This window comes from Amycolatopsis alba DSM 44262 (assembly GCF_000384215.1).
Classification (GTDB): domain Bacteria; phylum Actinomycetota; class Actinomycetes; order Mycobacteriales; family Pseudonocardiaceae; genus Amycolatopsis; species Amycolatopsis alba.
In genome coordinates this window covers 8,437,388-8,495,058 of the sequence record NZ_KB913032.1, presented here as the reverse complement: position 1 = coordinate 8,495,058, position 57,671 = coordinate 8,437,388, and the positions used below count along the sequence as shown (strand labels likewise).

At 69.3% G+C, this 57,671-nt stretch carries 42 protein-coding genes and 1 pseudogene (2 of these 43 running past the window's edge); 24 read left to right on the top strand and 19 right to left on the bottom strand.

Going from position 1 to position 57,671, the window contains the following annotated elements:
- From AMYAL_RS49685 to AMYAL_RS47355, 5 genes and pseudogenes are all read left to right on the top strand, one after another.
- A protein-coding gene (locus AMYAL_RS49685) for a type I polyketide synthase (protein WP_051137607.1) crosses the window boundary here: on the top strand, nt 1–2,731 show its final stretch. The gene continues 6,983 nt to the left of window position 1, outside the view; only the last 2,731 of its 9,714 coding nucleotides appear in the window; its start codon lies beyond the left edge, outside the window; its stop codon occupies nt 2,729–2,731.
- A 29-nt stretch (nt 2,732–2,760) separates the two neighbouring features.
- Nucleotides 2,761–10,893: pseudogene (locus AMYAL_RS47360) on the top strand (SDR family NAD(P)-dependent oxidoreductase); the annotation flags it as partial.
- A 105-nt stretch (nt 10,894–10,998) separates the two neighbouring features.
- On the top strand, nt 10,999–11,262 hold the full coding sequence (locus tag AMYAL_RS0139445) for a DUF5132 domain-containing protein (RefSeq protein WP_039796080.1): 264 nt from the start codon (nt 10,999–11,001) through the stop codon (nt 11,260–11,262).
- 11 nt (nt 11,263–11,273) lie between these two features.
- Nucleotides 11,274–11,618 carry an HMA2 domain-containing protein gene (locus AMYAL_RS0139440; protein WP_020636815.1) on the top strand — a complete coding sequence of 115 codons (345 nt, stop codon included), beginning with the start codon at nt 11,274–11,276 and terminating at the stop codon, nt 11,616–11,618.
- A complete protein-coding gene (locus AMYAL_RS47355; protein ID WP_020636814.1) occupies nt 11,615–12,466 on the top strand; it encodes an ROK family protein in 852 nt (283 codons plus the stop codon). The genes AMYAL_RS0139440 and AMYAL_RS47355 overlap by 4 nt, the downstream gene beginning before the upstream one ends.
- Here AMYAL_RS47355 and AMYAL_RS47350 read toward each other — a convergent pair.
- Together AMYAL_RS47350 and AMYAL_RS0139425 are read right to left on the bottom strand one after the other, a co-directional pair.
- Nucleotides 12,448–13,215, bottom strand: coding sequence for an FkbM family methyltransferase (locus tag AMYAL_RS47350; RefSeq protein WP_167336195.1), 768 nt, complete (start codon nt 13,213–13,215; stop codon nt 12,448–12,450). The two genes, AMYAL_RS47355 and AMYAL_RS47350, sit on opposite strands and share 19 nt — an antisense overlap.
- Nucleotides 13,216–13,285: 70 nt before the next feature.
- A complete protein-coding gene (locus tag AMYAL_RS0139425) occupies nt 13,286–13,681 on the bottom strand; it encodes a hypothetical protein (RefSeq protein WP_020636812.1) in 396 nt (131 codons plus the stop codon).
- A 184-nt stretch (nt 13,682–13,865) separates the two neighbouring features.
- On the opposite strand from AMYAL_RS0139425, the gene AMYAL_RS0139420 reads away from it, so the two are divergent.
- Both AMYAL_RS0139420 and AMYAL_RS47345 read left to right on the top strand, forming a co-directional pair.
- The gene (locus AMYAL_RS0139420; protein WP_020636811.1) at nt 13,866–14,645 is read left to right on the top strand and encodes an endonuclease I family protein; all 780 of its coding nucleotides are present in this window, start codon (nt 13,866–13,868) and stop codon (nt 14,643–14,645) included.
- A 168-nt stretch (nt 14,646–14,813) separates the two neighbouring features.
- A complete protein-coding gene (locus tag AMYAL_RS47345) occupies nt 14,814–15,146 on the top strand; it encodes a hypothetical protein (RefSeq protein WP_020636810.1) in 333 nt (110 codons plus the stop codon).
- A gap of 35 nt (nt 15,147–15,181) precedes the next feature.
- Here the strand turns inward: AMYAL_RS47345 and AMYAL_RS0139410 are convergent, their stop codons facing one another.
- The 3 genes from AMYAL_RS0139410 to eno all read right to left on the bottom strand — a co-directional run bounded on the left by AMYAL_RS0139410 (nt 15,182) and on the right by eno (nt 18,574).
- A complete protein-coding gene (locus tag AMYAL_RS0139410; RefSeq protein WP_020636809.1) occupies nt 15,182–15,688 on the bottom strand; it encodes a GNAT family N-acetyltransferase in 507 nt (168 codons plus the stop codon).
- 286 nt (nt 15,689–15,974) lie between these two features.
- Nucleotides 15,975–17,192, bottom strand: a complete 1,218-nt coding sequence (locus AMYAL_RS0139405; RefSeq protein ID WP_020636808.1) for a cytochrome P450 family protein — start codon at nt 17,190–17,192, stop codon at nt 15,975–15,977.
- A 98-nt stretch (nt 17,193–17,290) separates the two neighbouring features.
- On the bottom strand, nt 17,291–18,574 hold the full coding sequence (gene eno, locus AMYAL_RS0139400; protein ID WP_020636807.1) for a phosphopyruvate hydratase: 1,284 nt from the start codon (nt 18,572–18,574) through the stop codon (nt 17,291–17,293).
- A 235-nt stretch (nt 18,575–18,809) separates the two neighbouring features.
- Here eno and AMYAL_RS0139395 point away from each other — a divergent pair, with 235 nt between their 5' ends.
- Nucleotides 18,810–19,844: a helix-turn-helix domain-containing protein gene (locus tag AMYAL_RS0139395; RefSeq protein ID WP_020636806.1), complete on the top strand. Its 1,035-nt coding sequence runs from the start codon at nt 18,810–18,812 to the stop codon at nt 19,842–19,844.
- On the opposite strand, the gene AMYAL_RS0139390 is transcribed toward AMYAL_RS0139395, so the two are convergent.
- The 8 genes from AMYAL_RS0139390 to AMYAL_RS0139355 all read right to left on the bottom strand — a co-directional run bounded on the left by AMYAL_RS0139390 (nt 19,807) and on the right by AMYAL_RS0139355 (nt 30,996).
- Nucleotides 19,807–23,841 carry a S8 family serine peptidase gene (locus tag AMYAL_RS0139390; RefSeq protein ID WP_143267639.1) on the bottom strand — a complete coding sequence of 1,345 codons (4,035 nt, stop codon included), beginning with the start codon at nt 23,839–23,841 and terminating at the stop codon, nt 19,807–19,809. The two genes, AMYAL_RS0139395 and AMYAL_RS0139390, sit on opposite strands and share 38 nt — an antisense overlap.
- Before the next feature lie 200 nt (nt 23,842–24,041).
- A complete protein-coding gene (locus tag AMYAL_RS0139385) occupies nt 24,042–24,671 on the bottom strand; it encodes a lamin tail domain-containing protein (protein ID WP_020636804.1) in 630 nt (209 codons plus the stop codon).
- A gap of 131 nt (nt 24,672–24,802) precedes the next feature.
- Nucleotides 24,803–25,111: a helix-turn-helix domain-containing protein gene (locus AMYAL_RS0139380; protein WP_020636803.1), complete on the bottom strand. Its 309-nt coding sequence runs from the start codon at nt 25,109–25,111 to the stop codon at nt 24,803–24,805.
- Between the two features lie 57 nt (nt 25,112–25,168).
- Nucleotides 25,169–25,669 carry a lamin tail domain-containing protein gene (locus AMYAL_RS0139375; protein WP_020636802.1) on the bottom strand — a complete coding sequence of 167 codons (501 nt, stop codon included), beginning with the start codon at nt 25,667–25,669 and terminating at the stop codon, nt 25,169–25,171.
- A 100-nt stretch (nt 25,670–25,769) separates the two neighbouring features.
- Nucleotides 25,770–26,474 carry a response regulator transcription factor gene (locus tag AMYAL_RS0139370; protein ID WP_084702268.1) on the bottom strand — a complete coding sequence of 235 codons (705 nt, stop codon included), beginning with the start codon at nt 26,472–26,474 and terminating at the stop codon, nt 25,770–25,772.
- A gap of 762 nt (nt 26,475–27,236) precedes the next feature.
- On the bottom strand, nt 27,237–28,421 hold the full coding sequence (locus AMYAL_RS0139365) for a DUF418 domain-containing protein (RefSeq protein WP_020636800.1): 1,185 nt from the start codon (nt 28,419–28,421) through the stop codon (nt 27,237–27,239).
- Nucleotides 28,422–28,725: 304 nt separating this feature from the next.
- Entirely contained in the window at nt 28,726–30,255 is a 1,530-nt protein-coding gene (locus AMYAL_RS0139360; protein WP_020636799.1) for a flavin monoamine oxidase family protein, read from the bottom strand.
- Nucleotides 30,256–30,594: 339 nt separating this feature from the next.
- Complete coding sequence (locus tag AMYAL_RS0139355) at nt 30,595–30,996, bottom strand: winged helix-turn-helix transcriptional regulator (RefSeq protein WP_020636798.1); 402 nt, start codon at nt 30,994–30,996, stop codon at nt 30,595–30,597.
- Nucleotides 30,997–31,094: 98 nt separating this feature from the next.
- Here AMYAL_RS0139355 and AMYAL_RS0139350 point away from each other — a divergent pair, with 98 nt between their 5' ends.
- The 5 genes from AMYAL_RS0139350 (at nt 31,095) to AMYAL_RS0139330 (ending at nt 37,527) form a co-directional block, all read left to right on the top strand.
- Entirely contained in the window at nt 31,095–31,997 is a 903-nt protein-coding gene (locus tag AMYAL_RS0139350; RefSeq protein WP_020636797.1) for an alpha/beta fold hydrolase, read from the top strand.
- A gap of 152 nt (nt 31,998–32,149) precedes the next feature.
- Nucleotides 32,150–33,088 carry an ABC transporter permease gene (locus tag AMYAL_RS0139345; RefSeq protein WP_020636796.1) on the top strand — a complete coding sequence of 313 codons (939 nt, stop codon included), beginning with the start codon at nt 32,150–32,152 and terminating at the stop codon, nt 33,086–33,088.
- The gene (locus AMYAL_RS0139340; RefSeq protein ID WP_020636795.1) at nt 33,088–34,083 is read left to right on the top strand and encodes an ABC transporter permease; all 996 of its coding nucleotides are present in this window, start codon (nt 33,088–33,090) and stop codon (nt 34,081–34,083) included. The genes AMYAL_RS0139345 and AMYAL_RS0139340 overlap by 1 nt, the downstream gene beginning before the upstream one ends.
- Nucleotides 34,084–34,093: 10 nt before the next feature.
- Nucleotides 34,094–35,776 carry an ABC transporter substrate-binding protein gene (locus AMYAL_RS0139335; protein ID WP_020636794.1) on the top strand — a complete coding sequence of 561 codons (1,683 nt, stop codon included), beginning with the start codon at nt 34,094–34,096 and terminating at the stop codon, nt 35,774–35,776.
- Nucleotides 35,773–37,527 carry an ABC transporter ATP-binding protein gene (locus tag AMYAL_RS0139330; protein ID WP_020636793.1) on the top strand — a complete coding sequence of 585 codons (1,755 nt, stop codon included), beginning with the start codon at nt 35,773–35,775 and terminating at the stop codon, nt 37,525–37,527. The genes AMYAL_RS0139335 and AMYAL_RS0139330 overlap by 4 nt, the downstream gene beginning before the upstream one ends.
- A 228-nt stretch (nt 37,528–37,755) precedes the next feature.
- Here the strand turns inward: AMYAL_RS0139330 and AMYAL_RS0139325 are convergent, their stop codons facing one another.
- Nucleotides 37,756–38,466 (bottom strand): sulfite exporter TauE/SafE family protein, encoded by a 711-nt coding sequence (locus AMYAL_RS0139325; protein WP_245193310.1) that lies wholly within the window; start codon nt 38,464–38,466, stop codon nt 37,756–37,758.
- A 356-nt stretch (nt 38,467–38,822) separates the two neighbouring features.
- On the opposite strand from AMYAL_RS0139325, the gene ald reads away from it, so the two are divergent.
- The 6 genes from ald to AMYAL_RS0139290 all read left to right on the top strand — a co-directional run bounded on the left by ald (nt 38,823) and on the right by AMYAL_RS0139290 (nt 45,438).
- Nucleotides 38,823–39,926: an alanine dehydrogenase gene (gene ald / locus AMYAL_RS0139320; protein ID WP_020636791.1), complete on the top strand. Its 1,104-nt coding sequence runs from the start codon at nt 38,823–38,825 to the stop codon at nt 39,924–39,926.
- Nucleotides 39,927–39,990: 64 nt separating this feature from the next.
- Nucleotides 39,991–41,454 carry a MocR-like pyridoxine biosynthesis transcription factor PdxR gene (gene pdxR, locus AMYAL_RS0139315; protein WP_026467809.1) on the top strand — a complete coding sequence of 488 codons (1,464 nt, stop codon included), beginning with the start codon at nt 39,991–39,993 and terminating at the stop codon, nt 41,452–41,454.
- Between the two features lie 111 nt (nt 41,455–41,565).
- Nucleotides 41,566–43,230: an amidohydrolase gene (locus AMYAL_RS0139310; RefSeq protein WP_020636789.1), complete on the top strand. Its 1,665-nt coding sequence runs from the start codon at nt 41,566–41,568 to the stop codon at nt 43,228–43,230.
- On the top strand, nt 43,227–43,439 hold the full coding sequence (locus AMYAL_RS0139305; RefSeq protein ID WP_020636788.1) for a DUF3311 domain-containing protein: 213 nt from the start codon (nt 43,227–43,229) through the stop codon (nt 43,437–43,439). The genes AMYAL_RS0139310 and AMYAL_RS0139305 overlap by 4 nt, the downstream gene beginning before the upstream one ends.
- Nucleotides 43,439–44,866: a sodium:solute symporter family protein gene (locus AMYAL_RS0139300; protein ID WP_020636787.1), complete on the top strand. Its 1,428-nt coding sequence runs from the start codon at nt 43,439–43,441 to the stop codon at nt 44,864–44,866. Before AMYAL_RS0139305 ends, AMYAL_RS0139300 begins: the two co-directional genes overlap by 1 nt.
- Before the next feature lie 371 nt (nt 44,867–45,237).
- The gene (locus AMYAL_RS0139290; protein WP_020636786.1) at nt 45,238–45,438 is read left to right on the top strand and encodes an Rv0909 family putative TA system antitoxin; all 201 of its coding nucleotides are present in this window, start codon (nt 45,238–45,240) and stop codon (nt 45,436–45,438) included.
- Here the strand turns inward: AMYAL_RS0139290 and AMYAL_RS0139285 are convergent.
- Genes AMYAL_RS0139285 through AMYAL_RS0139275 form a run of 3 tightly spaced genes read right to left on the bottom strand, consistent with a single transcriptional unit; the run spans nt 45,421 to nt 48,848 of the window.
- Nucleotides 45,421–47,109, bottom strand: a complete 1,689-nt coding sequence (locus tag AMYAL_RS0139285; RefSeq protein WP_020636785.1) for a cobaltochelatase CobT-related protein — start codon at nt 47,107–47,109, stop codon at nt 45,421–45,423. The two genes, AMYAL_RS0139290 and AMYAL_RS0139285, sit on opposite strands and share 18 nt — an antisense overlap.
- Complete coding sequence (locus AMYAL_RS0139280; protein ID WP_020636784.1) at nt 47,106–48,038, bottom strand: AAA family ATPase; 933 nt, start codon at nt 48,036–48,038, stop codon at nt 47,106–47,108. Before AMYAL_RS0139280 ends, AMYAL_RS0139285 begins: the two co-directional genes overlap by 4 nt.
- 9 nt (nt 48,039–48,047) lie before the next feature.
- Nucleotides 48,048–48,848, bottom strand: coding sequence for an IclR family transcriptional regulator (locus AMYAL_RS0139275; RefSeq protein WP_020636783.1), 801 nt, complete (start codon nt 48,846–48,848; stop codon nt 48,048–48,050).
- Between the two features lie 144 nt (nt 48,849–48,992).
- Here AMYAL_RS0139275 and xsc point away from each other — a divergent pair, with 144 nt between their 5' ends.
- From xsc to AMYAL_RS0139260, 3 genes are all read left to right on the top strand, one after another.
- Complete coding sequence (gene xsc / locus AMYAL_RS0139270) at nt 48,993–50,801, top strand: sulfoacetaldehyde acetyltransferase (protein ID WP_020636782.1); 1,809 nt, start codon at nt 48,993–48,995, stop codon at nt 50,799–50,801.
- Between the two features lie 262 nt (nt 50,802–51,063).
- On the top strand, nt 51,064–52,428 hold the full coding sequence (locus AMYAL_RS0139265; RefSeq protein ID WP_020636781.1) for an aspartate aminotransferase family protein: 1,365 nt from the start codon (nt 51,064–51,066) through the stop codon (nt 52,426–52,428).
- Nucleotides 52,429–52,498: 70 nt separating this feature from the next.
- A complete protein-coding gene (locus AMYAL_RS0139260; RefSeq protein WP_020636780.1) occupies nt 52,499–53,485 on the top strand; it encodes a phosphotransacetylase in 987 nt (328 codons plus the stop codon).
- A gap of 2 nt (nt 53,486–53,487) precedes the next feature.
- On the opposite strand, the gene AMYAL_RS0139255 is transcribed toward AMYAL_RS0139260, so the two are convergent.
- Nucleotides 53,488–54,483 (bottom strand): YeiH family protein, encoded by a 996-nt coding sequence (locus AMYAL_RS0139255; protein WP_020636779.1) that lies wholly within the window; start codon nt 54,481–54,483, stop codon nt 53,488–53,490.
- Nucleotides 54,484–54,555: 72 nt separating this feature from the next.
- Between AMYAL_RS0139255 and AMYAL_RS0139250 the strand changes: the two genes are divergently transcribed.
- On the top strand, nt 54,556–55,464 hold the full coding sequence (locus AMYAL_RS0139250; protein WP_020636778.1) for a LysR family transcriptional regulator: 909 nt from the start codon (nt 54,556–54,558) through the stop codon (nt 55,462–55,464).
- 139 nt (nt 55,465–55,603) lie between these two features.
- On the top strand, nt 55,604–56,974 hold the full coding sequence (locus AMYAL_RS0139245; RefSeq protein ID WP_020636777.1) for an amino acid permease: 1,371 nt from the start codon (nt 55,604–55,606) through the stop codon (nt 56,972–56,974).
- Here AMYAL_RS0139245 and AMYAL_RS47340 read toward each other — a convergent pair.
- Nucleotides 56,954–57,671, bottom strand: partial view of an ABC transporter ATP-binding protein gene (locus AMYAL_RS47340; protein ID WP_020636776.1) — the 3' portion only. Its footprint extends 683 nt past the window's final position; 718 of the gene's 1,401 nt are visible here — the last part of the coding sequence; its start codon lies off the right edge, out of view — the gene reads right to left on this strand; the stop codon is at nt 56,954–56,956. The genes AMYAL_RS0139245 and AMYAL_RS47340 overlap by 21 nt on opposite strands.

Genomic DNA, 57,671 nt, shown 5'->3' with positions numbered 1-57,671 from the left:
CGAACGTGGCTGCCGGACCCGGCGGCTGCGGGTCAGCCATGCCTTCCACTCGCCCCTGATGGAGCCCATGCTGGACGAGTTCGCGACCGCGCTGAAAGACATCGGGTTCACCCGGCCGGAGATCCCGCTGATCTCCACGGTGACCGGCGAACCCCTGACCGAGCACAGCGCCGGGTACTGGGCAGGCCAGGTCCGGCGGCCGGTGCGATTCCACGACGCGGTGAGGGCGTTGCGGGAACTCGGGGTGGGGACCGTGCTGGAGATCGGACCCGACGCCGCCCTCGCCACCATGGTCGACGGGGCCGTGCCGGTGCTGCGCCGCGATCGAACCGAGAAGCGAGCGGTGCTCGAGGCCCTGGCCGCCACCGGGCTTCCCGTGTCTTGGACTTTCGACGGTCCGGCCGAACTCGCCGACCTGCCCACGTACGCCTTCCAGCACCAGCGGTACTGGCCGGCGGCCGGGTCCGGCGCGGCGGCGACCGGGCTGGGACATCCGCTGCTGGGCGCGATGCTGGACCTGCCGGGCACGGAGGAGCTGGTGTTCACCGGTTCCTTCTCGCGGGACAGGCAGCCGTGGCTGGCCGACCACGTCCTGCGCGACCTCGTGGTCGTCCCCGGCACCGCGTTGCTGGAACTGGTGCTGTGCGCGGCCGAGGGCGCCGGATGCGGACGCGTCGAAGAGCTGACCAACGAGGCTCCGTTGCTGTTGCCGGAGGGCGGTGCCCAGGTCCAGGTCACCGTCGGCCGAGCCGACGCGAACGGTCGCCGGGCGGTGGCCGTCCACTCACGTCCGGAAGCCGGGACGGGCTGGACCCGGAATGTCCAGGGAACGCTCACCTCCGACGCCATGCCGCCCGCCTTCGATCTCGCCGAGTGGCCGCCTGCCGGAGCGATTTCCCTTGACGTCAGCGGGTTCTACGACGACCTGCGCGACCGGGGATACGGCTACGGGCCCGCGTTCCAAGGCTTGCGCGCCGCGTGGCGGCGAGAGGGCGAGATCTTCGTCGAGGTCGAGGTGCCCGGCGAACACGCGGATCGGTTCGCGGTGCATCCGGCCCTGGCGGACGCCGTGCTGCAGGCTATCACCCTCGGCGGCTTCGAAGCCGGGGACGAGGTGCGGGTGCCGTTCGCCTGGCGCGGCATCCAGACGTGGTCCGCCGGTGAGACCCGGCTGCGCGGTCGTCTGGCGGCGGACGGGAACGGCGGAGTCACCGTCGCCCTCGCCGACGACTCCGGGGCGCCGGTCGCGGAAATCGAATCCCTGCTTTCACGTCCGGTGCCCGACGCCCGGTGGGCTGCGGGCGGCAGGCTGTTCGAGGTCGAGTGGGTGCGGTCTGGGCGCGGTCGCGGTGATCACGGGTTCGCGGTCTGCGAAGCGGGCGGGGGAGACGTACGCGAGGTCGTCTCGCGGGTGCTCGCGTTCTTGCGGACCGCCGAGGCGCGGAAGCTCTTGGTCGTGACCCGTGGCCAGATCGGACCGGACCGTGGCGACCCGGCAGGCCACGCCGTCTGGGGACTGGTGCGGGCCGCTCAAGCGGAGGAACCGGGGCGGATCGTCCTGGCGGACCTGGATCCGGACGCCTCACCCGGACTCGTGCCCCGGAACGAGCCGGAGGTCGTGATCCGCGGTGGCGCGGTCTTCGTGCCGAAGCTCCGGCCCGTGACCGGGAGGGCGGCGGTCCTGGATCCGGACGGCACGGTCCTGATCACCGGCGGCACCGGCGCGCTCGGCCAGGCCGTCGCCCGGCATCTGAGCGAAGCGCACGGGATGCGGCATCTCCTGTTGCTCAGCCGTTCCGGCGGGACGACCGGGATTCCCGGCGCGCGGGTGGTGGCTTGCGACGTCGCGGACCGGGACGCACTGGCCGCCGTCCTCGACGAGATCCCCGCGGAGCATCCCCTGACCGGGGTGGTGCACGCGGCGGGAGTGCTCGATGACGGCGTGCTCGGGTCGCTGGGGAAGGAACGCCTGGAAACCGTGTTCGCCCCCAAGGTCGACGGGGCGCTCAACCTGCACGAACTCACCCGCGACCTGTCGTTCTTCGTCCTGTTCTCCTCCATCGCCGGGACCTTGGGCAACGCCGGGCAAGGCGGTTACGCCGCGGCCAACGGGTTCCTCGACGGTCTCGCCCGGCGACGGCAAGCCGAAGGACTCCCGGCGACGTCCCTGGCCTGGGGACCGTGGGACATCGGCATGGCCGTCGGGCTGGAGCCCCGTGGCGGGCTGAAGCCCTTGGCGACCGCCGAAGCGCTGGCCCTGTTCGACCTCGCTGTCGGATCCGGTCGCGCGATGCTGATCCCGGCCTGGCTGGAGCAGGGCGCAATCCCGAAACCCCGCCGGGCGAAGTCGCGCCTCGTGCTGGACGGTGATCCACATCGGACAGTGCTGGAACTCGTGCTCGCCGAGGCCGTCTCCGTCGTGCGCTCCGGGAAGGATGCCTTGAAGGCGGACCAGACGTTCCGTGAGGTCGGCTTCGACTCGCTCACCGCGGTCGAACTGCGCAATCGCCTCGTGACGGCCACCGGCGCGCAGCTGCCCGCCACGGTCGTCTTCGACCATCCGACGCCGCAAGCCCTCGCGCTTCGCGTGCACGCGGCGCTGTTTCCCGACGCGGCCGTCGAACCACCCGAGCGGGAGGGGCCCGACTTCGACTCGATGGACCCGGCCGAACTCGTGCGGCAGGCGCTGACCCCTGGGCAGAACGACTTCGAGGCTGGAGCGACCCCGTGACGACCTCAGAGGAACAGCTCGTCGAAGCGCTCCGCTCCACGCTCAAGGAAAACGAGCGGCTGCGGAGGCAGGGCGGCTCCACCGAGCCCATCGCCGTCGTGGCCATGGCCTGCCGGTTCCCCGGAGGGGTGCGGACGCCGGAGGAGCTGTGGGACCTCCTCGACGGCGGCGTGGACGCGATCGGAGGATTCCCGGAAGACCGTGGCTGGCCGCTGGACGACCTGTTCGACGCCGACCCGGACGCCTCCGGAAAGTCGTATGCCCGCGAGGGCGGCTTCCTCTACGACATGGCCATGTTCGACCCCGGTGTCTTCGGGATCAGCCCGCGTGAGGCCCTCGCGATGGATCCGCAGCAGCGGCTGCTGCTGGAGACCTCGTGGGAGGCGTTCGAGCGCGCCGGCATCGACCCCGCTTCCGTGCGGGGCGAGAAGATCGGCGTCTTCGGCGGCATCATCAACCACGACCACGGCACGCGGCTGCGCCCGGTCCCCGAAGAAGTCGAAGGGTATGTCGGGACCGGCAGTTCGGGCAGTGCCGCGATCGGGCGGGTGGCCTACACCTTCGGGCTGGAAGGCCCGGCGATCACCGTCGACACCGCGTGTTCGTCGTCGCTGGTGGCGATGCACCTGGCCGTGCAATCGCTGCGTCGCGGGGAATGCGCGATGGCGCTGGCGGGCGGGGTGACCGTGATGTCGACGCCGGACACGTTCGTGGAATTCTCCCGGCAGCGCGCGCTCGCCCCGGACAGCCGCTGCAAGTCCTTCGACGACAAGGCCGACGGCACCGTGTGGTCGGAGGGGGCGGGAATGGTGCTCCTGGAGCGGCTTTCGGTCGCCGAGGAACGCGGGCATCCGGTACTGGCGGTCGTGCGCGGTTCCGCCGTGAACTCCGACGGCGCGTCCAACGGCCTGACCGCGCCGAACGGACCGTCGCAGCAGCGGGTGATCCGGGCCGCGCTCGCCGACGCCGGTCTGTCCACTGTGGACGTGGACGCGGTGGAAGCGCACGGCACGGGCACCCGGCTCGGCGATCCCATCGAGGCGCAGGCGCTGCTGGCGACCTATGGCCGGGAACGCGAACACCCGGTGCGGCTGGGTTCGGTGAAGTCGAACATCGGCCACACCCAGGGCGCGGCCGGGGTCGCCGGGGTGATCAAAATGGTGCTGGCCATGCGGCACGGCCTGCTCCCCGCGACGTTGCACGTCGACGCGCCCACCTCGCGGGTCGACTGGTCGTCCGGCGCGGTGGAGATCCTCACCGAGGCCTGTCCGTGGCCCGAGTTCGACCGGCCGCGCCGCGCCGCGCTTTCGGCCTTCGGTGCCAGCGGCACCAACGCCCACCTGATCCTGGAGTCGGTGCCCCGAAGCCACGACGAAAGTGGCGGCCAGGCCGGGCCCTGGCCGGTGATGGTGTCGGGTGCCACCGAGGCGGCGGCGCGGGCGCAGGCCGGGCGGGTCGCCGAGTTCGTCCGGACGCGTCCTGGCGTCGACGCGGGAGACGTGGCCTGGTCGCTGCTGTCGTCGAGGGCGGCGCTGGAGCACCGGGCCGTCGTGGTGGCAGCCGACCGTGACGACCTGGTGGCGAAGCTGGCGGCGGCGGAGCCGGGGACCGCGGACGTCACCGGGCGGCTCGTGTTCGTCTTCCCCGGCCAGGGAACACAGTGGGCGGGGATGGGGCGTGCACTGTGGGAATCGTGCGCGGTGTTCCGCGACTCGATGCTCGCGTGCGCCGGGGTGCTCGAAGGCCTGGTCGGCTGGAAGCTGTGGGACGCGCTCGACGACGACGCCGCGCTCGCCAGGGTGGACGTCGTGCAGCCGGTGTCGTTCGCGGTGATGGTGTCGCTGGCCGCGGTCTGGCGTTCGCTGGGCGTCGAGCCGGACGCGGTCGCCGGCCACAGCCAAGGCGAGATCGCGGCGGCGTACGTCGCCGGAGTGCTTTCGCTGGAGGACGCCGTCCGTGTGGTGGTGCTGCGGTCCGCGGTCATCGCCCGCGAACTGTCGGGACGGGGCGCGATGCTGACGGTCGTCGCCCCGGAGGAGCAGGTGCGGTCGCTGCTGCCCGGCTTCGAGGACCGGCTCTGGGTGGCGGCGGTGAACGGTCCCGCTTCGGTGACCGTCTCGGGCGACGCGGACGCGATCGAGGAATTCGGCCTGGTGCTGTCCGCCCGGCGCATGCTGCGCTGGGCACTGCCCGGTGTCGATTTCGCGGGCCATTCCGGCCACGTGGACGCCGTGCGGGAGAAGCTGCTGGAGACCCTGTCCGGGATTCGCCCGGCGGCGGGCACGGTGCCGGTCTATTCCACTGTGGACGATCGCTGGCTCGGCGGCACGGAGCTGGACGCCGATTACTGGTACCGGAATCTGCGGCTGCCAGTGGGTTTCGAGTCGGCCATGCGCGGACTGGCCGCCGAGGGGCACCGTGCGTTCGTGGAGGTGAGCGCGCATCCGGTGCTGACCACGAGCATCGCAGACGTCGTCGGGGAACCCGCCGTGGTGACCGGAACGTTGCGCCGCGACGACGGTGACTGGGCGAGATTCCTTGCTTCGGCGGGGGAACTCCACCGGCGAGGTGTCCCGGTCGACTGGAAACCGGCCTTCGACGGGCCGTACCGGCGGGTGGAGCTGCCGACGTATCCGTTCCAGCGCCGTCGGTTCTGGCTGGACGCGCCTGCCGGAGCCGGGGACGTGACGGCAGCGGGCCTTGCCGCCGCGGACCATCCCCTGCTCGGCGCGGTCGTCCGGCTCCCGGAGGACGACGGGGTGGCGCTGACCGCGCGGCTGGCGCTCGCCACGCAGCCGTGGCTGGCGGATCACGTCGTGTTCGACACGACCGTCGTGCCCGGAGTCGCGCTGGTGGAACTGGCGATCCGGGCCGGTGACGAGGTCGGCTGCCCGGTGCTCGACGAGCTGGTGATCGAGGCGCCACTGGTGCTGCCGGAGCGGGAAGGCCGCCAGCTCCGTGTCCGGGTGCGGCCGCCGGACGCCCACGGACGCCGCGCGCTGACCCTGCACTCTCGTCCCGACAAGGCCGAGCCGGACGCCGAGTGGACCCGGCACGCGAGCGGGTTCCTCGTCGCGGCCGGCGCGCCTGCCGGATTCGAGTTCGCCGAATGGCCACCGGCCGGGGCGAAACCCGTGGACATGGAGACCACCTACGCCGGATTCGCCGCGGCGGGACTGGCCTACGGACCGGGCTTCCAGCGGTTGCGCGCGGTGTGGCGACGTGGCGAGGAGATCTTCGGCGAGGTCGCCCTGTCCGACGAACAGACCGCCGATGCGAGCCGGTTCGGGCTGCATCCGGCTCTGCTCGAATGCGCGTTGCACGCGAGCACGTTCACCGGCCAGGAGGTCGCGACGCCCGACGGGGACGTCCGGCTGCCGTTCTCCTGGACCGGCGTTTCGCTGCACGCTTCGGGCGCGACGGTGGTGCGCGTGCGTGCCGTCACCAGGGGAGAAGGCGAGGTTTCGCTGCAGCTGGCCGACGAGTCCGGCGCCCCGGTCGCCACCGTCGAATCGCTGGTGTTCCGGCCGGTTTCCGCCGCCGGGTTGCGGACCGCGACCGGTGGCTCGTTGTTCGGGGTGGAGTGGGTTCCGGTCGAGCCTGGGTTGTCCGCTGACACGGACTTTGCCGTGTGTGAGGTGGGTGATGGTGATGTCCGCGATGTGGTCGCCGGGGTGCTGGCGCGGCTGCAGGAACAGGGCCCGTCACGCCTGGTCGTGGTGACCCACGGTGTATCGACCCCCGTGGGAGCAGCCGTATGGGGCCTGGTCCGCTCCGCCCAGGCCGAGGAACCCGGCCGGATCGTCCTCGCCGACCTCGACGAGGACCCGGCATCACGTGCCCTGCTGCCCCAGATAGCCGCGGGCGACGAACCCCAGGTCACGATCCGGGCCGGGCAGGTCACCGTGCCCCGCCTGAGCAGGATCGAACCCGCAGGCAAACCACCCGCGCTGGACCCCGACGGCACGGTCCTGATCACCGGCGGCACCGGCACCCTCGGCCACATCCTCGCCCGCCACCTGGTGGAAGTTCATGGTGTCCGGCACCTGATCCTGCTCAGCCGCACCGGCGGCACCACCGACATCCCCGGCGCACACGTCGTGACCTGCGACGTCGCCGACCGCACCGCGTTGGCCACCGTCATCGACGCCATCCCACCCGAGCATCCCCTCACCGGTGTCATCCACGCCGCCGGAATCCTCGACGACGGCACCCTCGGCACCCTCAACCGAGAACGCCTCGACACCGTCTTCACCCCCAAAATCGACGGCGCCCTCAACCTCCACCACCTCACCCGACACCACAACCTCACCATGTTCGTCCTGTTCTCTTCGGTCGCGGGTGCGCTGGGCAGCGCCGGGCAGGGCAACTACGCGGCGGCCAACGGTTTCCTGGACGGACTGGCGCACCAGCGCCATGCCGAAGGACTCCCCGCGACCTCGCTCGCGTGGGGCCTCTGGGAACCGACCGGCCTGACCGTGCGACTCTCCGAAACCGACCGCCGCCGGTTGTCGAAGACCGGCATGCGGCCACTGTCCTCAGTCGACGGTATGGCGCTGTTCGACAGCGCGCTGGCGACCGGCCTGCCGTCACTCGTCCCGGCGCGGTTCGACCTCGCCGCGATCGGGCCCGGTGAAGTGCCGCCGCTCTTCCGTTCCCTGGTGCGGCGACGGCGCACGGTCTCCGCCGGATCCCCGGAGTCGCTCGTCCGGCTTCCCGCGGAGAAACGCCGTCAAGCGGTGCTCGACCTGGTGCGCCGGGAAGTGGCCGCCGTCCTCGCCCACAGCACCAAGGACACCGTCGAGGAGGTCAAGGCGTTCAAGGAACTGGGCCTCGATTCGCTGACCGGTGTCGAACTGCGCAACCGGCTCGCCGCCGCGACCGGGCTGCGGCTCCCCGCGACCCTTGTATTCGACTATCCGACTCCCGGCGGGCTGGCCGACCACCTCTGCGGGCGGTTGTCGGGCGGGGAGCGCAGGGTCACCACGTCCCGCGCCGCCGCCGGGGACGAGCCGATCGCGATCGTGTCCATGGCCTGCCGGCTGCCGGGTGGCGTGACGTCGCCCGAGGACCTGTGGGATCTCGTCGCGGGCGGGGTCGACGCCGTGACCGACTTCCCGTCGGACCGCGGCTGGGACCTGGGCGCGTTGTACGACCCCGATCCGGACGCCACCGGGAAGTCCTATGTCCGGCAAGGCGCGTTCGTCGACGACGTGGCCGGTTTCGACGCGCGGTTCTTCGCGGTGAGCCCGCGCGAGGCACTGGCGATGGACCCGCAGCAGCGGCTGTTGCTGGAGACGTCGTGGGAGGTCTTCGAGCGCGCCGGTATCGACCCGACGTCGGTGCGGGGCAGCGACACCGGGGTCTTCACCGGCGTGACGAACCACGACTACGACCACTATCGCCATCCAGGGGCAGGTGACCTGGACGCGTTCCGGATCACCGGGGTGTCCGGCAGCGTCGTGTCGGGCCGGGTCGCGTACGTCTTCGGCCTGGAGGGGCCGGCGATCTCGATCGACACGGCGTGCTCGTCCTCGCTGGTGGCGATGCATCTCGCCGTGCAGTCGCTGCGCCGTGGCGAGTGCTCGATGGCTCTCGCGGGCGGGGTGACGGTGATGGCGACACCCCGCGGTTTCGTCGAGTTCTCGCGACAGCGCGGGCTGGCGCCGGACGGCCGCTGCAAGTCGTTCGCGGCCGCCGCCGACGGAACGGCGTGGTCCGAAGGCGCCGGTGTGGTGCTGCTGGAGCGGCTTTCGGACGCCACCCGGCTCGGGCACCGCGTCCTGGCTGTCGTGCGCGGATCGGCGATGAACTCCGATGGGGCTTCGAACGGCTTGACGGCCCCGAACGGCCCGGCTCAGCAGCGGGTCATCCTGTCCGCGCTTGCCGACGCCGGTCTGTCCACTTCGGACATCGACGCGGTGGAGGCGCATGGAACGGGCACGCGGCTCGGTGATCCGATCGAGGCGCAGGCGGTACTGGCGACCTACGGCCGCGACCGTGACCGCCCGGTGTGGCTCGGCTCGTTGAAGTCGAACCTCGGCCACGCCCAGGGTGCCGCCGGGGTCGCCGGGGTGATCAAGATGGTGCTCGCGATGCGGCACGGCGTGCTCCCGAAGACACTGCACGTCGACGCGCCCACCCCGGAGGTCGACTGGTCGTCCGGATCCGTCGAGTTGCTGACCGAGCCCCGTGACTGGCCCGGACCGCGCCGCGCCGGGGTTTCGTCCTTCGGTGTTTCCGGCACCAACGCGCATCTCGTCCTCGAGTCCGTCGACGAGACCGGCGAACCCGAACCCGAGGGCAGCGGCCGTCACGGGCCTTGGCCGGTGGTGCTGTCCGGGGCGACGGCGGAGGCGGTGCGGGCGCAGGCGCGGTCGATGGCGCAGTTCGTGCTGGCGAACCACGACGTGGCCGTCGAGGACCTGGCGAAGTCGCTGGTGACGACGCGAGCGACGCTGGCGCAGCGTGCCGTGGTGGTGGCGGAGGACCGCGACGAGCTCTTGGCCGAGCTCGAAGCCTTGAGCCGGGACGCCGTCGAGGTGGCTCCGGCCGAAGGCAAGCTGGCCTTCGTGTTCAGCGGGCAGGGCAGCCAGCGAGCCGGGATGGGCCGGGAGCTGTACGACACCTACCCGGTCTTCCGTGAGGCCTTCGACGAGATCTGCGGGCACTTCGGATTTCCCTTGCGGGACATCGTGTTCGAGTCCGGTCAGCTGGACGGGACCCAGTACGCGCAGGCCGGGCTGTTCGCCGTGGAAACCGCGCTGGTCCGGTTGCTGGAGTCCTTCGGCGTACGGCCTGACCTGGTGGCCGGGCATTCCCTCGGCGAGGTGACCGCGGTCCACGTGGCGGGCGCGCTGTCCCTGTCCGACGCGTGCGCGCTGGTCGCGGCGCGAGGCAGGTTGATGGGCGCCTTGCCGTCGGGCGGGGCGATGGTGGCGGTGGCGGCCACCGAACGGGAGGTCGCCGCGCTGGTGGACGAAGACGGCGGCCGGATCGCGCTCGCGGCGGTGAACGCGCCACGGTCGGTCGTGGTGTCCGGTGACGAGGAGGCCATCGCCCGTGTGACGGACCGGTGCGGCGAACACGGATGGCGGACCCGGCGCCTGCGCGTCAGTCACGCGTTCCACTCGCCTCACGTGGACGAAGCGGCCGCGGACCTCGAAGAAGTGGTACGCGGGCTCACCTTCGCCGAGCCCCGGCTCCCGGTGGTCTCGAACGTGACCGGCGACGTCGTCGGCGCCGGGGTGCTGGGCGAACCCGGTTACTGGAGTACTCATCTGCGGTCGACGGTCCGGTTCGCCGAGGGCGTGGCCCGCCTGCGCGCGGCGGGCGTCGGCACGGTGCTCGAAGTGGGGCCGGGCCGGGCGCTGACCGGAATGGTCCGTGACTGCTGGCAGGACGAGCGCGACACGATGGTCGTGGCGGGCCTGCGGGAACGACGCGAGGCGGCCGGATTCCTTTCCTCGCTGGGTGAATTGTTCGCCGGTGGGGTCCCGGTGGACTGGCCGTCCGCGCTCGGCGGCGCCGGACGGCTTGTCGGGCTGCCGACGTACCCGTTCCAGCGCAGGCGTTTCTGGCTCGAACCCGCGAACCCGGAGTACACGGCTCCGCCCGTCGCCGCACGCCCCGTCGTCGACGAGGTGACCATGGCCGAGCGGCTCGAGGACCTGCCCCGCGCCGACCAGGAACGCGCACTGCTGGACCTCGTCCGCGAACAGGCGGCGACCGTGCTCGGCTACGAACGAGGCGTCAGCACCGGTTCACGGGAAGCGTTCCAGGAGCTGGGTTTCGACTCGGTGACCGCGGTCGAACTGCGCGACCGGCTGGCCTTCGCCACCGGCCTGCGCCTTCCGGCCACAATCCTCTTCGACCATCCGACACCCGCCGCCGTCGCCCGCGTCCTCCAGGCCGAGATGTTCTCCGGTTCCGCAGGCGGATCCCTTTCGCTGCTTCACGATCTGGACCGGCTCGAAGCCGCTCCGCCCGACACGGTGGACGACGGGTTCCGTGCCGCCGTGCTCGCCCGGTTCCAGCGGATCGCCGCGGGCTGGGCGCCGGAACCGGAGGCGGACACCGAGCTGGGGGACCGGCTCCGGACGGCGTCGGCGGCCGAGGTCCTCGACTTCATCGACAACGAACTCGGCCGGGCGACGAGATGAGCCCGGATGGACCAGCGGGACGGGAAAGGAGGCGGCGCGAAACCACTTGAGCACGTGATCGCCGAAGAATTCGGAGTACCCGTTCGCAACCGAAATGGAGTGACGATGGTAGCGCCTGTAGTGGCCCCGTTCGTGATCGGATTCGTCGCCGGGCCGGTGACGCTCAAACTGGTGAAACCGGTGGTGCGTGGCGTCATCCGGACTTCGGTGGCGATCGCGATGGAGGTGAAGAAGGTCGCCGCGCAAGCCGGTGAGGAATTGCAGGACCTGGCGGCGGAAGTGACCGCCGAGATGGCCGTCGCGCAGCCGGAGAAGGCCGCACCGGCCAAACCGCCGGTGAAGGCCAAACCCGCCGGCACGGCACGCTGATCGCCTCGGCGATGGGCAAGACAGCCAGGCTGATCGTCCAGGTGCTCGTGCAGGTCAAGGTCCGGCCCAGATCCGTGCTGCCAGGGCGGCAGCGCTGGGACATCCCGGTGATGCGCGGCCGCCCGGAGGTCGCGAAACTGCTGGCGTCCCGGCTGGAGAACGCCTCCGGCGTCCTCCGGGCGCAGGCCAGCCCGGTCACCGGGACGATGCTCGTCCACCACGCCGCGTCGCTTGACCGGGCCGAACTGGGCCGGGTGGTCCGGCGGACGGTCACCGCGACCGTCGGCGAGGCCCGCGCACGGGCGGGGCGAAGGGCCTCCCGGCCCGGACCGGGGCCGGGAGGCCTGGGACGGTGACCTTCCTGGCGCTGGACATCGGCGGTACCAAACTCGCGGTCAGGGCCGTCAAGGCAGGCCGGACCTGGGAACGGATCGAGCCTTGGCCACGAGACGGGGTGGAGTCCGATCTCGCGCTGCTGCGGGACGTGCTGACCGCGCTGCCCTCGGACGTCGTACGGGCGGGCGTGTCCGCCGCGCCCACCGTCGACAGCGAGGGCCACGTGACGGCGTGGCCGAGCAGGCCTTCGTGGTGCGGGCTCGACCTGCGGCGGACCATCGAGGAGACCGTCGGCGCGCCGGTGCTCTTCGGCGACGACGGCACGCTGGCCGCGGTCGCCGAAGCCGAGGTGACCGGCTGTGCCGACCTGGTCTACCTCGGACTCGGGACCGGCGTCGGCGGCGGCGTGGTCAGCGACGGCCGCCTGATCCGCGGCGCGTGGGGTAACGCGGGTGAACTCGGGCATCTGCCGATGGATCCGGCGGGACCGCCCTGCCGATGCGGACGCGGCGGGTGCCTGCAGGCCTTGCTCTCTCCCGAAGCCCTTTCCCGCCGGACAGGGCTCTCCCCGAAGGAACTGGCCGCTTCCGGGCAAGTGGCCGCCTTCGTCGCCGATGTCCTGGCTCGCGTGGTCGTGCTCCTCTCCGAACTGGTCCAGCCGAGCCGGGTCCACCTCGGCGGCGGATTCGGCGTGGCCCTGCCCGGCCTGCCGGCCCGTGTCGAAGAACGATCACTTGCCTGGAGCAGACGGGGACATCGCTTGCCCGCCGTCGCGACGGCGGTGTTCGGTGCGCACGCCTCGCTGGCCGGGGCGATGGTGCTGGCCAGAACGGGGGAAACCGGGCTTCGTCAGTCGCGATCGGCGTAGACCATGTGGATGTCGGTGCCGGAAAAGTACTTCTCGCGGAACTGCTCGACCCGATAACCGTGCCGGTTCAGCAGTTCGCTGATTTCGGCGAGCCTGCCGTTCCGGTCGTGCACCTCGATGGCCATTCTGCGCACCTTCGCCCAGTGATCTTCCGCGAGCCCGTTCAGCACTTCCAGTTCCGCTCGTTCGACATCGATCTTCAAGAAGGAGATCTCGTCGATGTCGGCGCCGGAAAGGGCGTCCGTCAGCGTGGTCATCGGTACCGTTTCCTGCCGGACGCCCCGGTCGAACCGATCCCAGAAAGCCTTCCGGAACTCCGGGGACGGATCGACCTGGTCGAAGAGGATCCGCACATTGTGCCGATCTTCCTCGTCGTCGACGTACAGCGTCGACATGGTCGAGCGATGCGGGTAGTAGGTGAGCCGCGCCTCCCCGTTCGCCGAACCGATGGCGAAGTTGGCCACGTGTGCGCCCGGCGCGTACCGCGAGCAGTTCTCCTTGAGACAGCGGAAGGAGGCCGACGCGGGCTCGAAGGCGTAGATCCGGGCATCCGGAACCGTCCTGGCGAAGTGGAGGGACACGAGTCCGATATGGGCTCCCACGTCGACCAGCACGCTGCCCGGCGCCAGATTCGAAATTCCCTTCGAATACGCCCGGCTTTCGACGACTTCGCTCCACACGGATTCGGGGTGGTCGGTTTTCGAAGCCATGACGACCAGGTCGTCGCCGATGGCGTGGTCGGAAAACATGGCGTTTTCGAACCCCTCTGTCAGCCGAAGGAATTCATCGTAGCCGGTGTGAATCGGCACGGAGAGGGAGTTATTCCAGTACGTGTTCATTCTTCAGCCATCGGTCTGCCGCCCGCCAGATGACCAGCGGGTCGGCCTCGTCGGTGTGCCAGGTGGTGGCGCGGGTGGTGCCGAGGTGGCGGTACTTCCGCATGATCTCGACGTGCGCCGGGAGTCCGACGAAACCGCGCAGGCCGGCGCGGTCACGCCAGACCGAGACCGAACCCAGGCGCCGTCGCAGCGGCTCCGCCCACAGCCACTGGCCGACCGCGCCGGGCAGTCGCGGCCATTCGCGGCTGAGCGCGTAGCCCGCCCGGTACGCGCCGGGTGTTCGCCGGAAGTCGTTCAAGGTCAGCTCGGTGACGCTGACCAGCAGGTCTCCCGTGAGGTCTGCCGCCGGACCGATGATCCACTTGCTTCTGAGCATGCGCACTCCTCATGTCCTCAATCGTCTGACACTGTAGATGATACGCGCATGCATACTACTTTTGAAGGTGGTTTTCCTTGACAGGCATGACAGTATTTTTCCAACTAAACGACTAGTGCGTTGCCGGGGTTGTGGCTGTGCAGACGGCGATCCGGGCCGGCGCCTCTGGGGAGAGGAACTGTCCATGCAGTCAGTCCGCCGTATCCCGCTGATTCTCGCTCTCGGTGCCGTGGCGGGGATCGCGTTCACGCCGCCTGCCGTGGCGGGACCGGTGCCCGGTGACGACTACTACCAGGACGCGCTGGGCAAGACCGGCGCCGAACTCAAGGCCGCGTTGCACGGGATCATCGGCAACGGCACCAAACTGACCTACGAGCAGGTGTGGGACGGGATCAGGGCCACCGACGAGGATCCGGCCAACCCGGCGAACGTCGTCCTGCTCTACAGCGGCCGCTCGCAGGCGAAGACCGCCAACGGCGGGGGAGTCGACGACTGGAACCGGGAACACGTCTGGGCCAAGTCGCACGGCGACTTCGGCACGGCTGTGGGACCTGGCACCGACCTGCACCACCTGCGGGCCGAAGACGCGTCGGTCAACAGCACCCGCGGGAACAAGGACTTCGACGCCGGCGGCTCCCCGGTCGAGGAGGCGCCGGGAAGTCTCACCGATGACGACTCGTTCGAGCCGCGGGACGCGGTCAAGGGCGATGTGGCCCGCATGATCCTTTACATGGCCGTGCGTTACGACGGCACCGACGGTTTCCCCGACCTGGAACCGAACGATGCCGTCGACAACGGCTCGAAGCCCAACATCGGCCGTCTCTCGGTCCTGCTGAAGTGGAACACCCAGGACCCGCCCGACGCCACCGAGCAGCGCCGCAACCAGGTCATCTTCGACCGGTTCCAGCACAACCGCAATCCGTTCATCGACCACCCCGAATGGGCCGCGTCCATCTACGGCTAGCGGATCGGCGGGTGAAGCCGTCCTGTCCGCCTGATTTCGATCGCCCCAAAAGGCGGACTCCATGACCCGTTAGGCGAACTCTTCGAACCTGCTCGGTGTGTGCCGGGAAGAATACAGTCTCTCCGTGTCCTGATTGGACAGACCGACTCTGCGTCTCGGAGGGATGTCATGCGAAAGCTCATTCGGAGGACCGGCGGCGTTGTCGCCACTGCGGCGCTGGCAGGCGGCATCATGGTCGCGGCCGCCTTGCCCGCCCAGGCAAGCTTTGTCACGCCGGTGTACGGGATGACCTGCGACACCGGCTACAGCACGAGCTATCGGGCATGGGGAGTCTGCTGGGCGCCCATTCCGGCGAAGTGGAAGCTGCGGGTCGATTGCTCGTTCGGCGGGACTTACGACACGATTTGGCATTACCCGCCGCAAAACCAGTGGTACCGGATCGACCACGACATCAGCTGCAACCTCGGGGTCAACTCGGTTTTGGTCGTCGAGGGGCGTTAAGCGCGTGAAGGCAAAGTCGGCATGCCGGTGGCAAGTCACAGCTCAGTGGTGATTTCCTTGACGAAGCACACGCGATCTTGGCCGGGGCCGTCGTAGTCGCTGTGCAGAGGGAGACCGTCGAGCGTTCGGTCCCCGTGCTCGAGCGTGAAACCCAGGGCACGGTGAAAAGCGATGGATCCGGAATTCCCCGGTGAGGTGATCGCCCGCACTTCGGTACGGCCCGCGTCGGCGGCCCGCTGGAAGAAGGTCGTGTACAGGCGGCGGGCTGTGCCTTGTCCGCGAAGCGTCGGATCCACCCCCACGAAGTGGATGTACGCCTCCGCGTCATTGTCGGCCGCGTAGAAGCCGACGAGGAAGGCCCTGATCCCGGTTTCGTCCTCCAGTACCAGGCTTGTGCCGGAGAAGAACTGCAGGAACAGCTTGGGGAGAAGGAGGGAAAGCTCGCGGGCCTGTTCGGGAGTCCGTGAGTCGCCCCACCACTGGTGCACGCGGGTGACGATCGCGTTGTGGTCGGAGACGTGGGCTCGGCGCAGCTCGGGCATGTCGTTCCTTCCCGGCGTCCAGGGTGTCCGGACCGTTGTATCAGGTCCGGGATCGGAATGGTTTCACCGGTTGTCCTGAAGGCCCCCTTGGAGGCGTTGAACGTCTCGAAGGAGGCCTTCAGGACACAGGACGAGCGGTTCGGGCAGGAGTACGAGGTGCTGTACCGCGAGACCCCGAGGTGCTCGCCGCGGCGCGGAACTACGTCACCACCGAGACCGAGAAACGCATCTGCGGTCCTGCGGGGACAGCCTCCGCCCTGGGCGGACACCCGGTCACTGAAACCGGTCAACGGCCGTTCAGCAGCACCGGCAGCACGCGATGCCCATTGGAGATGAAGGAGTCGAGAGGCCGTAGTTCGTCCGGTGTGGTCGCGAGCGTCATGTCCGGGAACCGTTCGAAGAGGGCGGGCAGCGCGATCGCCGCTTCCAGCCGGGCCAGCGGCGCGCCGAGGCAGTGGTGCACCCCGTGTCCGAACGCGACGTGCGCTTTGTCGGCGCGGGTGACGTCGAACGCGCCGGCGTCCTGTCCGTGCAGTGCCGGATCCCGGCCGGCGGCGGCGTAGCCCGCCAGGATCGCCTCGCCCTGCCGGATGACCACACCGGCGACGGGGATGTCCTCGACGGCGTACCGCAGGGGCAGGTGCGCCACCGGAGCCTGCCAGCGCAGGGTCTCCTCGATCGCGTCCGGCCAGGAGATCCGCCCGGTGCGGATCAGGGCGAGCTGATCGGGATGGGTCAGCAGCGCGGTGATGGCCTGGTCGAGGAGGTTCACGGTGGTTTCGTGGCCAGCCGAGATGAACAGGATCAGGGTGTCGATCAGTTCGGTCTCGTCCAGCCGGGCGCCGTCGTCCTGGGTCTGCGCGGCGATGAGCGCGGTGGTGAGGTCTTCGCCGGGGGCCGCACGTTTGGCGGCGACCAGTTCGGTGAAGGTCGAGTGGATGTCCCCGTACGCGGCCAGCATCGCCTCCTGGCTCGCCGACGTCCGGAAGAAGACGTCGACGGCCTGGCGTAGCCGTGCGCGGGCCGAATCCGGCACCCCGAACAGCTGGCAGATCACCTCGATGGGGACCGGATAGGCGAAACTCTCCCGCAGGTCGACGGGTTCGCCCGCGGGCAGGGCCGCGATCCCCGCCAGCCTGTCGGTGACGAGCCGGGTGATCCAGGGTTGCAGCGTGGCGATCCGGCGCGCGGTGAACGCCTGCGCGACGAGCGAGCGCAGCCGTCTGTGGTCGGCGCCGTAGGCGGTGAACATGTTCCGCACCGAAACCCACACCAGCAACGGCCAATCCGCGCTGATGTCGGCCAGCGCAGGCCAGTGTCGCCGGGCGTCCTTCGATACCCGCGGATCGTTGAGCAGACCGCGCAGCACTTCGTAGCTCGTCACCGACCAGGCCACGACACCACCCGGCAGTTCCACCTGGGCGATCGGGCCGCGCTCGCGCAGGCGTTCGTTTTCCGCGTGGATGTCGTGGCCGTTCGGGTCCAGCAGCAGCGGACGCGTCACCGGGGATCATCCTTTCTCGGGGAAAAGAAGCGATCCCAGCGTGACAGCAGTGCCGCCGCACGGGTACCAGCCAATCGGTGACGAGCTGATCCGGTTCGTCAGCGGCGGCCGCTGAGGGTGGTCGCACCGGCGTAACGGGCTTCGGTGCCGAGCTCCTCTTCGATACGGATGAGCTGGTTGTACTTGGCAGTGCGGTCGGAGCGCGACAGCGAACCCGTCTTGATCTGTCCGCAGTTGGTGGCGACGGCGAGATCGGCGATGGTGGTGTCCTCGGTTTCGCCGGAGCGGTGCGACATCACCACGGAGTAGCCCGCCTTGTGCGCGGTCTCGACCGTGGTGAGGGTTTCGGTGAGCGTGCCGATCTGGTTGACCTTGACCAGGATCGAGTTCCCGATGCCACGTTCGATCCCGTCTTCGAGCAGTTTCACGTTGGTGCAGAAGACGTCGTCGCCGACGAGCTGGACACGGTCGCCGATGGTGTCGGTGAGCTGCTTCCAGCCGGTGAAATCGTCCTGGGCGACACCGTCCTCAATGGACACGATGGGGTAGCGCGAGGTGAGGTCGGCGAGGTAGGCCACGTGCTCCTCGACGCCGCGTTTGCGCCCTTCGCCGGTGTAGTCGTAGACGCCGTCGGCGTAGAACTCGGACGCGGCGGGGTCGAGCAGCAGGGCGATGTCCTCACCGGGAGTGTACCCGGACCGCTCGATCGCGCGCAGCACGAACTCGAGTGCTTCGTCCGCGGAGCTGAGGTTCGGCGCGAAGCCGCCTTCGTCGCCGACGTTGGTGCCGTGCCCGGCATCGTGCAGCGACGCGCGCAGGGTGTGGAACACCTCCGAGCCCATCCGGACGGCGTCGGCGAAGGTCTCGGCGCCGAGCGGGCCGATCATGAACTCCTGGAAGTCGATCGGGTTGTCCGCGTGCGCTCCGCCGTTGATGATGTTCATCATCGGCATCGGGAGCAGATGCGCGAACACGCCACCGACGTAGCGGTACAACGGGAGCCGCTTCGCGGCCGCGGCGGCTTTGGCCACGGCGAGCGAGACGCCGAGCGTGGCGTTGGCGCCGAGCCGGGCCTTGTTGGGGGTGCCGTCGAGCGAGATCAGGGCGCGGTCGACGTCTGCCTGCGCTTCCGCGTCGAGTCCGACGACGGCTTCGGCGATCTCGCCGTTGACGGCGCCGACGGCTTTGCGGACACCCTTGCCGTGGAAGCGGGTTTTGTCCCCGTCGCGCAGTTCGACGGCTTCTTTCGTCCCGGTGGAGGCGCCCGACGGCACGGCTGCCCTGCCGAGCGAGCCGTCCGCGAGTTCGACGTCGACCTCGACGGTCGGGTTGCCCCGGCTGTCGAGGATCTGACGGCCGTGGACGCGGATGATAGCGGTCATGTTCGCTCCTCGATGTCGTGCCGCCCCCAGTGAGCAGCCGGACATTCGCGAGGCTAGCAGGAATCACTGAATCGATCCTGAACGACGAAGCGGGCTCCCGCTCCGCCGGATGGATCAGCGGCAAGGCACGGCCCGTTCTGTCCGCAGTGGACAGTGGGGGACAAGGTCCCTTTTGCCCGCCGGAGCCCAGCGGTAGGGTCGGGTAAAGCGACCGCGGCTGCAGCGGGGGAGAAAAGTGCTGGACATCATCGGCCTGAGTGAAATCGACGTCGAGGTCTACGATGCTTTCGCCGGCACCGGTTCGATGACCGTTGCCGAAATCCGGCGGAGAACCGGGTTCCCCCGGCAGCGGCTGCTCCGGGTTCTGCGCGCGCTGAACGAAAAAGGTTTGCTCACCAAGCTTCCCGGTCCGACGGAGGCGTATTCGGCGGTGCGGCCGGAGATCGCGCTGGAGGCGATGCTCCGGCAGAAGGAGCAGGAACTCGCGAGCGCGCGGCTGATCGCCGACCGGTTGCGCGAGCGGTACCGGGCGACGTCCGGCAAACGCCCGGCCGACCTCATCGAGGTGATCCACGGGAACGCGCTGATCGCCGAACGGGCCGATCAGTTGCTGCGCTCGGCCGAGCAGGAAGTCGCTTTCGTCGACAAACCGCCGTACGCGCAAACGCCGAGTGTGCTGCACCCCGCCGAACGCGATCTCCTCGGCCGGGGTGTGCGGTTTCGCGGGGTTTACGAGCGCAGTGCGCTGGAACTGCACGACCTGTCGTCCGACTTGGAGGCGGGGCTCGCCCTCGGCGAGGAGGCCCGCGTGGTGACCAGCGCCCCGCTGAAGATGATCGTGGTCGACCAGCGGATCGGGCTGGTGCCGCTGCGTGCCGATCTCCCCGAGGTCGGCACGGCCTTGGTGATCCACCCGTGCGCTCTGCTGGACGCGCTCAGCGCGGTCTTCTCTTTCCTTTGGCAGAACGGGCTTCCGCTGCGCATGCCCGGTAAAGCCGAACTGGCGGACGTCGCCCCGTTCGACGACGCCCGCCTGCTCGCCTTGCTGACCACCGGGCTGCCCGACAGGAGTATCGCCAAGCAGCTCGGCATGAGCTATCGGACCTTCCAGCGACGCCTCCGCGATCTCATGACCGCACTCGGCGCGACCACCCGGTTCCAGGCCGGGCTTCAGGTCGCCACCCGTGGCTGGGTCACCTTGCCGGTGACCCAGCCACTGAGCGAGGAGGACGTCATCGAACGTGCGGGTTCGCCTTCGGCACATCCGTGAGCGCGTAGGCCCTTTGGACCGTCTGCGTCACCGTGTTGCCAGAGCTGTCCCGTGCGTCCGAACGGAGCCAGACGAACCCGTCGGTGGCCGCGAGTTGCGGATGGGCCACCGTCACCGACCACAGACCGTCCCCGTTCGGCCGGACGGTCGCCGCCGTCCAGGTGCGCCCGCCGTCGGTCGACGACGAGACCCGCAGCTGCGTCACCGGTCCGCCGCCGCGTGTACCGCTGTGCGAGCCGGCGAGCACGTCGAAGGTGAACGGGCCCCCCGCCGGAGCGCGGCCGGCGAGATCCAGCGGCAGCCGGTTGTCGAGCTGGATGAGCGGCTGGAAGGAACACGCGGTGCCCGATTCATAGCAGGCGAATCCGAGCGGTGACGCGCCGGTGGAGCGCGCCGAGGCGAACGTCCACGAGGTGTCGGTCCTCGGGGCGTTCTGGAACAGCACTCCGCTCGGGGCGCCGAACTGTGCCTGGCCGGGCATCACGTCGCTCACGTCCAGCCGGTACGTGGCGGGAGTCGGCGCGAGCCGGAACAGCGGGATGACCGCGAGCGGATCGTCCGCATTGGATCGTGGAATCTCGATCCCGTCCCGGTACAGCCGCGCCGTGGTCGCCGCGAAGTACCGCGCGTTCTCGTAGGGATTCGCGAAGTGCCCGCCCGAACCGGCACCGGTCGTGCCGTCCATCCACTGCACTGGGGGGACGAACAGGTCGGGATCCTGGCCACCACGGCACATCGAGCACATCACCGCCCAGCCACGGGCCGTCGCCGGGTAGCGAGCCGGATGGTCGAAGGGCAGCTCGACCGACCCGCTGTGCATCGGTGCGCGGAACCAGTACTCGTCCGGCCTCGATCGCTCGCCCGCGTGGTAGATGTTCTGCGCGTTCATGCTCAGCGCGGCGCGACGGCCCGCGGCGTCGGTGCCGTACAGGGAGACCACCCGTTTCCAGACCAGCCGATCGTCCGCCGGGCCGGTGTACTCGGTCCACTTGCCCGGTACCGGGATCTTCGTGCCCTGCACCGCCTGCGTCTTCCACAGGCCGGTCGGGAAGGCGTACCAGTTCTTCTGCGCGGTCAGCCCCGGCTTCTCGGCCTGATAGCTGCTCTTCGTGGCCACCAACGACTTCTGGTCGACACGCCGGACGAGATCCTTGGACACCCCGTTGCCGTCGAGGTAGCTGAGGTTGTACATCACGTCCGGAGCCGCGCGTACCAGCAACCGCACCGAAACCGCACCCGCGGTCCGCAGCGCCTCTCCTTCGTCCCAGCCGAGGGACAGGGTCGGCACCACCGCACTGCTGAGGCCCGGAACGCTCAGCGAACCCGGTGAACCGGCGTAGGGGATCATCGCCGCCGCACCCGCGGCGGCCACCGCGCGTGCGGCGTTCGCGATGCCGGTGGAGACGGCGCTCACCGGATCCGGAGACCCGGCCGGGACCGGGACCCGCACCAGGACGGCCTTTCCGCGGACGTCGAGACCGGCGAGGTCACCCGTGCCACCCGCACCGCCGAACACGACCGGCAGCGTTCGTTCACCGGGGGACTTCGCCGTCAGCGTCGGCACGTCGTACGCGGGATTCAGCACGGGCGAGCTGCCGCCGACGACCTTCATCTCGACCGCGGTCTGGGCCAGCGTCGCGCTGTCCTGCAACGAAATCGCACCTGCCGACGTGGCCGCCGCGGGTGTCACGCGCACGTCCCAGCCCGAGCCCGCGGTCAGTCCGGCCTCGCCGACGTAGCCGTTCAGGCCCGTTGCGCCGGGGATCACGCGCCGGAGCATCACCGTGCGGTCCCGCAGATCGGTGGGGGTGGGCGTGATCAGCCCCACCGGGACGGTGCTCGCCGCGTTCAGCGTGATCTCGGCGGGGGCCGTGACAGAGACCTGCGCCGCGCTCATCGCCGACCAGCGACGCACTGCCAGCCCACGCTCCATCACCCAGCCGAGTGCCGAGTAGCGCCCGGCGGGCACGAGCACCCGGCCGACGCCGTCGACCAGACCGATCTGCTGGCTGACCTGGTCGAGGAACGGGTCGTTGCGGTTGCCCGCACCGGCCGCGTCGTCGATCAGCTGGGCGGACGCGACCTGAGCCGGGCCACCCGCCGAATCCTGCAGCCGGATCGTCACCGGGAACAGTTCGGTCGCGTTGTAGGTGCTCACGGGCGTCCGCACGGAGTTGGTCCCGTCCGCGGTCGTCGCCACCACGGCGCCGCCGTAGACGCCCGCCACCCCTTCGCTCGGGTTCACGGCGAGGTCGACGGTGGTGCTGGACTTCGGCGGGATCGACACGTCCGTCTTCGCCAGGCGCATCCCGGTACCGGGCTTGGTACCGCTGTCCCACGGCTGCACGGTCAGCTTCAGGTTCAGGTTCAGCGGCTGGTCCCCGGTGTTGGTGTAGGACAGTTGCCGTACGACCTGCGCCGCGCTGCTGGGGCTCCGCTCGTTCCGGCCGAAGCTCGCGACGGCAGTACCGGTCGTCTTCTGCGAGACGGCCCGTGCGACGTCGAGGAGCCCGGCTCCCTGCTCGTACCAGCGAAGGCCGACGTCCTTGGCGGTGGTGACGAGCGTGTTCTTCAGTTCCTGCCAGGTGAACCCCGGCTGCTGTTGCAGCAGGATCGCCGCGGCGCCCGCGACGTGCGGCGTCGCCATCGAAGTGCCCGACGCGGCGGTGTAGGAGTCGTCCACCGGATCACCCATCGCCGTGCCGGCGGCACGTGCGGCGACGATCCCGACGCCCGGCGCGGTGATCTCCGGCTTGACCAAGGCGTCCCGCAGCCGCGGGCCGCGGCTGCTGAACCACGCGAGCGAGTTGTCCCGGCCGACCGCCCCGACAGTGAGCGCGGACGTCGCCGACCCCGGCGTCGTGATGGTCCGGTCACCCGGTCCGGAATTCCCGGCCGCGACCACGAACAGCGCGCCGGACTTCGCCGAAAGCGTGTCGATCTGTTCGCTCAACGGGTCGGCTCCGTCGCTGACGCCGGCGCCGAGGCTGAGGTTCACGATCTTCGAGCCCTGTGCGACGGCCCAGTCGATCCCGGCCATGACCTGTGCGGTGTCAGCCTCACCGGAGGCGTCGAAAACCTTGGCCACCACCAGTTTCGCGTCCGGTGCCATGCCCTTGTACCGGCCGCCCGAGGCCGCGCCGGTGCCGGCGATGATCGAGGCGCAGTGGGTGCCGTGACCATGACGGTCCACGATGTCGCCTTCTCCGCTGAAATCCGCCGAGGCGACCGTCTTGCCCACCAGGTCGGGATGTTTCTCGTCGATCCCGGTGTCCACCACCGCGACCGTGGTCCCCTTCCCGGTCCACCCGCTGTTCCACGCCGCCGGAGCACCGACCTGCGCGGTGCTCTTGTCCAGCGCGACGCGGACCTTCCTGTCCAGCCGGACCTGTGAGATCCCTTGGTTCAGCACGGGCTTCCCGCCAGGATCGAACGAAGCGAGCGAACGCCAGAACTCGGCCGTCCCCGCTTTCTTGACCTTCACTCCCACACCGTTGGCGGTGGCGAGGGGGATGGGTCGCTGGGTCTGCGGAAGTGCCTTCGCCTTCGTGTCCAGAGACTGGACGGACAGCTCTGATCGGCCGCCGTAGCGTACGATGACGGGAATCGTGGCACTGGCCGCGTCATCACGCTCGTCTCCGACGAGCGCGGTGACGTTGAACAGCTCCCGCCCGAGCAATCCCTTGCTGACGAACGGAAGCACGTCGGACGGATAGACCATCATGCCTTCGGCCGTGGTCGTGATCTGGAACGCCGGGCTCGGTCGATCCGGCCGCACCGCCGGTTCGACTTGAGCGCTGTCGTGTCCGGTTCCGTCTCGTTCGTAGGTCACCACGTCGCCGGTGAGCAACGTGACGCGATGGACGTCCGGCCGCCCGGAGACGGGTGGGGGACCGGATGAGGCGGTGGTCGCGGCGGTCGCGGTTACCGGCAGCGGGGACAGGGCGACCAGTGCGGAGGCCGCCAGAATCGCCAACGAATGCCGTGGGCGTCTCATCAAGGGACTCTCCTCGGATAGAGCGAAGCGGCCGTGGTCACGGCCGCCGCGAAGATGGAATTTCCGAGGATGAGGCAGGAGTTGGTGAATGAAAATAACTCTCGGTGGCGGTATGTCGCCGTTGGCGAGATACCGCCATGGAAGAGCCCGGACCGCCGACGGCGGCCCGGGCCCGGTCTAGCGGGATCGGTCTTGCAGGCTCACTGACCCGCGCTGCGCAGCTGCAGCGAGAAGTCCTGCCGGTTGTTGTCGGTGTCGGTGCTCAGGATGTTGCGAGTGTTCGACGCGTTGAGCAGATCGGTGGTGGCGGTCTCCGGAATCGCGGCCTGGCCTTCACGCGGGGTGAGCACGGCGTTGCTGAAGGCGACACCGTCGAGCTTCGTGGCGGCCAGGTTGTGCAGCGAGAGGCCGCCGGTGGTCTGGATGCCGTCGACGCCGCTCAGCGTGAACGGAATGACGTACGTCTGGTCCGCGATGGCGCCGGAGAAGTTCGGCCCCACCAGGACCGCGTACTGGCCGGCGGTGCCCTTCGGCTGCAGGACGGTGCCCGCCGGCAGGACGATCGTGTCGGTCTGGATGTTCGCCGACGAGTAGATGCGGATCGTGTAGCCACTGATGTCCTGCGGCTGGCTCGAGACGTTGCGCAGCTCGACGACCTCGTCGAGCTGACCGTTCACGCCGCGGGTCGAAACCTCGTTGATGAGCACCGTAGACGAAACGAGAGGCGCGACCTCGGTTCCTTCAGTCTCGCCTGCCGCGTTCGCGACACCGCCGGCCATGCCCATCGCCAGCATCGCGAATACCGCCGAAGCGCCCAGAATTCGCCGCATGATAAATTCCTTTCAACGTGCTTGTCGGGGGATTTGCCGCCGGGCCGGAATCCTGCAACCGGTGGCGACCAGATAAGTATCCGAGAACCGGGGTGCCGCCGGGAAGGGGCCAGTTTTTCGGTACTTTCCCGTCAGTCGAGAATTGTCCACCGCCGCACGGGCTCGTCTTTCCGTCGACGCCTTCTCGCGACGGCCGCGGCGAGCTCGAGTTCCTGGCTGGACGTATCGAGAACATCGCCGAGCCACTGTCGCCAGTACGGACCGGGGATGCGTTTTCCTCGCTCCCAGCGGGAAATCTCTTCTCGGGTGACACTGTCGTTCCCGGAGAGGGTATGCAGCTTCGCGACCAGGTCACACTGTGACCAGCCTTTCGCGATTCGCTGTTCGGTGAGCAGCTCGCATAGCGGGGTCGCGTCCCCGCGTTTGCTGTTCGCGGTCACGACCGCACCTTTCTTGCGCAGGCGAACGGATTGCGGAACCGGACTGGAATGCGATTGTCAGTCGATCGGTCGCACGCAGGCGAAGTCAGCCCTGTTGTTGTCGGTGTCGCGGCTGGCGGCGTCCCTCGCCTGAGCGAAACCGGGGCAGGCGACGGCGGACTGGTTCTCGCGGCAGGGCGACGTCGGCGCCCAGCCGATGCTGTCGGCCCTGACCCCACGCCGGTCCAGCAGCATCTCACCGTCCCCGACGATCGCCTCGACGACCAGCTGCTGCACGGTCCCGCCGAAACCCTGTCCGGTGATGAAGAAGTGATCACCGGCGGGGATCTCGCTCCCGGCCGGGATGGTGGCCAGCTCCGCGGGCATGACTCCGCCCGTGCACGCCTGAACGGACCAGCCACCGATGTCGATCGTGGTGGCGCTGGTGTTGTGCAGGTCGATGTAGCCTGCCGGGCCACCGAGCACCTCATGGATCTTGACCGACGAAGGCCGGACGGTATCCGGAGCGGGGGTTCCGGCGAGCGCGAGGATCAGCAGCAGGGAACCTGACTTCGTCATGACAGCAACGCTAGAAAAACGATCCCGGCGCCACAGGATACGGCAGGTACCGAACCTTTTCCGGTCTCGGTACTCCTGGTACGCAGCCCACCCGACCGGCCTAGCCCCGGTACCCGGCCAGCCGGTCCGCGGCGTACAACTCGCCGTCGTGAGGAGTCGTCTCCAGCCGTGGCAGCGGGGTGCCGCCCGGCCGGAAACGCAGCGCCCGGAACAGGTCACGCCTGCTGCCGAAGCCCAGTTTCTGCAGGATCCGGCTGACGTAGTTCTTCACCGTCTGCGTCGCGAGGTGCAGTTCTTCGGCGATCTCGTCGTTCGACCACCGGTAGAGAATCAGCGCGAGGATCTCCTCCTCCCGCCTGGTCATCACGCTCGCGTACCGCACGGCCTCGGTGACGGTCGGCGGGGTTCCTCCTGCCTGCAGGCACACCCGTTGCCCGGCGAGGGTGGAGCGCACCGCCGACATCACCTGGCCTCCGCTGGCCGACTTGTGCACGAAGCTGTCGGCGCCCGCGTTCAGCGCCATGGCGATGGCCGATGGCGAGGCGTCACCGGCGAAGACCAGGACGGCCGCGCGCTCGAAGTGCTCCTTGACGAACTGGCAGATCGCGGTCCCGGCGGGCTCACCCCAGATCGACAGCTCGGTGATGACCATGTCGGGATGGCTCTTTTCACACTGCCACAACGCTTCTGGCTCACTCGCGGCTTCGGTCACCGCCCCCACCCCCGCCGAATCCCGCAACAGCCTGCTGAGCGCGTATCTGATGAGGGGCTGATCGTCTACTACGAGCGTGGTGACGCGGTCCATGGTTCCCCTTGGGGTATTTGACGGGCGCCCGGTGTGGCCCAGGGCCGTGCGGCGCCCGCATTCGCCGAGAACAGGTTTGCCCGCTCGGGCGATCCGGCAAACCGACCGCCGCGGCGACGTCAGTGGTCATTTTTTCGCCGAATCCTCTTTCGTCGCGGTCCGGCATGGATCTTCCCGCTTCTCCTCGCGGGTGAGGACCAGCAATCGGGTGATAAGGGAGAAAAGTCGTGGGCGAGGTGGCCGGATCTGGTCCGGACGGCGGAACGGGGATACACATTCCGAACGCGTCGCACCGGACACGTGGAAGGCCGCACCCTTGTTGTGTTGTCAAGGCCCTCTCGGGGACGGATGATCCGATGGGTTCGCCGTCAAACGGTTCTCACCGGGGCGCGAACCGGCACTCGGCATATCCGTTCCCGCGCGTTCATCGTACCGGGTTGGTTCCTTTCGTTGAAAAACTCGATGTGATCGGAGTCTGTGAACTCGTCCGATACCGGCATCGAAAAGTTGCATTACCGGCCCCGCTTCCGGTAATGCGCGCATTCGCCGCGCTTCGGTGACGAAGCATGATCGCCCGCCATCCGGGCTCGTCGGCGAGCCGGGCGGGCCCGGTTCACGTCCAGCCGGTGAAAAGCGGTGTTTTTCTCCGGCCATGCGGAGGTATTCGCTGTACAGAGCCGATCGGGTGGTCAGGTCGGCACCGGCGCGGCTGTGCCTGCTCATCGTGGCCGGTGACAGACGTGCCGTCACCGGCGGGCCCGATCAGCGCGTCGTACCGGTCCGCCGCGGCGCGTACAGGCGGTGCATGAGCAGTTCGAGCGGTCCGCGGTCGAAGTGCCGGAGCCAGGCGACGGCGAACGCGACGTTCACCAGCCCGACGAATCCCCAGAGGCCGACGATCCACCACGGGCGGGCGTCCGCGAAACGTTCGGCGAGGCCGAAACCCCAGCCGTAGCAGAGGATTCCGGCCAGCAGGTTCTGAAGCACGTAGCAGGAGAGGGCGGTGCGGCCGACCGCGATCAGCCCGCTTCGGACGGCACCCGGCCGGTCGCGCATCCGGAGCGTGAGATGGGTGACCAGGGCGAGCAGGCCCAGTGCGACGAGCGGAGGCAGCAGATACCTGTCGACGAGCAGCCAGTCCGGCCCGCTGAAACCGGTCAGCACGTTCAGCGGCAGACCGACGGCGAAGCCGAGTACGAGCAGTCGCGCGCGGAGCCGTCCGCCCCGTGCCGTGTCGTCGAAGACGCCGGCCCGGCGCAGGCGGGAACCGAGCAGGAACAGGACGACAGCGGACGGCACGATCAGGATGATCTCCGCTCGCAACATCAGGAACTCGTTCAGGCGGACGGAGAACTGAGCGGGCCAGCTGGCCGTCGCGGCGGGACCGACCGGGATCGGTTCGTCGGAAACGTCCGGCCGGGACACCATCATCGCGGTCACGGCGAGGATCAGCGTGGCATACGCGCCACCCACCACCATGACGACGGTGCGCGTGACCCGCTCACTGCGGCCGACGAGATACGCGACGAGCAGTGAGGTCAGCCCGTAGGCCATGAGCACGTCGCCTTCGAAGATGAGCAGGTAGTGCGCGACGCCCTCCAGGAAGAGGATGCCCGCGCGAAGCGGATACCTGCCCGGCCAGGAAACACCGCGCCGCCGCGCGGACTGATACTGCAATTCCAGGCCGACGCCGAACAGGATCGTGAGCAACGCGAGGAACTTGCCGTTGCTCAGCACGCGGAGGCCGATTTCGACGTGTTCGGCGAAGCCGGTCGCGGTGCCGACGAAGTCCTGGAAGAAACCCGCGGGCCCGCCCGGATGCGCGAACAGAAATACGTTGGTCCCGAACGTGCCGAGAATCGCCACCCCTCGCAGCAGGTCAAGAGAAGAGATGCGCCCGCCGCGGGATCTCCGCGCGGCGGTGACGGCCGAGGTCTGGTGGATCATGTCTTCGAGCGTGCCAGTGGCCGCAGTGGGCCCCATCCGTCGTTGGGATGATCTTGACATGGTCATTTCGTAGCAGTTCGCGCTCACTCGGTTCGCTCGGTGCGATTCGATCACGAACGGTATATCCGATCGGGTGAATTACTCTGATCGGATGTCATGCCTTCGGGTTGTTCGCCTGTCATCCTGTGACGGTCCAGTGTGGACATTTAATGCCTGCTGCGACATTCTGTCCTGTGTGGACAGTGAGGTGACCGGTCCCGGCCGGACCGGTCACCTCCGCGCCGCGTCGGCGAGATGGTCCGGTTCAGCGGGACAGGACGCGCTCATGCAGTTTGCCGACCACCAGCCGGGCGGATTCGAACGCGCCTGCCTGCCAGCCGCTCATATGGCTGAGCCAGTCGCCCGCGAAGTACAGCCGGCCCGCGGGCTTGCCGAGCAGCCGGTACGCCGGGGTGCCCGTGGGCGGGATCGCCCAGGCACCTTCGATATGCGGGATGTGATGCCAGGCGACCGAGAACGAATTCGTCAGTTCGGCGCGGTGACTCTCGCCGTGGACCTTGACCCCCTGCGCCACCGCTCGCCGGACCCGCTTGCCGTGGGCGAGATCGCCGTACTTCCTGGCACTGTCGTCGGACAAGTAGTTCAGGAGAAGCCCGCGCTCGCCGTGGAAACCCTGCGACGGATACCAGATGGGCCCGATGTCCAGGTCGGTCTCGGTGATCCCGCCGTAGATCCGGTAGTCCGTCTCCCACCACCGGCTGCGGTACTCCAAGCCGATCTTCGCGGCCGTTTCGACCGGCCACGCGCGCAGCGCGTTCTGCACGTCCGCCCCGAGATTGTGCGGAATCCTGGCCAGAATGTGCGGTGGGAGGGTCGCGATGCAGAAGTCGGCGGTGACCTGGCGCTGCGCGCCGTTCGCGTCGAGATAGGTGACGGCGACACCGGCCGGCCCGTCGGTGATCCGGGTGACCACGCTGCGCAGGCGGATCCGGTTCTCGCCGATCTCGCGGGCCAGTGCCATCGGGATCCGGTCCATGCCGCCGACCGGCTGGAACATCAGCATCGCCTGGTCGTAGTCGAACTCGAAGGAGAAGTACTGGCCGACGCCGTCGGCGAACGTCCTGGCGAGCGACGGTACCGGGCCGAGCGGTGTGCCTGCCTGCTCGCCCGCGCCCGGATCGACCGAATAGCCGCGTCGCGGGGTGCCGGTGTAGCGCCAGTCCGCCTTCTTGGCGCCGATCTCGCCCCAGTCCTGCAGGAAGGCCAGCAGCCGTTCCTTGTCCGTCTTGGTGAGCTCTTTGTCCAGCGCGTGCCTGTCGGTGGCTTTGGCGAGCAGTTCGCTGACGTAGCCGTACACGTCCGCCTTGGCCGTCCGGTACCGCACCGGTTCCCGCATGCCCGCCGCCTCGTTGTAGAGGAAAGCGTTGGCGTTGGTATTGGTGAACACTTCGATCGGAACGTCGAGTTCACGACAGTAGTCGAGGGTGACCATCCATTGCGGGATCCGGCCGGGGCCGGTGTTCATGTAGACACCGTCACTGAAGGAGGCTGTCTGCCGGTCTCCGCGCACATCGGTCTGCACCGTGCCGCCGCGGGCGGTGAAGTTCCGCCCGCCCACCAGATCTCTCGCCTCCAGAACCGTGCAGTCATAACCTGCCTTGCCCAACTCGTAGGCACTGGCCAAACCGGCTGTTCCGCCGCCGAGGATCACCACTTTCGCCGCACCGCGCCCGGAAAGCGTGAAATCCGAACGGCGGGGGGAACGGTACGGTGGAATCGCCTGTGCCGCCGGTGCGAGTCCCAGCGCTCCCATGGTCGCGAACAACGTGCCCATGCCACCGGCGACGCCGACCGCGGAAAGAAAATTGCGTCTGCTTAAACCTGGTCTCCAGGCAGAATCAGACATCGGAAAACGGCCCCTCTCGTCCGGGTTCTTCGGATATCGGAAAACGAACGGCCGCGAAACGCGGCCTGGTGAATCCGAACCCGTTGCGCGGCAATGACTCCAGGGACAGTCTTCGGCTGTCGTCCTATTTGCGGGCCGGGTTCTCCTCCGACCGTACGCCAGCTTGTTTCGCCTCTTCAATACGACATCCTGGGCAAGCGATGGTATGTCGCCGTGTCACGGTGATATCCGATTTGATGTGCATTATCGGGATTTCCCGAACCGGTCTCAGCCCGCCTCGGAATCGCTGATTGCGTTGGCTCGGTCGATCCTGGCCATGTTTTCCTCGGCCCAGGTCCGGAGCGCCGCCAGCGGGACGTCGAGGGACAGCCCCAGATCGGTGAGCCGGTAGTGCACGCGGGGCGGCACGGTGGGCTCCACCCGGCGGGTGACGAGGCCGTCGCGGACCAGGCTGTGCAGGGTCACCGACAGCATCTTCTGGGAGACGCCGGGGATCCGGCGCCGCAACTCGGCGAAACGCACCTCGTGCGGGGCCGCCTCCGCGAGGACCTTGACCGCCATCGACGTCCACTTCGTGCCGATGCGGTCCAGCAGCCGCCGGGTGGGGCACTCGGGGTCGAACAGGTCGCCACGACCCTGTTTCGCCGGGGACGCCGGTCGGGAGGTCACCTGGAGCTCACCACCTGTGGGGAAAGTGCCGTCTTGGCGGCGCCGTCGAAGTTACCTACGGTTTTCTGGTAACCAATGGTAACCACAACGGAGGCGACGTGCCCGACACCCCATCCGCCAAGGCCGGCATCGAGACACGGCGGATCACCGTCGGCGGCATCCAGCTCAACGTGGCCGTCACCGGCACCGGGCCCGCGGTCCTGCTGCTGCACGGCTTCCCGCACACCTGGCGGCTCTGGACCGAGATCATCGGCCCGCTGGCCGGGCGGCACCGGGTCATCGCGCCGGATCTGCGCGGACTCGGCGCCAGCACCCGAGCCGCGGAGGGTTACGACGCGGGCACGCTGGCCTCGGACGCCGAAGGCATCCTCGACGCCCTCGCCGAACCCACGGCGGCCGTGGTCGCCATCGACGCCGGAACCCCGGTGGCCTTCCTGCTCGCCATGCGGCGACCGGAGCTGGTGCGGCGGCTCGTGGTGATGGAGTCGCTGCTGGGCTCCTTGCCCGGCGCCGAGGACTTCCTCGACGGCGGCCCGCCGTGGTGGTTCGGGTTCCACGCCGTGCCCGGCCTCGGTGAGACGGTCCTGGCCGGGCACGAGGCTGAGTACCTCGACTGGTTCCTCGCCGCGGGCACCCGCGGACGAGGCGTGTCACCGGAGATCCGGGACGCCTTCGTCGGCGCCTACACCGGACATGAGTCCCTGCGCTGCGCCTTCTCCTACTATCGCGCCATGCCCGCCACGGCCCGCCAGATCGGCGAGGCCGTGGCGGCTGGCAGGCTCACCGTGCCCACGATGGCGATCGGCGCGCATCCGGTCGGCCGCGCACTGGAACGGCAGCTGCGTCCCATCACCGACGACCTGACCGCTCACCTGGTCCAGGACTGCGGCCACCTCATCCCGCTGGACCGCCCAACGGAGCTGCTTCGCCTTCTGACCCCGTTCCTCGACGGCGTTGCGGAATCGGCAGCAGACACCTTCGTGCACACACAAGTCTCGTAGGCCGTGCCGCCGTCTTCGTCCATACAGGACTGTCCAGGGACGGTTACCTCACAGTCCAGCTGGTGAGACGACGGCGCCAGGGCTGGGTGCGGCGGTTTACTTTCTTTAGGGTCCCTGAGCGTCACCCGATCAGTTGACCCCGAGTAGGTGCTGTGCCCGATCCCTTGCTGCTGCCCGAAGGTGTACCACCGACGGCGGCGCGTTCGCTGCCGTCCGCCGTATGGCACGCGGTCCGGTCCAGTGGATGGACACTCACCTGCGCGATCGTCGCGGTGCTGATCCTGGTCATGGCGGCCGCCGCGGATCTGCTCGTGCTGATCGAGGGACAGAGCCTCACCCCGGACATCGCCAACCTCGGGCCGACCGGGCTGCCCGCCGGATCCCTCGGCGGCGTCAGCGGGGCACACTGGTTCGGGGTGGAACCGCTGACCGGTATCGACCTGTTCGCACTGGTCGCCCACGGCGCCAGGACGTCGTTGCTGGTCGGACTCGGTGCGACGGCGCTGGCCACCGTGCTCGGCGTGGTGATCGGCGCCGGCGCGGGCTATCTCGGCGGCTGGTGGGACCGGGTGGTCACCTGGACCGCCGACGTGATCCTGGGCTTCCCGTACCTGATCTTCATGATCGCGCTCGGCGCGATGGCGCCACCCGATTTCCCCCGCCAGCCCTTGCTGATCGTCGTACTGGGCGTCTTCGGCTGGCCACGGGTCGCGCGGATCGTCCGCGCGCAGACGCTTTCACTGAGCGGCCGCGACTTCGTGTCGGCGGCCAAGGCGATAGGCGGGGGGCCATGGCACGTCTTCCGGCGTGAACTGCTGCCGAATCTGTGGGCGCCGGTCATCGTCGTGGCGAGCCTGTCGATCCCGTCGATGATCGGCAGTGAGGCGGCGCTTTCCTTCCTGGGCGTCGGTGTCCTGCCGCCGACCCCGAGCTGGGGCCGGACGATCAGCACCGCGATCGACTTCTTCGAGACCGACCCGCTGTACCTGGTGTTCCCTGGGCTGATGCTGTTCCTGGTCACCTTGGCGTTCAACGTCGTCGGCGACGCCGTGCGCGACACGCTCGACCCGCGGTCGGGAGGCCGGGACTGATGCGTGCCCTGCGCTTCGTGCTCGGCCGGTTCGCGGGCATGGCCCTTGTCCTGCTGATCGTCACCTTCCTGACGTTCGTGGTGTTCTACCTGCTGCCCGCCGACCCGGCCCGGATGGCGTGCGGCCGTCCCTGTTCCCCGGAAAGCCTCGCGCTGGCAAGGGAGTTCATGGGGTACGACGCACCGTGGTACCGGCAGTTCGCCGAATTCCTCGGCGGCATCTTCGCCGGGCGGACGTTCGGCACCGGCGTCACCGCGATCCAGTGCGGCGCCCCGTGTTTCGGCTACGACTTCCAGAACGACGTCGAGGTGCTGACGGAGATCGGCGAACGGATCGAGGTGAGTTTCTCGGTCGCGCTCGGTGCCGCGGTCCTCTGGCTCGTCGTCGGTGTCGGCCTCGGCGTGCTGTCGGCGTTGCGCCGGGGGAGCGCGGCCGATCGGATCACCATGGCGGTCGCGATGGCCGGGGTCTCCCTGCCCGCCTACCTCGCCGGGATGATCGGCATCACGATCTTCGCGTTCGCGCTGGACGTCGTGCCCAAGAACGGTTACGTGCCGATCGGCGAAGACCCGGTCCAATGGGCGTGGCATCTCGTCCTGCCCTGGCTCGTGCTGGCCTTCCTGCACGCGGCGATCTACGCGCGGCTGACGCGAAGCCAGATGCTGGAGACACTCGGCGAGGACTTCATCCGCACCGCGCGGGCCAAGGGGCTCACCGAGCGGAAGGTCGTCGGCAAGCACGCGCTGCGCAACGTCCTCCTGCCGGTGGTGACCGTGTTCGGCGTCGACCTCGGCGCCCTGCTCGCCGGGACCGTGATCACCGAACGGATCTTCGGGATGGCCGGGGTCGGCAGGCTGCTCGTCGACGGCATCGCGTCGATGAACCTGCCCGTGCTGCTCGGCGTCACGTTGTTCTCGGCGGTGCTGGTGACGGTCGTGAACTTCCTGGTCGACCTGGCTTATGGCGCGCTCGATCCGCGAGCCCGCCTGATCTGAAGGGGAAACGATGAAACGCAAGGCTGTGCTGAAGGCGGTCGCCGGGGCGGTCACCGTCACGACGGTGCTGACCGCCTGCGGCGCCAACGACAAACCGGTGTCGACCGGCGGCGAGGTCAAACCCGGCGGCACCGTCCGGCTCCTGAGCGACAGCGCCACCGCGCAGTACGACCCCGCCAAGAGCGGAAGCCTGGTGGTCACCGCGCTCGGCCTGGTGCACCGCAGACTGACCTCGTGGAAGGTCACTCCAGGGCAGGACACCACGATCGTCCCCGACCTCGCGACCGACACCGGCAGGCCGAGCGAGGGCGGGAAGACCTGGACCTTCACGCTGAGGGACAACGTCAAGTACAACGACGGCTCGCCGATCAAGGCGCAGGACATCAAATGGGGACTGGAGCGGACGTACGCGGCCGCGTTCTCCGGCGGCCTGACCTATCACAAGGATCTGCTGTCCCCAGGGCTGGCGTACAAGGGGCCGTTCGAGGGCGGCAAGGAACTCGACTCGATCCAGACCCCCGACGACAAGACCATCGTGTTCCACCTCGCCCGCCCCTACGGCGACTGGAACTGGATCGCGAGCACTCCCGCGTTCTCCCCGGTGCCCAAGGGAAAGGGCGAGGAAGCGGACTACGGCAACCACCCGGTCGCGTCCGGGCCGTACGTGCTGGAGAAGTACGAGCGCGGCAAGGAGGCCAGGCTCGTCCGCAACCCGCACTGGGACCGGGCGACCGACGACACCCGCAAGGCGAACCCGGACACCATCGTCTTCCAGCTCGGGCAGGACACCAGTGTCATCTCGAAGCGGCTGATCGACGACAGCGGCGACGACCAAAGCGCGTTCAGCGTCCCGTTCGCCTCTCCGGCGCAGCTGGCCCAGATCCAGGCGAACCCTTCCGCCAAGTCCCGTGTCGTCACCTCGGAATCGGGAGCGCTCGCGTATCTCACGCTGAACACCCAGCGCGGCAAGCTCGTCGATCCCAAGGTGCGCCAGGCGTTCCAGTACGCGGTGGACAAGGCCGCGTACCAGGTCGCCAGTGCGGGCAACGCCCAGCTCGCCGGGGACGTCGCGACCACCCTGATCACCCCCGGCCTGCAGGGGCGCGAGCAGTTCGACCTGTACCCGGCGCCGCCGGGCGGTGACCCGGAGAAGGCGAAGAAGCTGCTTGCCGAGGCCGGTCTGCCGAACGGTCTCGACGGCCTGGTCCTGGCCACCCGCAACGAGAACAGCTACCCGGAGAAGGCCGCGGCGATCCAGGCCGCGCTGGCGAGGGCCAACATCAAGATCAGCATCAAGGCGCTCGACGAGGACACCTACACGTCCGAAGTGGACACCAAGGGGATCTCGGACTACGACCTGACGCTGACGTCGTGGCAGCCGGACATCCCGTCCGCCAACGCCAACATCCAGCCGCTGTTCCAGTCGACCGAGATCGGCAACGGCGGGGTCAACGAGTCGCGGTACAACAATCCGGACGTCGACCGGCTGATCACCGAGGCGCAGGCGACGGTGGACCCCGCCGAAGCGGGGAAGAAGTGGGCGGCGCTGGACAAGAAGATCCTCGGCGACTCGCCGGTCGTTCCGCTGATCTACACCCGGAACTCGTTCCTGCACGGGTCGAAGTTCGGCAACCTCGTGATCGGCCGCTTCCCGGCGTACCCGGACTACCGCCAGTTCGGGCTGATCCAGTGACCGGCGCCTCGCCGTCCGGTGGGCAGGCGGCGCCGGACGGCGAGGCCGACCTGCTGGTCTTGCGTGACGTCAGTGTCTCTTTCGGCCAGACCAGGGCGGCACGGTCGGTCTCGTGGACGGTGCGGGCCGGTGAAGTCGTCGCGGTGGTCGGGGAATCCGGCTCCGGCAAGTCGGTCACCGCGCTGTCGCTGCTCGGGTTGCTGCCGCCGGAAGCGGAGGTCTCCGGCCGGGCGCTGCTGTCCGGCCGCGATCTCTACACGCTGACGCCGGAGGAACTGCGCGCCGTCCGCGGCGACGAGATCGGCATGGTGTTCCAGGAACCGATGAGCGCGCTGAACCCGGTGTTCCCCGTCGGGGAGCAACTGATCGAAGCGATCCGCACCCATCGGGACCTGACGCCGAAGGCCGCCCGGCGGCGGGCGATCGAACTGCTCGGCCTGGTGGGGCTGCCCGCACCCGAGCAACGGTTCCGGTCGTATCCGCACGAGCTGTCCGGCGGTCAGCTGCAACGGATCGTGATCGCGATGGCGGTCGCGAACGAGCCGAAACTGCTGATCGCCGACGAACCGACCACGGCGCTCGACGTCACCGTGCAGGCCGAGATCCTCGAGCTGCTGCGGGATCTGCGCGACCGGCTCGGCATGGCGATCCTGCTGATCACCCACGACATGGGCGTGGTGGCCGACCTCGCCGACCGGGTCGTGGTGATGTACGACGGCCAGGTCGTCGAACAGGACGACGTCGAAGCGGTGTTCAGCGCACCACGCGAGGACTACACCCGGCGGCTGCTCGGGTCGGTGGTCTCGCTCGGCGTCGCGGTGACGGAAGGGGTCGAGCGGGTGCTCGCGGCGGAACCGGTCGCGTCGAGCGGTCATCACGCCGCGGCCGACCATCCCGCCACCCGGTCGGTGCCGGACGTCCCGGCGGAAGCGCCGTTGCTGGTGGTGGAAGACCTGTCCGTCACCTACCGCGGCCGCTTCCGGGCGATGGCGGTCCGGGCGGCGGACGGGGTGAACCTCCACGTGGAACCCGGCGAGATCCTCGGTCTCGTCGGGGAGTCGGGGTCGGGGAAGAGCACCGTGGCCGGTGCCGTCACGGGATTGATCCCGCCCACCTCGGGTTCGGTCCGCATCGATGGCGCAGACATCGCCCGCGCGAAAGGGAAATCCGCCAAGGCGCTGCGCCGCCGGATCGGCGTGGTCTTCCAGGACCCGCTGTCCTCGCTCAACCCCCGGATGACCGTGGGGGACAGCGTGGCCACCCCGATCCGGCTGCACCGCACCCACCGCGGGTCCGAAGTGGACGATCGGGTCGCCGGGCTCTTCGAGTCGGTGCGGCTTTCCCCCGATCTGCGCGGTCGCTATCCGCACCAGCTGTCGGGAGGGCAGCGCCAGCGGGTGTGCGTCGCCCGTGCGCTGGCGCTCGACCCGGACCTGCTGGTGGCCGACGAGCCGACCAGCGCGCTCGACGTCACCATCCAGGCCCGGATCCTCGAGCTCCTGCGGACCTTGCAGCGCGACCTCGGTTTCGCGTGCCTGTTCATCAGCCACGACCTCGCCGTCGTCGAGCAGCTCGCCGACCGGGTCGCGGTGATGCACCGCGGCCACGTCGTGGAGCAAGGACCGACGAAGGAGGTGCTCACCGATCCGGTGCATCCGTACACCCACCGGCTGCTGTCGGCCGCTCCGGTGGCCGACCCCGCCGCGCAGCGGCGTCGGCGGGAGACTTGGCGGCGGCTCCGGGTCTCGTGAGTGGTAAGGCGCGTTAGAGCGGACCCTTGCCACTTACGAGGCCCTCGCTACGGGACGCCAGGCACGCGGCCCCACTTGGCAGCGACGCGAAAGCCACTTTCGCAACCTTGAAGGTTGCGAAAGTGGCTTTCGCAACACCGCCTTCCCGCCAGAGCACACCGGGCCGCTGGGCTCGTAAGTGGTAAAGCGCGTTAGACCAACCCTTGCCACTCACGAGACCGTTCTGGTTCAGACGGCGTGCGCCAGTGTCAGCGCGCCACCCGCCGCCGAAAGCAGAAGGACGGACCACCGAACGGAGCGTTCGCCGACCCGGCGGCTCAGCGCCCGCCCCAGCAGATCACCGGCGAGAGCGGCGCCCGCGACCGCGAGAAGCACGCTCACGGGTACCTCCACCCAGCCGAGACTGGGCAGCGCGACCAGGCCGAGCAGGAAGAAGTAGATCGACAGCGTCCCGCGTGTCTCGTCCGCGCCCCAGCCCGCGCTCGCCCCGTATACCGCCACGGCGGGGCCGGAGAGCCCGGCGACGGTGTTCATCGCCGCGCTCAGGACGCCCGCGCCGACGGCACCTGTTCTGCCTGCCAGCCGTCCGCTGGTGACGCCGCTCGCCAGGACGCCGACGGCGAGAACGCAGCAGCCTCCTGCGGCGAGCAGCAGCGGACGCGCGGGAGCGTCGCGCACCACGAGCGCGACGATCGGCGTGAACACCACCGCGGGCACCGTCAGCCAGGCGACCTGCGCCCATCTGATCGCCCGCCAGTGGGTGATCGCGACCGCGAGATAGACCGGGAAGCCGAGCAGCAGGGTGAGCCGGACGGCGTCGAGCGGTCCCAGCGTCAGCGCCAGGAACGGTACGCACAGCAGGGAAAGCCCCATGCCGGAGAGGCGCTGGGCGACGACCCCGGCCGCCGCCGCCAGTGAGGTCATGGCCAGGGTTCCCACCCGGCCACTGTGGACCGGGCAGGGGTGCGCCGGTAGCCGGTGTGCGGCGAGGAGGTCATAGCTCACCGCTATGACCAGCTATTCAGAAGAATGACGTGGGGTCGGTGACTCGACGTCGTGTCTCGAAGGCCCCCTTCGAGACGTTCAACGTCCCGAAGGGGGCCTTCAGGACATCCCGCAGCGCGGTCTAGGTCGCCGGAGCCCGGAGGTCGTGACGCGAAAGGGGCAGCGTCACGACCAGCCGGCCGACTCCGCGCGAACTGGACCCGTCGATCGCGCGGGTTCTGGCACTTCTGGCCGTTCCAGTCGTGCCGCACGCTCAGCGTCATTGCCTTTGGAACAGACGGGAGCGTGAGATGAAGATCGGTGTCCCTCGTGAAGTCAAGAACCACGAGTACCGGGTCGCGGTGACGCCCGCGGGCGTGCACGAGTTCACCTCGGCCGGGCATGAAGTGTTCGTCGAGCGCGGAGCCGGGGAAGGATCGTCCATCCGCGACGAGGACTACGCCGCGGCGGGGGCGAAGGTGCTGGACAGCGCCGACGACGTCTGGGCGACCGGCGAACTCGTGCTCAAGGTCAAGGAACCGGTCGCCGAGGAGTACCACCGCCTGCGGCGCGACCAGCTGCTGTTCACCTACCTGCACCTCGCCGCGAGCGAGCCGTGCACGCGGGCGCTGCTGAACGCGGGTACGACGTCGGTGGCCTACGAGACGGTGCAGCTGCCGAACGGTTCGCTGCCCCTGCTGTTCCCGATGAGCGAGGTCGCCGGGCGGCTGGCCCCGCAGGTCGGCGCGCAGACGCTGATGCGCGCCAACGGCGGGCGCGGGGTGCTCATCGGAGGCGTCTCCGGGGTGGCCCCGGCGCGGGTGGTCGTGCTCGGCGCCGGTGTCGCGGGGATGAACGCGGTCGCCGGCGCGGCCGGGACCTGGGCCGACGTCGTCCTGTTCGACAAGAACGTCGACAAGCTCCGTGCCGCCGACCGGATGTATCAGGGCCGGATCCGCACCGCCGCGGCGAACGCCTACTCGATCGAAGAGGCCGTGCTCGAAGCGGATCTCGTGATCGGCGCGGTGCTCGTACCGGGCGCCAAGGCGCCGAGCCTGGTGTCGAACGAGCTCGTGTCCCGGATGAAGCAGGGCAGCGTGCTCGTCGACATCTCCGTCGACCAGGGCGGCTGCTTCGAGGACACGCGGCCGACGACGCACGCGGAACCGACGTTCGCTGTGCACGGCTCGGTGTTCTACTGCGTCGCCAACATGCCCGGCGCGGTCCCACACACCTCGACGTACGCGCTGACGAACGTCACGCTGCCCTACGCGCTGGAGCTGGCGAACCACGGTCTGTCCGGCGCCGTCGCGCGGTGCCCGGAGCTGCGCGGCGGGGTCAGCACGGTGGACGGGCGGCTGACGTCCGCGCCGGTCGGAGAGGCGCTCGGGATCGACTCGGTCGCGTTCGGCTAGGTGGTGCGGGCCGGGATCTGCGGCTAGGTTCAGATCCCGGCCCGTCGCCGTGAGGGAGGTGCCGTTGCCGCGAACGTTGATCGAAATCGACCGGACGTCCGCCGAACCGCTCTACCGGCAGGTGCGGCGCGCCATCGAGCACGGCATCGCGATCGGCACGTTCGACCCGGCCCACCGGCTGCCGAGTTCGCGCGAGCTGGCCGCCGAGCTCAGCGTGTCCCGCAACACCATCAACCTCGCCTACCAGGAGCTGGTCGCCGAGGGGTTCGTGGAGAGCCGGGAGCGCAGCGGGCTGTTCATCAACGCGGAGATGCGGCCGCACTGCGCGGTGCAGGAGCGCGACACGAGCCCGGCCATCGATTGGAGCGCCCGTGTGCGCCGGTATCCGGACGCCGGGGTGCCGCATATCGAGAAGCGCCCGGACTGGCACACCTACCCGTACCCGTTCCTCGCCGGGCAGGTGGACGTCACCGCCTTCCCGGCGCGGTCGTGGACACGCTGCCTGCGTGACGCCCTGTACCGGCCGCACGTGTTCCCGAGCCTGCAGGACAGTGTCGGTTCCGACGACCCGATGCTGGTCGACCAGATCTGCCGTCAGCTGCTCACGGCACGGGGGATCGAGGCCGATCCGTCCGAGGTGCTGATCACCGTCGGCTCCCAGCAGGGGCTGGACCTGCTGGGCCGCGCACTGCTCGGGCCCGACAGCGTCGTGGCGATGGAGAACCCTGGCTACCTCGACGCCCGGCACATCTTCCTGCGCACCGGAGCCGGGTTGCGTGGCGTCGACGTCGATCAGAGCGGTCTGCGCCCGCCGGAGACCCTCGACGGCGTCGACCTGCTCTACCTCACCCCGAGCCACCACCACCCGACGAACGCGACGTTGAGCATCGGCCGCCGCCGACGGCTGCTCAGCCTGGCCGCGAGTGCGGGCACGGTGCTCGTCGAGGACGACTACGACAGCGAATTCCGGTACCACGGCAGCCCGACCCCCGCGCTCAAGGCGCTCGACGGCACCGGCGACGCGATCTACCTCGGCACCTTCTCGAAGTTCCTCTCGCCCGGCCTGCGGCTGGGCTACCTGGTCGGCCCGCGCGAGCTGGTGCGGGAGCTGCGGGAGATCCGGCGCTATGTGCTGCGGCATCCGCCCGGTCACCTCCAGCGGGCCCTGGCGTTGCTCATCGAAAGCGGCGAGTACCACCGTTCCCTGCGGCGGTACCGCACGAAACTGATGCGGAAGTGGGAGGCGACCTGCGCCGCGGTCACCGAGCACCTGCCGTGGGTACAGACGACGTATCCGCCGGGCGGGGTCAGCCTCTGGATGACCGGACCGTCCGAACTGGACTGCCGGGCGCTGATGGAGCGCGCCGAGCGCGACGGCGTCCTGATCGAACCCGGCGACATCTTCTTCGTCGGGGACGACCCGCCACGCAACCACTTCCGGATCGGCTTCGCGGCGGTGCCGTTACGCGACATCGACCCCGGTATCCGGCTGCTCGGCGGGGCCTGCCGCGACCTGCTCGGCGGCTGAGGGGCAACTGGTACCACCGCACCGGAGCGTTCTGGACCTGTTCAGGCGGCCAGATGTGCCGCACTGTCTGGGGATCCCTCGTGAGCCAGGACACGTCGCCAGGAGGTCCGTGTGGTGCAGCCCCTTCGAGAAGATCCCCGGAACGCAGCCGAGTTCGTCGCACTCGGGGGCACCGTGCTCACCCTCGACCCGGCGGGGAGACGGGTCCGCGCGCTGGCCGCGAGCGGCGGCCGGATCACCGCGCTGGGCTCCGAACGCGAGATCTCCCGGCTGATCGGCCCGGAGACCACGGTGCTCGACCTGGCCGAGCGGACGGTGATCCCCGGTTTCGTCGAGTCCCACAACCATCCGGCGTTCTTCGGGATGACACTGGCCGCGCCGGTCGACGCCGGCAGCCCGCCCAACGACACCATCGCCGACATCGTCGGGAGGGTCGCCCAGTCGGCCAGGGACCTCGGTCCGGGGGAGTGGATCCGGGGTTTCCGTTACGACGACACGCTGCTCGCGGACGGCCGTCATCCGACGCGCGCGGACCTCGACCCCGTCTCCGGTCGCAATCCCGTGGTGCTGACCCATGTGTCCGGGCATTTCTGCACCGCGAACTCGCTCGCCCTGCGCGAAGTCGGGATCACCGCCGAGACCCCGGATCCGCCCGGCGGGCTCATCGTGCGGGACGGCCGGGGCGAGCCGACCGGGGTACTCGTCGAGACGGCGGCCTTCCTGGTCACGTCGCGGCTGCCCGGTCAGAGCGCGGGCGAACTGGCCGCGGCCCTGCTCCTGGCGGACGAGGAATACCTGGCCAACGGCGTGACCTCCGTGCACGACACCGGTATCGGGCTCATCGGGGGAGCGGCGGAACTGGCGGCGTACGCACTGCTGCGGCGGGCGGGGAAGCTGCGTGTCCGGGTGCGTGGCTACCTGTTCGACGGTCTGGTTTCCGGCCTGGACGAAGGAACGCCGGAAGCCCCGGACACCGGCGGCGCGGACGACAAGTTCGCGATGACGGGCGTGAAGATCGTCGCGGACGGGTCGATCCAGGGCAAGACCGGCTGTCTCGCGGAGGGCTACACCTGTGACCCGGACGAGCACGGCATGATGCTGCTCGAACCCGCCGATCTCGGCCGCCGGATCGCCGCGCTCGACGCGGCGGGCTGGCAGGTCGCCGTGCACGGCAACGGGGACGCGGCGATCGACGCGATCATCGACGGCTACTCGCGGCTGGGCTCGCCGTCCGGAACCGGCAGGCGGCACCGGATCGAACACTGCCAGACGGTGCGCGAAGACCAGCTGGACCGGATGGCCGCCCACGACGTCCTCGCTTCGTTCTTCGTCAAACACGTCTACTACTGGGGAGACCGGCATCGTGACGTCTTCCTCGGTCCCGAGCGGGCGCGCCGGATCAGCCCGCTGGTCTCGGCCCGCTCGCGCGGGATCCACTTCGGACTGCATTCGGACACCCCGGTGACGCCGATGCCGCCGATGGAGGGGATCTGGTGCGCCGTGCGCCGGATCACCAGGCAGGGCAAGGTGCTCGGCCCCGAACAGGCCGTCGGCGTCGACGCCGCGTTGCGCGGCTACACGATCGACGCCGCCTACCTGGCGGGTGAGGAGAACGTCAAGGGCAGCCTGGAGATCGGGAAGCTCGCCGATCTCGCGGTGCTGTCCGGCGATCCCACCGCGATCGAAGCCGACCGGATCCGCGAGCTGACCGTGGACGCCACCGTCAGCGGCGGCGAGGTCGTCTGGCGGCGCGAGACGACGGGAGCACGACGATGATCCGCAGCTGGCCGAGTGTCCTCATCGGACTGTTCGTCCCCGCGTTCGCCCTGCTGGGAGGAATTCTGCTGCTGTCGGGATCGACGGCGTCGGTGCTGAACATTCCGGTGCTGTTCTTCTGGGTGTTCTGCTGCTGCCCGCTGACCACCCTGTGCCTGTGGATCAGCTGGCGTTTCTTCGACCGCGCCCACTACCCGGAGGACGACTGATGCTGATCGCGATCGTGGTGGTGGTGATGGCGGGCTCGATCGGGCTCGCCGTGTGGGCCGGACGGTCCACCCGCGGCGGCGGGATCTCCGAGTTTCTCGTCGGCGGCCGTTCGTTCCCGGCGTGGCTGGTGTACTTCCTCGCGGTCGGCGAGGTGTACAGCATCGGGACGATGATCGGGTTCCCGAGCGGGATCTACGCGCACGGCGCGAGCTACGGGATCTGGTTCCTCGGCTACATCCTGCTCGCGTACTCGCTGGGCTACTTCCTGGCCCCGCTGGTGTGGCGGGCGGCGAAAAGATACGACGCGATGACCGTCCCCGACGTGTTCGGACGGCATTTCGGCAGCAGGCGGCTCGAAGTGATCACCTGTGTCACGATGCTGATCGCGCTGGTCCCATGGGGGCAGTACCAGTTCATCGGGCTCCAGGTGGTGCTGAGCAATCTGGGGCTGCGGCTGGATCCCGTGCAGTGCGTGGTGCTGGCGGGCATCGTGGCGTTCGTCTACATCGCCGTCTCCGGCGTGCGGTCGCCCGCGTTCGTCTCGATCCTCAAGGATCTGTTCATGCTGGTCGGCGTCGTGCTCGTCGGCGTGGCGGTGGTGCTCGCCGCCGGTGGCACCGCGAAGGTCAGCGGGCCGGAGGTGCTCAGCGCGGCACAGACCACCATGGGCGGTTCGGAACTGACCTTCGCGATGACGACGATCCTCTTCCAGAGCATCGTGTTCTACCTCGGTTTCGGTGGGGCGTATGTGTTCCCGGCCCGCTCCGAACGCGCGGTGAAGAGTTCGACCGTGTGGATGCCGCTGTACATGCTGATCTACCCGTTCCTGGTACTGGCCGCGTACTACGGGGTGACCGCGCACCCGGACCTGAAGAACCCGAACACGGTGTTCATGGTGACCGCCAAGGGTTTGCTGCCCGACTGGCTGCTGGGCCTCGTCGCCGCCGGCGCCGCGCTCTCGGGCGTGCTGGTGCTCGCCGCTACCGCGCTCACCATCGGCGGCATGGTCTGCCGCAACCTCGCGCCGAACATCCCGGCCACGGCGCAACGCCGGTGGACGGTCGTCGCGGTGGCGAGCTTCCTGGTCCTGGCGGCGGTCCTGACCCTCGTCGCCTCGACGCTGATGCTCACGATCCTGAACCTGACCTACAACCTGCTGGCCCAGGTCGTCCCCGGCTGGCTCGCGATCCTGTTCGTGCGCCGGGTGCGGACGGCCGCGGTGGCCGCCGGGATGGTCACCGGGGTGATCGCCGCGATCGCCCTGTACGTCACCGGTGCGACGTTCGGCGGGTTCAACGCGGGTCTGGTGTCGATGGGGCTGAACGTCACCGTGGTGGTGATCTGGAGCCTGCTGGCGCCGGACAAGGCGCGGATACCGGTGGCGAGGTCGGCGGAAAGCGCCCCGGTCGCCGCGCGACTCGCGTGATCAGGCACGTGACTCGCGTGCTTGAGCACGGAACTCACGTGATTGGATGCCGCACTCGGGTGTTCCGCCTCTGATCACGCGAGTTCCGGGTTTGATCACGCGAGTGCGAAGGTCCTCAGGGACACGAACACGAAAGAGCTAAAAGCGCCGATCGTGATCGAGTGGACGGACGGCAAGACCACACGGGCGAGCTACCTCGGTGCCGAACCTTCACGGTGGTCGAAGCCATTTTCCTTACCTGGAAAGAGTAAATGAGGTGAAGTCGGCAAGAATCACCCAGCCGTCCGGCTCAAGTTGCAGGACAGCGCGAATGACCTTTGATGGAGGTAGGCGTCGACCTTCGGCGCCCAGCGAAGATCAGAGGAGTTCTCATGGGTATCGACTTCGAAGGCATGAAGGACAAAGTGAGCGGGGAGCACGTCGACAAGGCCGCCGATTTCGCCAAATCCCGCTTCGGTGAACACTCCGACAAGATCGACACGGCCGCAGACAAGGCGAAGGACTTCCTCGGCGATTCCGGTGGCGACGAGCAGCAGGGCGAGCAGCAGCAGGGTTCACCGCAGGGCGAGTAACTCGAGGACGTCCTGGAACGGGGCGTACCCCGACGTGACCGAAGTGTCCAGAACTCGCGAGCGGCGGTAGAAAGGGCTGAGGTCCAGCCCGACGCCGACCCCGCGGATCTCGACGGTGTCGTCCTGCTGTAGCACCGTTTCCCGCAGATGCTCGTCCAGGTAGTGCGGGTCGTTCGCCAGGCTCGTCGCGCTGTCCATCGGACTGCCGTCCGAAAGCACGAGCAGGATCCGGCGCGCTTCCGTTCGCGCGCGCATCCGGTCGCAGGCCCAGGCCACCGCCTCGCCGTCGATCCCTTCGCGGAACAGGTCGGCTTTCAGCAGGGCCGCGAGGTCCGGGCGCGCTCGGCGCCACGGGGTTTCGGCGTCCTTGAACACGAGGTGGAGCCGTTCGTTGAGCCTGCCGGGATGGCGCGGCCGTCCCGCGCGCCGCCATTCCCGTCCTGGCGCGCCCCCGTTCCATCCGCCGGTCGTGAAGCCGAGCACTTCGCAGGCCGCGCCGGCGAGTTCGATCGAGCGCGCGAAGAGGTCGACCAGCGTGGCGACGGGTTCCGCGTGCGCCGTCATCGAGCCCGAGCAGTCGATCAGGAACGTGACGAGCGTGTCCGCCACCGGTTCGATCCGTTCGGTGCGGAAGATTCGCCGTTCGGTGGGGGAGCTGATCAGCTGTGCCAGGGTCCGGCCGTCGAGCAGGCCTTCCTCCTGCCCGCCGTCCCAGCCGTCGCGGGCGGGTTCGGCGAGCATCGCCTTGACGTCGCGCGCCAGCCGCCCCGGCCCGACACCCTGCCTGGCGACACGCCGGTCGAGCCGTTCGCGGAGTTCGGCCAGCAACACGGGGCGCACCAGGTCCGACGCGCGCCATTCGCGGTCGTACGCGGTGGTGTAAACCCGGTACGCCGCACCGGATTCGCCCAAAGTCCGGCTGGTTCCGGCGGTCGCGGAGGGGATCTGGTCGCCGAGGCTCGCGTCGAAGTCGATCACGAGGCTGAACCGCGGGTCGGTGGGATCGCCGTCGTCCTCGGCGTCCTGCTCGGTCCCGGCCAGCAGAACGCCGGTCGTCCGGGCGATCGCCAGCGCGTGTCCGGCGAACGCCTTCTGGTCCGTCCGGTGCCGCCGCAGCCCGGCGAGGTCGTGGCCGAGCGACGGCGCCAGCGCGAACCGGGTCGCCTCGATGAGATCTTCGGTCTCCTCGACCACGGGTTCGCCGGTGATCCGTGACCGGCAGATCTGCGCCACCGTGTACAGCGCCAGCCCGCGGGCGGTCTCGGTCAGCCCGGACCGGTGGAATTCCAGCGACCAGCGGAGATGCCGAAGACGCAGGTTCCGCCGCATTCCCGGCAGCTCCGCGGGCGGGAGCGACTCGACGCGGAACTGTTCCAGCAGCTCGAAAATCCCGCGTTCGGCCGGATCATCCGGGCACAGGCTCCGGTGCAGGGCGGCGTCCGAGACGGTCAGGCGCAACGCCATCCCGTCCGCGATCCCGCGCGAGGAAAGCAGATCGTCGTCGGCGGACTGCCGCAGATGCGGCGCGTGCAGGGGGAGCGGTTCACGTCCCCGGTGCAGCCGTCGCGCCCGGAAGTGCAGTGCCGGATCGCCGCTGAGTGCCCGGACGGCGGCCGCGCACAGCTCCTCGACCTGGTCGCGGCGCCGGGTTTCCGCCTGTCCGGCGGTCATGCCGAGAGCAGGTGGAGCTCGTCGTCGAAGCACCGTTGGAAGTACTCCGCCACGATGGCGCGTTCGGCTTCGTCGCACTTGTTCACGAAGGACAGCCGGAACGCCGTCCCCGGATCGCCGAAGATCTCGATGTTCTCCGCCCAGGTGATCACCGTGCGCGGGGACATCAAGGTGGACAGATCACCGGCCTGGAAACCCTTGCGGGTCAAGGCGGCCACCGCGACCAGGGACCTCGCCAGCGGTTCGGGAACGCTCGGCACCCTGGCCCGCACGATCGCGATCTCCTCGGCGGCGGGCAGATAGTTCAGCGACGCCACGATGTTCCAGCGGTCGATCTGCGCGTGGTTCAGCCGTTGCGCGCCGTGGTAGAGCCCGTTGAGGTTGCCGAGCCCGACCGTGTTGGCGGTGGCGAACAGCCGGAACGACGGATGCGGCCGCAGGACCCGGTTCTGATCGGTGAGGGTGAACTTGCCGTCGCGTTCGAGGACCCGCTGGAGCACGAACATGACGTCCGGGCGGCCTGCGTCGTATTCGTCGAGGACCAGCGCGACCGGCCGCTGCAGCGCCCACGGCAGGATGCCCTCCTGGAACTCGGTGACCTGCTTGCCTTCGCGCAGCACGACGGCGTCGCGGCCGACGAGGTCGAGCCGGTTGAGATGGCCGTCGAGGTTGACGCGCACACACGGCCAGTTCAGCCGCGCGGCGACCTGCTCGATGTGGGTCGACTTGCCGGTGCCGTGCAGGCCCTGCACCAGCACGCGGCGGTCGCGGGTGAACCCGGCGAGCAGGGCCAGCGTCACGTCCGGGTTGAAGCGGTACGCCTCGTCGATCTCGGGGACGTGCTCGTCGCGTTCGCGGAACGCGCCGACGACCAGATCCGAATCGATGCCGAAGACGTCGCGCACCGGGAGCCGCAGCTCGGGGACCATGAGAACTCCTTACGACGGAACACTTTCCGGTTCGGACGCGCCCTCGGCGTCGACGCGGCTGATCGCCTCGGCCGCGCGCTGCAGCGCCGGGAGCGTCTGCAGCGCCTTGTCCGGCGTCAGCCGCATGACCGGCGCCTGCACGGCGACGCAGAGGTTGGCGCGTCCCGGCACGAGCACCGCGACGCAGACCAGGCCGGGCAGGAACTCCTCGTCGTCGAGCGCGAACCCGTCGCGGCGGATGCGGGTGAACTCCGCATCGAGCGCGTCGAGGTCGGTGAGGGTCTTGCCGGTGTACTGCTTGAGCGGCGCGTGCGCGAGCAGTTTCCGCCGCTGGGCCGGGCTCATCTGCGCGAGGATCATCTTGCCGCTGGCCGAACAGTGGATCGGCACGCGGGAGCCGGGCCGGAGGTAGAACCGCAGCGGTTCCGGCGTCTCCACCCGGTCGAGGTACACGATTTCGTTGCCCGACAAGGTGGTCACGTTGCAGCTCTCGCCAAGTTCGTCGACGAGGTGGCGCAGGACGGCGTGCCGGGCGCCGTGGTGGGTCGCGTTGAGGAGCAGGTTCTCCGCGAGCCGTCGCAACCGGTGGCCGGTGCCGTAGTGACGGCCGTCGGCCTGGCGGATGAGCAGGCTCGCCCCTTCGAGCTGTTGCAGCATGCGGTGCAGGGTCGGTTTCGGCAGGCCGGTCTCCTCGACGAGACCCTGCAGGGAGACCAGCTGGTCCTTGGCGGCGATCAGCTCCAGCAGGGAGAACAGCCGCATGGTCGGCGTGTCCCCGTTGATCGGATCGGGTTCGCGAAGCAACTCCATGTTCCGAAAAGTAGCACACGGCGTCTCGTTTTCCAGGATTCGACGTTGACGCTGGGCGGTAGTCGTCCTATCGTCGACCGCATCCTGATTTCAGGAACGCCACGTATCGTTTTTTGTAAATCTCGCCTGCCGAAGGAGCGGAACATGACGGAACGGAAGACGGGTGACGGCCGCGTGGTCGTCAGCGGCCGGAAGAAGATGACCCCGTCCGAGGCCTTCGTCGAGACGCTCGTGGCCAACGGCGTCACCGACATCTTCGGCATCATGGGGTCGGCGTTCATGGACGCGATGGACATCTTCGCGCCGGCGGGCATCCGGCTGGTACCGGTCGTGCACGAACAGGGCGCCGGGCACATGGCCGACGGTTACGCCAGGGTGAGCGGCAGGCACGGCGTCGTCATCGGGCAGAACGGCCCCGGTATCAGCAACTGCGTGACCGCGATCGCGGCCGCCTACTGGGCGCACAGCCCGGTCGTCATCGTGACGCCGGAGGCGGGGACGATGGGCACCGGTCTCGGCGGCTTCCAGGAGGCCAACCAGCTGCCCATGTTCCAGGAGTTCACCAAGTACCAGGGGCATGTCAACAACCCGAAGCGGATGGCGGAGTACACCGGCCGCTGCTTCGACCGGGCCCACTCGGAACTCGGCCCGACGCAGCTCAACATCCCGCGCGACTTCTTCTACGGCGAGATCGAGGCCGAGATCCCGGAGCCTGCCAGGCTCGATCGCGGACCCGGCGGGGAGCGGAGCCTCGACGAGGCCGCCGCGCTGCTGGCCACGGCGGAGTTCCCGGTGATCATCTCCGGTGGCGGGGTGGTCATGGCCGACGGCGTCGAGGAGTGCAAGGCGCTCGCCGAACGGCTCGGCGCGCCGGTGGTGAACAGCTACCTGCACAACGACTCGTTCCCGGCGAGCCACCCGCAGTGGTGCGGGCCGCTGGGCTACCAGGGTTCCAAGGCCGCGATGAAGCTGATCTCGCAGGCGGACGTCGTGATCGCGCTCGGCTCGCGGCTCGGCCCGTTCGGCACGCTGCCGCAGCACGGCATGGACTACTGGCCCAAGGACGCGAAGATCATCCAGATCGACGCGGACCACAAGATGCTCGGACTGGTCAAGAAGATCACCGTCGGCATCTGCGGCGACGCCAAGGACGCGGCGGTCGCGCTGACCCGACGCTTGTCGGACCGGACGCTGGCCTGCGACTCCACAAAGGACGTCCGCGCGGCGAAGATCAGGGCGGAGAAGGAGGAGTGGGAAGCCGAGCTCGACGCCTGGACCCACGAGAACGACCCGTTCAGCCTCGACATGATCGCGGAGCAGGAGACCGAGGAGGGCAACTGGCTGCACCCGCGGGAAGTGCTGCGGGAACTGGAGAAGGCCATGCCGCCGCGGGTGATGGTGTCGACCGACATCGGCAACATCAACTCGGTCGCGAACAGCTATCTGCGCTTCGAGGAGCCCCGCAGCTTCTTCGCGCCGATGAGCTTCGGCAACTGCGGCTACGCGCTGCCGACCATCATCGGCGCCAAGGCCGCGGCGCCCGACCGCCCCGCGATCTCCTACGCCGGCGACGGCGCCTGGGGGATGAGCATGGGTGAGGTCATGACCGCGGTCCGCCACGACATCCCGGTCACCGCGGTGGTGTTCCACAACCGGCAGTGGGGCGCGGAAAAGAAGAACCAGGTCGACTTCTACAACCGCCGGTTCGTCGCGGGTGAACTGGAAAGCGAGAGCTTCGCGGGGATCGCCAAGGCGATGGGCGCGGAGGGCGTCGTCGTGGAGAAGCTCGACGAGGTCGGCCCCGCGCTGCGACGCGCCGTCGAAGCGCAGATGAACGAGGGCAAGACCACCGTCATCGAGATCATGTGCACCCGCGAGCTGGGTGACCCGTTCCGCCGCGACGCGCTGTCCAAGCCCGTGCGGTTCCTGGAGAAGTACAAGGACTACGTGTAGGTCGCTTCGCGCGTGAAGGCCCCTTCCCTCTGCTCAGCCGAGGGGAGGGGCCTTCACGCGTGATCAGGCGCCGAACTCGCGTGCTTGAAGGCGGAACTCGCGTGATTGAACGGCGATCTCGGTGTGCGGCGTCTGATCACGCGAGTTCCGCCTTCAAACACGGCCGATCTGGACCCATCGATCGCCGCCGCTCTGGTGCTGGGCCGGGGCCGGGCGGGTTGCGAAAGTCAAAGCACAGACTCGTGTCTCGAAGGAGGTCTCCGTGGACGTCACCCAGCTGCGAGCGCAGGCTCGACGGCATCTCGGCCCGCACTTCACCCGCAAGGACACCTGGGCCTCGGATTTCCCGGTGTTCGTGCGCGGCGAGGGAAGCTACCTGATCGACACCGAGGGCCGCCGTCATCTCGACGGTCTCGCCGGGCTCTTCTGCGTCAACATGGGCCACGGGCGCGCCGACATCGCCAAGGCCGCCGCCGACCAGGTCGGCACCCTGGCCTACGCGAGCAACTGGGGTTCGGCGCACACCCCCGCGATCGAAGCGGCCACGCTGCTGGCCGGGCTCGCGCCGGGCGACCTCGGGACGACGTTCTTCGTCAACTCCGGTTCGGAGGCCGTCGAAACCGCGCTGAAGTTCGCCCGCCAGTACCACCGCAGCCAAGGACAGCCCGAGCGGACGAAGATCATCAGCCGCGACATGGCCTACCACGGCACGACCATCGGCGCACTCTCGGTGACCGGGCTGGCGAAGATCAAGGAGCCCTTCGGCCCGCTCATGCCCGGCGTCCGGCACGTGCCGAACACGTTGGGACTGCTGGGAGACTGCGGTCCGGCGGCCGAATTGGACTGTGTCACCGCGATCGAGCGGGTCATTCTCGAAGAAGGACCGGAGACCATCGCGGCGCTGTTCGCCGAGCCGGTGCAGAACGGTCGCGGCGCGCTCGTCCCGCCGAAGGGGTACTGGCCCGCTTTGCGCGCGCTGTGCGACAAGTACGGCATCCTGCTCGTCTCGGACGAGGTCATCTGCTCGTTCGGCAGGCTGGGGCACTGGTTCGGCTACGGCGTCACCGGGGTGGTGCCGGATCTGGTCACCTTCGCCAAGGGGTCGACGTCGGGGTACGCGCCGCTCGGCGGGGTGATCGTGCGCGAAAAACTGGTCACCGAGCTGTACGACTCCCCGAAGGGCGGCGTCTTCACCCACGGCGCCACCTGGGGCGGGCATCCGGTCGCCACCGCGGTCGCCGTCGCGAACCTCACCGCGATGCGGGACGAGAAGGTGCTGGACAACGTGCTCGCCGAGGGCCCGGAACTGTTCGCCGCGCTGAACTCGCTCAAGTCCGCGCACCGCTGCGTCAAGGACGTCCGCGGCACCGGGTTCTTCTACGCCATCGAGCTGATGGCCGACCGCGACAGCGGCCGGGAGCTGACCGAAACGGAATCGCTGAAGGTGCTTCGCGAGGTGCTCCCGGAAGCGTTCCGCCGCACGGGTGTCATCCTCCGCGGCGACGACCGCGGCGCGACGATGCTGATGATCTCCCCGCCGCTGGTCGCCGATCGCGAGGTGCTCACCGAACTGCTCCACGGCGTCGACGAGATGCTCAACGACGTCGAAAAGGCCGTCCAGCCCTGAATCTGCCCTTTTCACCCGGTGGGGGTCGCCGTCTTCCGGCGACCCCCGCTTCGTCTGTGGAGGTACTTCGATGAGCCTGACCACCGAGGCCACGCCGGACACGGCGCTCGACAGATGGCGGCAGGCGTTGCGCGGCCGGAATCTCCGTGTCGCCCTGCCCGATGGCGAGGACGACCGCGCCGTCCGGGCCGCGCTGGCGCTGCGGGCCGAGGGGATCGTGCGGCCGTTGCTGTTCGGTGACGGGACCCGCCTTCGCGCCGCCGGGGCCCCGGACGACGTGATCGTGGACGTCGGGGACGCGCTCGCCGACAGCGGGACCGCCGCCGCCCTGACCGCGGGATTCGCACGACGCCCGGAAAAGCTCCCCGACGCCCGGCGCGATCCGGTGTTCGTCGCGGCCGCCGCTCTGCGGGCGGGCCGGGTGGACGCCTGTGTCGCCGGGGCGACGCGGCCGACCGCGGACGTCCTGCGCGCGGGGTTGCGGATCGTCGGCCTGGCGCCGGGAGTGTCCACTTTGAGCAGTTGCTTCCTCCTGCTGCTCCCGGACGGGCGGCGGCTGACCTTTTCCGACTGCGCGGTGGTTCCCGAGCCGGACGCCGCGCAGCTGGCGGACATCGCCCTCGCCGCCGCGGCGACCCATCGTGGCCTGACCGGGGAGGACCCCGCGGTCGCGATGCTGTCGTTCAGCACGCAGGGGAGTGCCGACCATCAGCGCGTCGAGGTCGTCCGTGCGGCGACTTCACTGGTGCGTCAAAGGAAACCCGGCCTTCCGGTGGACGGCGAGCTGCAGTTCGACGCCGCGCTGGTGGCGTCCATCGCGGCGGCGAAGGCACCCGGTTCCGTGGTCGCGGGCCGCGCGAACGTCCTCGTGTTCCCGAATCTCGACGCCGGGAACATCGGCTACAAGATCGCCGAACGGCTCGGGGGCGCCGTCGCGCTCGGCCCGATCCTCCAGGGGCTCACGGCCCCGCTGAACGATCTCTCCCGCGGCTGCTCGGCTTCCGACATCGAGACGCTCGCGCTCCTGACCGCCGCTCAAGCACTGGACGTTCCGTGAAGCTAGCCGAGCAGGGCCAGCGCGGTGTAGGCGAGGGTGCCGACCAGCAGCGTGGAGAGCAGGCCGAGCAGCAGCGCCCGGCCACCGGTGCGGACCAGGGTGCCGATCCGGACCGCGCAGCCCAGCCCGAACAGCGCTCCCGCCAGCAGGAGCGTGCAGACCACCTTGGCGACGTCGAGGGCCACGCCCGGCAGGATCCCGGTGCTCCGCACCGCCACCATCGCCAGGAAACCGAGGACGAACAACGGGACCAGCGGGGCGCGCTTCCCGCCCGCGGACGGGTGGCGACGGCGTTCGTGCACGCTGACCGCGGCGACCATCGGCGCCAGCAGGACGACACGGCTCAGCTTCACGACCACGGCGACCGCGACGGCGGCGGTCCCGGCCGGGGTGGCGGCCGCGACCACCTGGGCGACCTCGTGCACGCCCAGCCCGGCCCAGCCGCCGATCCGCAGCGCGTCCATCCCCAGCCAGCCGCCGAGGAGCGGGACCGCCGCGATCGCCAGGCCGCCGTAGAAGGTGACCAGTGCGACGGCGGTCGCGACGTCGGAGTCCTCACGTTCGACGACCCCTTCCATCGCCGCGATCGCGGACGCGCCACAGATGGAAAATCCGGTCGCGACCAGCATCGCGAGCCCGCGTGGGACACCGATCAGCCTGCCGAGGCCGAGTGTGCCGAGGAAGGTGAGGCCGACCGTCAGCACGACCGCGAGCAGTGTGCCGGGGCCGAGGGAGAGCACCGACGGGAGCGCGAGCTGCAGGCCGAGCAAGACGACACCGGCGCGCAGCAGCTTCTTCGTCACCTTCGCGATCGCCTGCCTGGTGCCGTCCGAGAGCACCGGCAGCGATCCGGCGAGCACCCCGAGCACGACGGCGAGGGTGAGCGCGCTGAGCACGGGAACGGCCGTGCTCAGCAGATACGCGACGGCCACCCCGAGGGCGGTGACGGCCAGACCGGTCAGATGCGGTTTCGCTCGCCGTACGGCGGTGGTGGTCATGGTGCCGAGCGTCGTCCGGGGACGATCACGCCGGTAGCCGGAAGCGCGACGGGTAGGTCATGCACTTTGGCTATGGCCGCGCCGGAGCTGGATTCCTTGCGCCTGCTCGTGCTCGTCGGCGAACTGGGCAGTATCGGGCAGGCCGCCGCCGTCCTCGGGACGACGCAGCCGTCGGCGAGCAAACGACTGTCCACTCTGGAACGAAGGCTCGGCCTGGTCCTGACCGACCGGACGCGCCGTGGTTCCGCGCTCACCCTGGACGGCCACGTGATCGTGGGCTGGGCGCGCCGGGTGCTCGACGGGCTCGGCGGACTGCTCGACGGCGCCGAGGTCTTGCGTACCCGGCACGAAGCCGCGCTCCGGGCCGGGGCGAGCATGACACTGGCGGAGCACCTGGTCCCGCGGTGGATCGGCGAGCTCAACCGCACGAACCCCGGCCTCCGCCTGGGACTCGAGGTCACGAACTCGGATCGGGTCGCCGGACTGGCCCGCGAAGGCGGGATCGACCTCGGTTTCGTCGAGTCATCCCGTGCGCCGGCCGGTCTCGCGTCGCGGAAGGTCGCCGTCGACCATCTCGTGGTGGTCGTCTCCGGCACGCATCCCTGGGCACGCCGGAGCCGTCCGCTGACCCCGGCGGAACTGGCGAGCACGCCGCTCGTGGTACGGGAACGCGGTTCCGGGACCAGGGAGACCGTCGACACCGTGTTGCGCCGAGCCGGGGTGGGACCGGTGAAACCGTTGCTGGAACTGGGTTCCGCGTCGGCCGTCCGCAACGCCGTGGTCGCGGGCGCTGGCCCCGCGGTGATCAGCGCGCTGGACGTCGCGGGCCGCGAGCTGGTGCCCGTCGCGGTGGAAGGCGTCGACTTCGGGAGGGTGCTGCGCGCGGTGTGGCCCGAGGGACGGCGCCTCACCGGCCCGGCGGCGGAACTGCTGGCGCTGGCCGTCCGAAACCGCCAACTGGACCCCTGTCCCACATCGTAACTGGCTCTCGCCCAGGGCCCGCGTTGTTCCTACGGTGACCGGAACCACAATGGAGTGCGTGCGAGAAGGAGGAGACGTGACTTCAGCGTCCGACCCGGCACAGACCAGCGGCCTGAAACCAGGGCTCAAGCAGCGACATATGAACTTGATCGCCCTCGGCGGGGTGATCGGCGCCGGGCTGTTCGTCGGCAGCGGCGTGGTCATCCAGTCGGCGGGCCCGGCCGCGGTGGTCTCGTTCCTCATCGCGGGCCTGATCACCGTGCTCATCATGCGCATGCTCGCGGAGATGACGATCGCCAAACCCGCGCTCGGGTCGTTCTACGTCTACGCCAGGGAAGCGCTCGGCAACCGCGCGGGCTTCGCCGTCGGCTGGATGTACTGGTACTTCTTCGTCATCGTCGTGGCCGTCGAAGCCGTCGCGGGCGGCCGGATCCTGCAGCTGTGGGTACCGGACGTGCCACTGTGGGTGCTCAGTCTCGGCCTGCTCCTGCTCCTCACCGGTACCAACATGGTCTCGGCCCGGTCCTACGGTGAGTTCGAGTACTGGTTCTCCTCGATCAAGGTCGTCGCGATCGTCGTCTTCCTCGCCGTCGGCGCCTTGTACCTGTTCGGTTTCTGGCCCGGCGCCCACGGCGGCCTGACGAATCTGGTCTCCCACGGCGGATTCGCGCCACTCGGGATCGGCGCGGTACTCGCGGCGGTGGTCCCGTGCATCGGTTTCTACACCGGCGCGGAGATCGTCACCATCGCCGCCGCCGAGTCCGCGGAGCCGAAGAAGGCGGTCGCGAAGGCCATGCGGTCGATCATCCTGCGGGTGGTGCTGTTCTACGTCGGTTCGGTGTTCCTCGTCGTCGCGATCAAGTCCTGGGACGATCCGGCGACCGCCGTCAGTCCGTACGCGGCGGTGCTGGAAGTGCTCGGGATCCCGGCCGTCGCGACGATCATGAACGCGATCGTGCTGACCGCGGTGCTCTCCTGCCTGAACTCGGCCCTGTACACCTCGTCGCGGATGCTGTTCGCGCTCACCGGCAACGGCGATGCGCCGAGGACGTTCACGCGGCTTTCCCGCAGCGGGGTGCCGAGGCGCGCCATCCTGGCCGGGACGGCCGTCGGGTACGTGTCCGTCATCGCCGCCTACACCTCGCCGGATCTGATCTTCCAGTTCCTGGTCAACTCCTACGGCGCCGTCGCGCTGTTCGTGTATCTCTCGATCGCGCTCGCGCAGGTGCGGCTGCGCCGCAGGTTGGAACGGGAGGACCCGGACAAGCTCACGCTCAAGATGTGGCTGTTCCCCTGGCTGAGCTACGCGACCATCGCGCTGATGGCCGGGGTGATCCTCGCGATGGCCCTGCTGCCGTCGACCCGCTCGCAGTTCTGGCTCAGCGCCGTGACCCTCGCGCTGATCCTCGTCGGCTTCGAGATCCGCAGGCGGCGCGGCAGGCCGGTGGGCGAGGTTCCGGTCGAACCCGCTCCCGTGCCGGACGAGGCTTCAGCCGCCGTCCGTGAGTGACCCCAGGCGCCCGCCGGTGATGGTGAGGGCACGGTCCGCGAAGGTGTCTTCGTGGCCGATCATCAGCAGCGCGATGCCGTGCCGTTCCACCGCCGCGGTGAGCACGTCCAGGACACGGGTGCGGCTGGCGGCGTCGAGGGCCGAGGTCACCTCGTCGCAGATGAGGACCCGAGGGTGAGCCAGGAGCGCGCGGGCCACGGCACAGCGCTGGAGCTGGCCGCCGGAGAGCTTGCCGGGGCGACGGTCGGCCGGCTCGACGCCGAGGGAGTCCAGGACTTCCGATGCTTCGAGCCGGGCGGCCGCGCGGTCGAGGCCCCGCAGGAGGCGTGCGGTGTCGGCAACCTGGTCGAGCACGCCGCGGAACTCGTCGAACGAGTCGCGGCTGTCCTGGTGGACGTACTGGATCGCGCGCAGCTGGGCCCGGTCGCGGCGGCGGGCGAGGCGGGGGAGGCGCACGCCGCCGACTTCGATCGTGCCCGCGCTCGGCGGGGTCAACCCGGCCAGCGCGCGGGCGAGCGTCGTTTTGCCCCCGCCCGAGACGCCGCTGAGCGTGGTGCGACTGCCCGCCGCCAGCTCCAGGTCCACGTCCTCGACGAGCGTCGCCCGCCCGGCACGGACCGTGAGCCCGCGAACGACAAGCACCGGAGAGGACGGCGAAGGCGGCGAAGGCTCGTCGAAGCGCTCGTGCTCGGGAAGG

Excerpts from the sequence above, each read along its gene's own strand:
- AMYAL_RS0139445 (WP_039796080.1), top strand. The coding sequence starts at position 10,999 with ATGGTAGCGCCTGTAGTGGCCCCGTTCGTGATCGGATTCGTCGCCGGG.
- AMYAL_RS0139440 (WP_020636815.1), top strand. The coding sequence starts at position 11,274 with ATGGGCAAGACAGCCAGGCTGATCGTCCAGGTGCTCGTGCAGGTCAAG.
- AMYAL_RS47350 (WP_167336195.1), bottom strand. The coding sequence starts at position 13,215 with ATGTTTTCCGACCACGCCATCGGCGACGACCTGGTCGTCATGGCTTCG.
- AMYAL_RS0139425 (WP_020636812.1), bottom strand. The coding sequence starts at position 13,681 with ATGCTCAGAAGCAAGTGGATCATCGGTCCGGCGGCAGACCTCACGGGA.
- AMYAL_RS0139420 (WP_020636811.1), top strand. The coding sequence starts at position 13,866 with ATGCAGTCAGTCCGCCGTATCCCGCTGATTCTCGCTCTCGGTGCCGTG.
- AMYAL_RS47345 (WP_020636810.1), top strand. The coding sequence starts at position 14,814 with ATGCGAAAGCTCATTCGGAGGACCGGCGGCGTTGTCGCCACTGCGGCG.
- AMYAL_RS0139410 (WP_020636809.1), bottom strand. The coding sequence starts at position 15,688 with ATGCCCGAGCTGCGCCGAGCCCACGTCTCCGACCACAACGCGATCGTC.
- eno (WP_020636807.1), bottom strand. The coding sequence starts at position 18,574 with ATGACCGCTATCATCCGCGTCCACGGCCGTCAGATCCTCGACAGCCGG.
- AMYAL_RS0139390 (WP_143267639.1), bottom strand. The coding sequence starts at position 23,841 with ATGAGACGCCCACGGCATTCGTTGGCGATTCTGGCGGCCTCCGCACTG.
- AMYAL_RS0139385 (WP_020636804.1), bottom strand. The coding sequence starts at position 24,671 with ATGCGGCGAATTCTGGGCGCTTCGGCGGTATTCGCGATGCTGGCGATG.
- AMYAL_RS0139375 (WP_020636802.1), bottom strand. The coding sequence starts at position 25,669 with ATGACGAAGTCAGGTTCCCTGCTGCTGATCCTCGCGCTCGCCGGAACC.
- AMYAL_RS0139370 (WP_084702268.1), bottom strand. The coding sequence starts at position 26,474 with ATGGACCGCGTCACCACGCTCGTAGTAGACGATCAGCCCCTCATCAGA.
- AMYAL_RS0139365 (WP_020636800.1), bottom strand. The coding sequence starts at position 28,421 with ATGATCCACCAGACCTCGGCCGTCACCGCCGCGCGGAGATCCCGCGGC.
- AMYAL_RS0139360 (WP_020636799.1), bottom strand. The coding sequence starts at position 30,255 with ATGGGCACGTTGTTCGCGACCATGGGAGCGCTGGGACTCGCACCGGCG.
- AMYAL_RS0139340 (WP_020636795.1), top strand. The coding sequence starts at position 33,088 with ATGCGTGCCCTGCGCTTCGTGCTCGGCCGGTTCGCGGGCATGGCCCTT.
- AMYAL_RS0139335 (WP_020636794.1), top strand. The coding sequence starts at position 34,094 with ATGAAACGCAAGGCTGTGCTGAAGGCGGTCGCCGGGGCGGTCACCGTC.
- ald (WP_020636791.1), top strand. The coding sequence starts at position 38,823 with ATGAAGATCGGTGTCCCTCGTGAAGTCAAGAACCACGAGTACCGGGTC.
- AMYAL_RS0139305 (WP_020636788.1), top strand. The coding sequence starts at position 43,227 with ATGATCCGCAGCTGGCCGAGTGTCCTCATCGGACTGTTCGTCCCCGCG.
- AMYAL_RS0139300 (WP_020636787.1), top strand. The coding sequence starts at position 43,439 with ATGCTGATCGCGATCGTGGTGGTGGTGATGGCGGGCTCGATCGGGCTC.
- AMYAL_RS0139290 (WP_020636786.1), top strand. The coding sequence starts at position 45,238 with ATGGGTATCGACTTCGAAGGCATGAAGGACAAAGTGAGCGGGGAGCAC.
- AMYAL_RS0139285 (WP_020636785.1), bottom strand. The coding sequence starts at position 47,109 with ATGACCGCCGGACAGGCGGAAACCCGGCGCCGCGACCAGGTCGAGGAG.
- AMYAL_RS0139280 (WP_020636784.1), bottom strand. The coding sequence starts at position 48,038 with ATGGTCCCCGAGCTGCGGCTCCCGGTGCGCGACGTCTTCGGCATCGAT.
- AMYAL_RS0139275 (WP_020636783.1), bottom strand. The coding sequence starts at position 48,848 with ATGGAGTTGCTTCGCGAACCCGATCCGATCAACGGGGACACGCCGACC.
- xsc (WP_020636782.1), top strand. The coding sequence starts at position 48,993 with ATGACGGAACGGAAGACGGGTGACGGCCGCGTGGTCGTCAGCGGCCGG.
- AMYAL_RS0139260 (WP_020636780.1), top strand. The coding sequence starts at position 52,499 with ATGAGCCTGACCACCGAGGCCACGCCGGACACGGCGCTCGACAGATGG.
- AMYAL_RS0139255 (WP_020636779.1), bottom strand. The coding sequence starts at position 54,483 with ATGACCACCACCGCCGTACGGCGAGCGAAACCGCATCTGACCGGTCTG.
- AMYAL_RS0139250 (WP_020636778.1), top strand. The coding sequence starts at position 54,556 with ATGGCCGCGCCGGAGCTGGATTCCTTGCGCCTGCTCGTGCTCGTCGGC.
- AMYAL_RS0139245 (WP_020636777.1), top strand. The coding sequence starts at position 55,604 with ATGAACTTGATCGCCCTCGGCGGGGTGATCGGCGCCGGGCTGTTCGTC.